Here is a 57,671-nt window from a genome sequence, read left to right as displayed (position 1 = left end):
ATTATAACCTTACCTTGGCCTTGAATCCCTCCTGCTGTGGCAGACTGGATCGTAATTTCTTGCGCACCTTTCGCCGCTAACTTTGCAGCCCCATGAGCCATAGCTGCCCCAAATTTCAATTCCCAGTCAGATAATGTCACACCGTCATCGTTGTAAAACCCATTAAAAATCAGCTTACCAGGTTCTTTGGCTTCCTTGATAAAAAGCGCCATCGGAATATCGTATGCAACTTTACTCAGATCAACAGCCCCTGAAAGTTTCCCATTGATTAAAGACACCCAAAACGCGCCAAACCGTGGGTCATGGAGCGCATCCTTTCCATTTATCGTCAGTTTACGGTCGTTACTGTTAAAGCTTTTAAACGCCACAATTTCTGACGGATGACGGGATACCAAAGCCGTTCCTTTAAGATTCAATTGTTCGTTTGTTGTCTCAAGTTTTAACAGTCCTCCCTCCATAATTCGCCCTAATTTTCCATGAATCACAGAGGCATTTTTAATAACAGAAACCGAATCAACTTTCACATCCTTGAGTTTGCTATCATCATCTAACGGAAAAGATAACTTTAAATGCGTCTCAGCTTGCCCTTCAAATAATTTAGGATCTACCCCTAATTTTTGCGTTAGCTCTAACGGTTTTTGTGAAATCAAATTGAGAGCAGGTTTAAGTTCGCCATTAACCTTAAGATCAATATCCATGTGCCCATGCTCTTGATCCAATTGACTGATATCCAGATGCGCATCCTTAACAGCCATACCATCGCACGTCCCATGAGCATCAATAATAAAATTAGATTTCGTGTAGCGACAATGCCCCGAAGTATCGACAACCTTAGGCAGATTGCCAAGGTAAGCCACATCCACCCCCTTAGCATCAATATCCCCTGAAAGTTCTTTGATTGTTAGAGCAGGCACATCACCAACATGCAAAGTCGCCTTCATCTGGATCGTTGCGTTTTCAGCCTCGCCTTTTGATAAATTAGTCGTTACCCATTCTCGAGCATCCTTAGCTAACCCATGGGGCCAGTAAACCTTGATTAAATCAACAGGCAGACGATCAAGATTCCCTTGAAGTGACAAAGAAACATCTTGCCCAGCCTGCAAAGCTGTTAAGATGGAATGCCCACGAAGTGCTCCTGACAGTTGAGCAAAAGCATCTGCAGTTCGCACGGTTAACTGGGTAAGTTTAATCTTTGATGGCGTCAAGTTTACCTCAAATTTAGCATGCTGAATCGGTGTTTTATTGGGATAGTACGGGGGGAAGATAATCTCCCCGGAACCAACCGTTGCCTTGATAACACCGCGTGTTATTTCATGGCCATTATAATCAGCAGAAATAACTAATGTTGTTGGGCAATCGATCCCCTTCAACACTGCGAACATAGGATCAAGGTCAGCCAAATCCGGAAATGAAACATCTAAAAAATTCACTTTGACTGTAGCTCTTGGCAAATTCAACAAAAGCTCAAACTCACCAGATAGGGCCACCTTGTCATCATGAGCAACCTTAACATGGCGTGCTGCAACATGTTTAATCCGGGTTTCCCCCAACAACAAAGCACTTGCGCTAACCCCAAGGATTAGATTCGACACATCAACCCGACGCACATCATCATGCATCGAAACAGCCCGAACACGGAGTGAAAAAGGATAAAAAACACCCCCCCACTCAATATGATCAAGACTGACATTGGCTGATTTAATTCCTAGTTTTTCTAATGATTCCAGAAATTCCTGTTCAACATTCTGCTTAACTGTTTCGGATGCCAAATAGGCATTGAGAAAAGCGCTGCCTCCCAAAATAACACCAAAAAAAATAACAGCAAAGTATCTAAATATTTTCATACAGTTAGCAAGCAAGAGAAATTAATAATGGTTAAAACAGCCAAAAATTAACCCATTCTTTAGAAAATTGGGTTATCATGGACTTGTATTTATCATAATCCTATTGGAGACATAAAATGAAGTTAAAGTTATTTGCATTAACAGCTTTGTCATTCGCATTAGCTGCTTGCTGGGGTGAAAAGAAAGAAGAAGCTGCAGCACCAAAGGCTGAAGAACACAAAGCCGCTGAAGCTCCAAAAGCTGTGGAACATAAAGCTGAAGAACACAAAGCTGCAGAAGCACCAAAAACTGCTGAAGCTACTGAACATAAGGCTGAAGAGCACAAAACAGAAGAAGCGCCAAAAGCTGAAGAACACAAAGCTCACTAAGTTTTTTTAGTTCTTAATAAAAACGCGGCATTTTTGTCGCGTTTTCTATTATCCTCTTGTATTCCGCAACAGAACAACTACCCTTATTTACGAAGATGATAAAATAGTCTAAAGTATTGGTTGATATGACAAAAGAGAAAGCAAAAAAAGTGATTATAGCGATTGATGGCCCTTCGGGTGCCGGCAAAGGGACTGTTGCCCATTATTTAGCGGATACGTTTAATCTCAAGATTTTAGATACAGGCTTGCTATATCGTGTTCTGGCTAAACTTACGCTCGCTAAGGGATTCAACGAAACAATGACCGAGGCGATCATTGAACTGGCTAAGGTTGTTAAGATTGAAGATGTTAATCAAGCAGGGTTACGGGACGAAACCGTTGCTGCCATGGCATCTAAGATTGCAGCAATCCCTCAGGTACGCGAAATTCTGAATACATTGCAACGTAATTTTGCCTATGGCGACCCAGGTGAACAAGCAGGTGTCATTTTAGATGGGCGCGATATAGGCACCGTCATTTGCCCGGATGCAGACTGCAAAATTTATCTAACAGCGGATCAAGAAATCCGCGCCGTACGTCGCATGAAACAAGAGGGCAATATCTGCCAAATTGAAGTTCAGCGATTGATGTCTGAACGTGACAAACGTGATTCAACTCGTCAAAGTGCTCCGTTAAATGCTGCTGATGATGCGTATATCATTGATACAACACATTTAACTATTGACGAAGTGTGTCAAAAAGCCTCATATTATGTACAAAAATCATGCTTACCAGGCACATTAACTGCTTAGCGTGTTTTTTATCTCTCTGCCTGATGGTCGGGCATAGAGTATATTAACTCTAACCCCTTGTATGCTGCGCTTTGTCGTAAATTCAATCATATAAGGTTTTAAGGAAAAAAATGTCTAATACATCCGCTGCAAAATCCCCCGCAAAAGAAAACTTTGCTGATCTTCTCGAAGAATCCCTGCGTGGTCGCTCCTCATTCGAAGGTAGTGTTGTTAAGGGATATGTTTTATCTGTTGATTCAGATTTCGTTACAGTTGACGTTGGTCTAAAATCCGAAGGTCGCATTCCACTGCGCGAATTCGCAGGCCCAGGTCGCGCTCCGGAAATTAAAGCTGGTGATTTTATTGATGTGTTCGTTGAACGCATGGAAGATAAAAACGGTTGTGCAGTTCTCAGCGTTGAAAAAGCTCGTCGTGAAGCTGCTTGGGGTGAACTTGAAAAAGCATCCATCACCGGTGAATTGGTTAACGGTGTCATTTTTGGCAAAGTTAAAGGTGGTTTTGCTGTTGATCTTGAAGGCGCAGTTGCATTCTTGCCTGGTAGCCAAGTTGATGTTCGCCCAATCCGCGACATCACACCATTGATGAATATTGCCCAACCATTCAAAATCTTGAAGATGGACAAATTGCGCAGCAATATCGTTGTCTCCCGCCGTGCAGTTCTTGAAGATAACCGCTCTGAACAACGCGCTGAATTGGTTTCAAACCTATCCGAAGGTCAAGTTCTTGAAGGTATCGTTAAAAACATTACAGATTACGGTGCATTCGTTGATTTGGGTGGGGTTGATGGTCTTCTTCACGTTACCGACATTTCTTGGCGTCGTATTAACCACCCAAGCGACATGCTCAAGGTTGGTGAAACCGTTCAAGTTCAAGTCATTCGTTTTAACCGCGACACACAACGCATTTCTTTGGGCATGAAACAACTTGAAGCTGATCCGTGGAAAGGTGTTGAAGAACGCTATGTTCCTGGTTCACGTCACAAAGGTAAGATCACCAATATCGCTGATTACGGCGCATTCGTTGAACTCGAACCGGCTGTTGAAGGTTTGATCTATGTTACAGAAATGAGCTGGACAAAGAAAAACGTTCACCCATCAAAGATTTTGACACAAAACCAAGAAGTTGAAGTTCAAGTTCTTGAAGTTGACATGACAAAACGTCGTATCTCTTTGGGTCTAAAACAATGCTCTGAAAACCCATGGGTTCGTTTTGCTGAGAAATTCCCAATCGGAAGCATCCTAGAAGGAGAAATCAAGAACATCACCGAATTTGGTATGTTTGTTGGCGTTGACGAAGAAATTGATGGTATGGTTCACATGACCGATGTTTCTTGGGATAACAATGATTCTTCTGAATTCAAGAAGGGTGATGTTATTAAAGTTAAGGTTTTGGATGTTGATGCCGAAAAAGAACGTATTTCTTTGGGTATTAAACAGCTGAACGACGATCCTTATGCTGCTGCAGCCGAAGGTTTGAAAAAAGGAACGGTTGTAACAGGTACAGTGACCGAAGTTCACGATAAAGGTATCGAAGTTGCTCTTGAATCTGGTCTAACCGGGTCCATCAAAAAAGCTGACTTATCCCGTGAACGCAGCGAACAACGCCCAGACCGTTTTGCCGTTGGTGAAAAAGTTGACGCGATGGTTCTGTCCATGGATCGTTCAGGTCGCAAAGCGAACTTGTCTATTAAGGCACGTGAGCTTGACGAAGAAAAGCAAGCTATGTCTGAATTTGGTTCAGCCGACAGCGGCGCTTCTTTGGGCGACATCTTGGGTGAAGCCATGAACAAAGCTAAGAAGACAACAAAGTCTAAAAAAGCTGAGTAAGTGTTGAGGGATTTCCCCCAACACACTACTAAAAAATCCCTGTTTTTTCAGGGATTTTTTTTATTTGTAAAAAACAAAAATATTAGCCCTTCTGTTTTCTCAACGGATGATGATGATTCACAAGATCAATGATTCGGTCTGCTGTCAGATGTGTATAAATCTGAGTTGTTGCAATATCAGCATGTCCCAACAATTTTTGAATTGTTAAAAGGTCAGCCCCTCCAGATAAAAGATGAGTCGCAAACGCATGGCGAATTCCGTGCGGTGTTACAAGGGATGGATCTAAATTTGCCGCCACAGCCAATTCTTTTAAGAGTTGAAAAAAACGAATACGAGTTAAATGACCTTCTTTTGATGAAGAAGGAAACAAATAAACGTCACTTCGATAATTTTTCTCACTGATAAAATCATCTCGAACTTTAAGATAATCGATAAGAGCGATAACAGCGGGTTCAGCCAAAGGGACAAGACGTTCACGTCCCCCTTTTCCTTTGATATGAAGCACTTGCAATCCCGATATCTTATCAACGTTTTTAGGGAGAACAGTCAAAGGAAGACCAACTAATTCTGAGACACGCATCCCACTAGAATACATAATTTCCAACATCGCATACAAGCGAATGCCTGCAGAATCACGGCGCTGCGAAGCTGTAATCAAAAGTTTATCGACATCGGCAACGGACAAGACGGTTGGTAAAGATCGCCGTGTTTTTGGGGATTCAGTTGTGAATGTCGGGTCTTTATCAACGATTGATTCTGACATCAAAAACCGAAAAAACTGCCGCAAACAAGATAGTCGACGTGCCTGCGTTGACGCTGTAACGTTCTGATTAGCCAGAGTTCCAAGATAAATTTGAATGTCATCTGCCCCAATAGTCTCAGCTGGTTTTTGCAGCGTCTTAAAAAAATCTTTGAGATCACGACCGTATGCTAACAGCGTATTTTTAGCAGAAGCATGTTCGGCTGCTTGCGCCTCGAGAAACCGCTCAACGAGATTCTGACTTGGAACGACGGGTGTGTCGGCTTTCGGCGATTTGGTCATAAAAATTTTGTTCCTGTTTATTCAATTTCTTTTGATGCGCAGACGCTTCACGCTCTTGAGCTATTTCAAGTTTTTTGCTTTCTTGGAAATGATACCTGACCCCATCCAAAAATTCTTCAATTTTATTGTCTAAGACTGTAATATCCTTTTGCAAACGTTCTAGCGTTTCTCGGGTATAAGCACCATACACAGGCATGGTGATTGACTCAACAGGATTATTGGCTGCCACTTCTGCTTCTCTGCGTTCATTATCACGCATTTGATCAACTTGAGAAGCCAAGGTTGCCCGCTGATCTTGCAATTTTGCCAATTGCAACCGTAACTGATCCAATTCTAGGCCAACTAATTTCCCCAGAAATTCATATGTCTTTTCCCGTTTCGTCATATCGATTCCTTTGTCTGCAGGGTCTTCTCTTATCCTAACCGATGATCTCCTTGAGCAAGGCAAAGCTATCATCCAAATCAAAGTGTTCTTTATGATGCTGACCTAGAAATGCCATCAGTTTTGGATTCATTTCGATTGCATTATCAACCTGCGGATTGCTGCCAGAGCGATAAGCACCAAGACGAATCATATCGGCCATATCGTCAAAGGCTGATAGATATTGTCGTGCCTGAATGACCAGGCTTTGCTCCTCAGGACTGTGGCATGCCGGCACCATACGAGAAAGACTCTTTAATATATTAATCGCCGGATAATGCCCACGCTCAGCAATTGCTCTTTCCAGAACAATATGCCCATCTAATATGCCACGCACGGCATCCGCAATCGGTTCATTATGATCATCCCCATCAACCAACACAGTGAAAAAAGCGGTGATATCGCCTTCATTTGTCCCTGGCCCGGCTCGCTCTAAAACTTTGGCTAATTCAACAAAAACACTTGGCGTATAGCCTTTGGTTGTGGGTGGCTCCCCTGTCGATAAACCGATCTCACGTTGTGCCATAGCAAGACGTGTCACGCTATCCATCAAACAAAGAACTGACTTTCCTTGATCGCGGAAATATTCCGCAACAGCCATGGTTGTATAAGCAGCCCGACGCCGCATCAACGGGGACTCATCGGATGTTGCAACAATCATCACACTCTTTGCTAACCCTTCAGTCCCCAATGTATCCTCAATAAACTCGCGAACTTCACGCCCTCGTTCACCGATTAAGCCAATAACGCAAACATCACAATCTGTATACCGTGCTAACATCGACATTAACATGGATTTGCCAACCCCAGATCCCGCGAATATTCCCATACGCTGACCTCGACACACCGTCAGAAACGTATTAATTGCTTTAAGGCCAACACCTATTCTTTGATGAACCTTATGACGTTGGTGGGCTGGTGGCGGTGTTCCACGAACAGGGACGTTGACAGGCCCTTGAGGCAAAATCCCCACTTGATCGACTGCTTCCCCCAAACCATTTAAAACGCGTCCCATCCATTCGTCACACGGATTCAAATAGGTTTCATGTAAGTCAAAATCAACACGTGCCCCCGGACGAATCCCTTCAAGTCCACCATAGGGCATAACCAAAACTGTTGAATCTTCAAATCCGACAATTTCCCCCAGTCGAATCCCTTCTGCCGCTGCAATCGTACACTGCATACCGACACTGATTTGGTTATTAGCCCCAGAAACTTTAATCAATAATCCTTGGACAGATTTGACCTCACCATAAATGACAATGGTTGGTATTTTTTCGACTAATTTTGAAATAGTTAACAAAGACATAATAAAAAATCTTTCGAGCATAAACCCGCACTTTAGCTTAAGGTTAACACAAAATGCAATCTACTTGTTAAATTTTTATTAAAAATATATAAAAATCCGTTAGTTATTTTTAAATTATTTGATACCATTAAAGTATGACCTATGTCGAGAGTGGAGAAGGCATCATGAGAATACTATTAATAGAAGACGATTCAGCAACATCAAAAACCCTTCAGGTAATGTTAAAAAATGAAGGTTTTGTTTGTGACACAACTGATTTAGGTGAAGACGGCCTTGAGATTGGCAAGTTATATGAATATGATTTAATTATTCTTGATTTGATGCTTCCTGACATGGATGGCTATGAAGTCCTTAAAAGACTCCGTGCATCAAACGTTAAAACACCAACATTGATCTTGTCCGGATTAAAAGAAATTGATGACAAGGTTAAAGCTCTTGGTTTTGGTGCTGATGACTACATCACAAAACCATTCAATAAATCTGAACTTCTCGCACGTATCCATGCTATTATTCGCCGTTCTCACGGTCACTCTGATTCCGTCATCAAAACGGGCCGCTTGACAGTCAACCTTCGCCAACACATGGTAACTGTTGACGATAAAATCGTTCACTTGACAGGTAAAGAATATGCGATTCTTGAGCTCCTATCCTTACGCAAAGGAACAACGCTAACAAAAGAAGCATTCCTAAACCATCTTTATGGTGGCATTGATGAGCCTGAGTTGAAAATTATCGACGTGTTTATTTGTAAACTCCGCCGTAAATTGGCCGAAGCACTTGACGGAGAAGATTGCATTGAAACCGTTTGGGGCCGTGGCTATGTTTTGCGCGACCCACAACCAAAGAGCATGGATAGCCGTCACAACAAGCCAATCACCGGTTCTGAAATGCCCTCTAAACAAAAACCCGAACTTGACTCTAAACTGAGCGCGACAAGCTATCGGTAACGAGAAAAAATAAACATACACCTTAAGAAGGGGCTAATTCCAGCCCCTTTTTTGATTATATAGCTAAATAATTTTAATTTGGTTATAAAAACAAGGAACGAAGCGTAAAAAGAGTTCGTGAATGATGCCCTTTGCATAGCCGACTTATAACGAATCGGCTATACTTTATAGAAAAAAAGTTCTTGCGCGTTATAATCATTATTTAAATCAGCCATCATATGATATGTTTAGCAGGAATATAATTAATCCCTTATTTATAAATAGTTTTTTTGCTTTTCCATCAGATAAAAATTCAGAATTTTTTAGGGAGCTACAAAATGGAAGAATATAATATCTTTAGCCGACATCTAGAAAAATTAAAATCTTGTCAGAACTGTGCATCAAGTCTGCCCCTCGGGGCCAATCCCGTGGTGCAACTCTCTCCGCGAGCAAAAATACTGATTATTGGACAAGCTCCGGGAACTAAAGCGCATCAAACGAACGCACCATTTAATGATGCAAGCGGAGACCGTTTACGATTATGGCTAAAAATGACCCGAGAACAATTTTATAACGCAGACAACATTGCTCTTATGCCGATGGGGTTTTGCTATCCAGGACGTAATCCTAAGGGAGGTGACCTACCACCACTGACGGCTTGCGCGCCGCTTTGGCATGAAGCAACCCTCAAACACCTACCGAATATCCAATTGATACTTCTTGTTGGCCAATATGCTCAAGCCTATTATTTAAAGAATAACCGTAAGAAGACGCTGACAGAAACCGTCAAATCTTGGCAAGAGTTTTTACCAACATACTTTCCCCTGCCTCATCCGAGCTGGAGAAATAACGGTTGGCGTAAAACTAACCCTTGGTTTGAAACAGATCTTTTACCTGAATTACAACACAGAGTGTGGTCAATTTTAGAAGCATAATTCAAATTAGTTTCCCCTAAAAAATATGGGGCAGACACCCCACCGTTATTAAGAATGTGAGGGATACGCTCTTAACTAGAGCGACTATAGTTCATATGTTTTAATGGCAATTCCTGTGCAACATGATCAAGTGCTAAGGTCAGATAATGAATGGTATTTTCTGGCACATTTGTCAGATCAAACCATTCCCAGTCCCCTAGTTTATCAGGCTCACAATTTGTGATTTGCCCATCCCATTTTCTAATCGTATAGAAATAATCCACATTTCCACGGTCAAGACGCCGATACATCATAAGACTCAAATTTAAATCGTCCGGCGTTATCATAATACCAGCTTCTTCTTGAGCTTCTCTAATGATTGCTTCCTCGGGCGTCTCGCCTTCCTCGACATGCCCGGAGATCATTGCATAATAACCATTCATCCACGGCGTATTCCGACGCACCCCTAAAACTGTCTTATTATCTTTCAAAGGGATTAAATAAACGGATGGAACAACAGTATAACGGGACATGCGACAAACTTCTATATTATGATACTACCAAGATCATAAACAACTTTAAAAATAGCGTCAAACACCTATTTTTGAAGAATATAACTCAATAAAAACATAAAACGCTAAAAGATTAAACTATAGCAAATTAATTTCCTTGATTTTACAAACAATGACACCTATCTGAGATTAGAGCGACATTTAATGTGCAAAATAATAGTCTATTAGAGCTAAATTAAAAATGATGAATACAAAATACATAAAAAATATTCTTGCCGGTGTATCTATGATAATAATAACACACGCGGCCGACCCTCTGACTTTGCAACAACATACCCCAACAGAAATACAAGTTCTCGAGAAACTTCAACCTGAAGTTAGAAGTTTAGGGCAATCCCTCAGTGTTTTTCAAGATCACTTAAAAATAGACCATATTAGCATCCTGAGTTCCGACACTGAGTTATCCTACCAAGCAATTACCAAGGCTATTAATGTCATTTTAGCCCATGCTTTGGATTATGCACTTGACCTTGAGAAAGCAAAGTATCTTAGAGGGATACACTTAGTATCAGGAAAACCTGTAGACTATAACGCAAAAGAATCTGCCTTTAACTCACTTTTAGAAATGCTAAAGTTAATTCGCGACATCCAAGATAGATTGGTAAAAACCTTTGGTTCCGACAACAATGATGAATCAGTTCGTCTTCGCCGCCAACTGGATGGAGCTGTGAAATTTGATATGCTTATTCAGAATCAAACTAGTTTCTCACAATCTGAGTTATTAGCTATCGATTTTCTAAGAGACAGGGTACGAAACTCAAAATCCAGCACATCCAGTAGCAGCGAAAGTGAGAGTTCGTCCTCAAGATCATCAACGCCGCCAAAACCACAATCAGAGCCAAGCTCACCCCATATAAGCACAAATTCTATCCACAGATTAAGGGCGAATTCTTCGCTTCCAACACTCAGCTCTTACGCGGATCCATCAGCTTTGAATAACTCCCCTCTTTTCAACAAAAAGAGAGCGAATACCTCAACAAATTCTAATAAACCTGAATAGTTATACTTTGCGTTCAACCAACTGCTTTTTAATCTCGCCGATTGCCTTGGCGGGATTAAGGCCTTTGGGACACGTATTGGTACAATTCATAATTGTATGACAACGATAGAGCTTAAACGGATCCTCAAGATCATCAAGACGCTCACCTGTATGATCATCACGGCTGTCTGCAATCCAACGATAACTTTGAAGCAAGGTTGCTGGTCCTAGGTACTTATCCCCATTCCACCAATAACTCGGACAGCTGGTTGTGCAACTAAAACACAAGATACATTCCCACAAGCCGTCCAATTTGGCACGGTCTTCTTCACTTTGCAAACGCTCACGCTCACCAGGCTTTGTATCCGATTGGATCCATGGCTTTATTGAGGCATATTGGGCATAAGCTATTGTCAAATCAGGAACCAAATCCTTAACAACATTCATATGGGGTAAGGGATAGATCTTAACCGTCCCCTTAACCTCACTGATTGGCTTGGTACAGGCCAACGTGTTTGTTCCATCGATATTCATAGCACAACTGCCACAAATCCCTTCACGACATGACCGACGAAACGTCAAGGATGAATCGAGTTCGTTCTTAATCTTGAGAAGGGCATCCAATACCATAGGACCACACTCATTCATGTCTAATTCAAATGAGTCTATACGTGGATTATGACCATCATCCGGATTCCAACGATACACTTGAAACGTACGAACAGTATCCGATTTTGTCGTACACGCATGATGCTTGCCCTGCGTTGGCTTAGAGTTCCGAGGTAAAGAAAATTCAACCATCATTCGATCCTTTTAATACACGCGCTTTTTCGGAGGGATAACCTCAATCTCATCTGTTAACGTCTTCATTTGCACAGGGCGATAGCTAATCTTAGTTTTCCCTTTATCCAATTGACATAACGTATGTTTCATCCAGTTTTCATCATCCCGTTCTGTAAAATCTTCGCGAGCATGAGCCCCGCGACTTTCCTTGCGGTTCACAGCTGAAGCCAAGGTTACTAAGGATTGTTCTAGCAAGTTATGAAGCTCTAAGGCTTCAACCAAATCGCTATTCCAAATTAAACTTTTATCGGCTATGTTCAGATCTTTCAAAGACGCATGAACTTGTTGGATCTTTTCTTGCCCCTCAGACATTAATTTTTCATCACGGAATACGGCACAGAATCGTTGCATGGTTCGTTGCATATTCAAGCGAATCTCACTGGACATCAACGTTCCTTTATTTGTACGAATTTTTTCCATACGCTCAATCGCATCCAGCCCCGCTGAATCCGGCAAAACCTCATGCGGCGAATTAGGTCGAATCAATTCAATAGCCCGATGTGCTGCTGCACGTCCAAATACAACTAAGTCTAACAAGGAGTTCGTGCCCAAACGATTAGCGCCGTGTACAGAAACACAAGCCGCTTCACCGATCGCCATCAATCCCGGAACAACTGTTCCCTTATCGTCTTTGACAACTTCTGCCATATAGTTGGTTGGAATTCCCCCCATATTATAGTGGACCGTTGGAATCACAGGAATTGGCTGTTTGGTAACATCAACGCCAGCAAAAATCTTAGCAGTCTCAGAAATCCCCGGCAACCGTTCATGCAAAACCTTTGGGTCTAAATGTTCTAAATGGAGATAGATGTGATCTTTTTTGGGGCCAACACCACGACCCTCATGGATTTCTATAGTCATCGCTCGGCTCACCACATCACGAGAAGCTAGGTCCTTAGCATTCGGCGCATACCGTTCCATAAAACGCTCACCGGCACTGTTGGTTAAGTACCCGCCTTCACCACGTGCGCCCTCAGTAATCAAACAACCGGAGCCATAAATTCCTGTCGGATGGAATTGAATGAACTCCATATCTTGCAACGGCAAGCCCGCCCGCAAAACCATGGCATTACCATCACCCGTACAGGTATGAGCCGACGTACAAGAGAAGAAAGCACGGCCGTACCCACCAGTCGCCAGAACAACTATATGTGCCTGAAAACGATGAAGCGTACCATCTTCAAGACATAATGCCATCACACCACGGCACCGCCCCTTGTCATCCATAATTAAATCTAGGGCGAAATATTCAACAAAGAATTCAGCTTGGTGTTTCAGACATTGCTGATACAGCGTATGTAAAATCGCATGCCCCGTCCGATCAGCCGCAGCACAAGCACGTTTTGCCATGGACTCGCCCTGATTGATGGTATGCCCACCAAACGGACGCTGATAAATTTTCCCCTCAGGCGTTCGCGAAAACGGCACACCAAAATGTTCCAATTCAATGACGGAAGGAATCGCATTGCGACACATGTATTCAATAGCGTCTTGATCCCCTAACCAGTCAGAGCCTTTAATCGTGTCATAAAAATGGTTTTTCCAGTTATCGCCATCGCCCATATTCCCAAGAGCAGCACCAACACCCCCTTGGGCCGCAACCGTATGGCTACGTGTTGGAAACACTTTGGTGACACAGGCGGTTTTTAGACCAGCGGCCGACATTCCTAAGGTTGCCCGAAGACCGGCACCACCAGCACCAACAACGATAACATCAAAGCGATGATCTGTGATTTTATGGGTTTGTGTCATTTTATTTTGACCCTATGAGCATAAGTTGAATAAGAATAAATAAAGCAATAACCGGCAAAATATAGCCAGCAAGACGCACCTTCATAATCAGCCAATATCGCCAGAAATTGTTGTGAACGTAATCTTCGATAATAACCTGAAGCCCTAAAGCGGCATGATAACTGGTTGATGCGACAAATAAAAACACGATGCTTGCAGCCCAAGGATTGCCAATCGCCTGAATCATATCAGCTTGGGACAAATGGTAATTTTGTGACAACCATCCCATAACAATGAGCCCGAAAAAAGCAACCAAAATGCTACTCAAACGTTGAGCTATCCAATGATCGGTTCCATCTTTAGCTGTCCCAAGACCTTTGACTCGTTTTAAGGAGGAGCGTAATTCTTGAGTCATTAGCAGACACTCCATAGACCTAGGGTTAAAGCAAAAGCCATAAAAACAACAAACAAACTGGACTTACATGATGTTGATTTCTCAAAACCATATCCACAGTCCCAAATCATATGTCGCAACCCATTACTCAAGTGGTAAAAAAAAGCAAAGGCACTCAACCAAATAATAAGTTGCCCCGGAAGCAAGCTTAAGTGCTGAATCCCCCACACATAACAATCTGACGAAAAACACAGTGTCCCTAGCCATCCAATAAAAAACAGCAGCGAAAAAAACAAAGCAAAACCGGAAATTCTGTGGCAAATTGATAAAATTGCCGTAAGGGGCAAACGGTACACCTGAAGGTGCGGAGATAATGGGCGTTGTCGCATCATCACACATATTTTAGGTAAATTTATGATAATACATTACTAAACTTATCAAGGTTTTGTAAATGGGTAATAAGCACGATAAAAATAAATGTATAAGATTGCGCCCTATTAGCAAGACTTACTTCTTATCTTCGCCGCTAAAGATATATTTACCGATTAGCCCTTCTAAATTAACAGAGGATTGAGTATGTGTGATGTGCTGGCCATCTTTTAAAAGGTCATCGCTACCACCGGGCACCAAAGCAATATATTTACCGCCCATCAGGCTTTCGCTCACGATCTGAGCTGAAGTATCGTCGGGAAGTTGGACATTCTTTTCCAAAGACATAGTTACTTGCGCCAAATAGGTTTTTGGGTCAATTGAAATCTTAGACACGTCACCAACCTTGACACCGCTAAGCTTAACATCGTTTCCTTCGACCAATCCGTCGATACGGTCAAAATTAGCTGTCAGGTGGTAACCATCCGTAACTTTTGTCCCACTGCTGGTATAGGCATGATAAAAAAACACACCTGCAACAGCAAGCACAACAGCACCTGTAATGGCTTCAACGACGTTGGCGCGCATATATTGTTCCTTATTCTAAATGGCTTCTGAGCATCCAAGCGAACTTAGTTAAATCAGCTAGACGTTCGATCATTAAATCAGCGCTGGCATCATCATCAACAGACATGGCCACGGACTTAACTTCGTCAATTCGTCGGATAAGTAGCTCTAAATCTAATACAAGTCGACGCACCATGTCTAGTGCTTCGAGATGGCCACGTTCTTCTTTTATGGCACTGACGGCTATAAATTCAGCATAACTACCGGGGCAATAGAATCCAAGGGCGCGAATGCGTTCAGCAATTTCATCCCCAGATTCGTCTAAATCTTCATAAATTTCTTGGAAGAGTTCGTGCAACGGCTTAAAGAAAATCCCTGTTACATTCCAGTGAAAATTTCGCACCTTGAGTGATAGGACGAATGTATCAGCTAAAATACGCAGCATGGTATCAGCAACAAGCTTGCAATCTTTTCTCTCAAGTCCAATATCCATAATCATAACAGTCTCCTATCTCTTTCTTTAACTTTAGCAATCTCTTTCTAAATAAACAGTTAAGGATATGACTTTATATAATCGTAATGATTCAGGATATGAGTGGCAGCCATAGGCTGAATCGTTACAAATAATTTTACCAATAATTAATCATACCTAAGTTACGCTTATCCTAAGGTACCAATCAGACTAGATTTATTTATGATGAAATCAAGGCTATTTTTCTTGTTCACTCTAATCCTATCCGGGTGTAATCCATTTATGCCCTTTCGTCCCGACTCCGAAACCCTTGTCAAAAAGGGATGGGCCCGAAATCCGTCTTGTCAACCAGATCCCGAACCCTTGTATTGCTATAACAGCCTTGGTCAGAAAGTTTGCCATACAGCCCCCCTAAACGATCAACGTCGCCTTAATGGGTATTATGGCCCCCGACCACATTAAGATTGATCGTCTTCAAATAATCCCGGGAAAGAATAAGTCAATAGATTTGCATCTCCCCTAGCATGATCCCCAAACATTCGGTATGATAGGCATAAACTCACCCATTCAAAGCAAACATCCATGTCTTATGCAACAATGAAGCCTGTCATTTTTGGCTGTTCCGGTACAGAATTAACCCCCGAAGAAAAAGAGTTTTTCTCAAGAGTGGAGCCCTTAGGGTTTATCCTCTTCACACGCAATTGCAAAAGTCCGGCTCAGGTTAAGCAATTAACTCATGATTTGCGCGCCTGTGTTCCGCATACCTATGTCCCGATCCTCATTGATCAGGAAGGTGGACGCGTCGCTCGTTTAGGCCACCCCCATTGGCGGCAATATCCACCTGCAGGTGTTTTTGGCGCTATGGCTGATGATGATTTAGATTTAGCATGCTGGGCCGTTGAGTCTAATGCGTATCTCATGGGTGTTGAGATGGCTGAACTTGGGATTAACGTTGACTGCGCCCCTGTCATGGACTTGCTTATTCCTGATGCCCACCACATTATCGGAGACCGAGCATTCCATGAATCCGTTGATATCGTCAGCAACTTAGCACTACATGTGATCCGGGGCCTGCAACGCTCTGGGGTTGCTCCAATTATCAAACACATCCCGGGACATGGTCGTGCTTTAGTGGATAGCCATGAAAAACTCCCTATTGTGCAGGCCCCGTTTGATACTCTTAAGGAATATGACTTTGCAGTCTTTCGTCAAGTTTGTCGCCTTATTAATGAAGAGAAGTTCTCACAACCTTGGGGCATGACGGCACACATCATCTATGATGATATTGATAACCAAGCCCCTGCCACACAATCAGACGCAGTTATCGATAAAATCATTCGCAAACACCTAGACTTCCGCGGTCTTTTGATTACAGATTGCCTGACCATGAAAGCCCTAAGCGGTTCCATGGCAGAACGCGCTTCTCAATCATTAGAAGCCGGCTGTGACATCGTCCTCCACTGCAGCGGCGATTTGACAGAAATGATAGAGATCGCCGCCGCCATCCCAGCAATGACATCCCAAAGTTACGATCGACTTAGGTCTTGCCAATTGTCAGGTCACCGACTACAATCAGTCGATGACGAAGCTCTCTGGGCTGAGTTGAACTACCACCTCAAAAATTATTGGGGTGGCATCAACACAAAGGTTATGTAAATGTCTCAGGATATGATTGTTGCACTAGCATCTCTAATTGCGCTGGTCTTAGCTGTAACCACCCACGAAGCAGCTCATGGTTTTATGGCAAAGGCTTTTGGCGATCGAACCGCTGAATCGATGGGACGCCTGACGCTCAATCCAATTCCGCATATTGATTTGTTTGGAACAATTATCTTGCCAGGCCTCATGTTTATGGCAGGAACACCATTTTTATTTGGCTATGCAAAACCTGTTCCCGTTGATTTTCGAAATCTGAAACCACAACGATTCGGCGAAATTATGGTGTCATTTGCAGGGGTCGGTGCAAATTTTATTCTGGCATTTATTGCAGCCCTTCTTCTTCATATTAATCCTGACAAAGAAACCTTTGGGAACGATATCCTTGTCCGACTTGTTATGATTAATGTGGTTCTGGGTGTTTTTAACTTAATCCCAATCCTCCCTCTCGACGGCGGTCGCATTTTACAACGCCTTTTGCCGTATCGTCTAGCAGAACCCTATAGCCGAACAGAACCTTACGGTATGTTTATTATTCTTGGCCTGCTGATGTTACCAAGTCTGATTGGCATTGACATTCTACGAGCCATCATGATACCTGCGGTTAAATTTATCATGGGACTGATTATTGGAGCTGCCGGACTAAGTTAGAAATAGCTTGATATGTTTACCTTAAAGTCAAATATAAGCATTATAAAACACTTATATTGATTTAGCATGGTTAAAACTATTTTTAATTCATTTTTACTTATATTAAACTTTCTGCATGCTCAAGAAACTCTATTGCATCCTTCTATTTTGAAAGAAAAAGCACCAGTAATTCTGACAACGGATCTATTTACACCGAAAATCCCTGACTCAATAATAACTGAATATGATTGCCGATCAACCTATGAATTCTGCAGCAAAATCAACACGGTATCGCTTCTGACGTTTCCCAAAGAAATAATTCAAGAAATTGTTTTCGGCAATCTCTTAATCTATGCGAATACGCTTACTAATATTCCCTACAATAGTCCAAGCATTATCTCACCTCCCATCAGTTATCTATCTTACGAAAAATTTTATCTACCACTAGCACAACTTCTTTTGTCAGGATTCAGATCGAATGATTCGTCACAAAACTTATTGATAGAAAGTTGCCTTCAAAGTCTAGAATTTTGTCAAAGTATATGGAACCGAAGAACATTCCCCAAAAATAAGGTAAACGCAACTCACTTTGTTATATCATCGATGCCAATAGACCAGAAATATACGATCATGGAATCTTTAAGTCGAACTATTGCCCTTTTAAACAAAAAATATCGAGCAAAACTAGCCTCAGACACAATGCTTACATTTGACGAAACTCCACCAGCAACAAGGGTAATTAAACGCTACCCGGAGATTCATACCCAAGACTTAAAAATAATAAAAAAAACCAATTTAGCGATCAAAAGGCGAGCATTACTTGAGCTAAAAAAGAACGGCCATAACACACCTACCCCTCAGCAGCTTTTTAGAGAAATGGAATTATGGGACGAGTACAAAATTCTCCTTCAAAGTATAGCTGATATCATCCAGAATGGAGAAACCACAAGAAGGGACATTATAGAGGTAATTGAAGACACACCCAATCTATTATTATTACCTGATAATGTGATGGCATCATACTCTAGATTTGATACCGAAACAGAAACGTATACCGTAATTGACCTTTTGGATAAATTATCCTTTTTTGCAATAGCTCTTTTAGAAGCAAACGATATTGAATTCAGCCTTGACCTTGTGGTCAAACACATGAATTCACTAAAAACTCTTGTTTCAAGGGCGCACCAGAACCTTCTGACAAAAACGCTTACCCCTACAAAAGTAGACTTACTCCATGAACTTAGTGTTCTGTATTACTTATTCTACTTTGCCCTAACAACAATTGACCAAAATACCATAACCGAAACAGATGTTTTTAAGGAGATGGATAGATGGAAACAAACGTTTTACTGCGCCATAGATTTTCTAAGATTCAGTCCCAAAGACCTTGAAAGTTTTAATCATGATATATTTGGTCAACTTTCTGATTTTATATTTCAGAGTGAAAACTCCACAGACTCAGAAGATATTGACTCAACCGAAGAAACAGAGGAAACAGATGATGATCAAGACGATCCTGTTCAACAAGAGAATCAAAAAAAACGTCCTCGAGACGCTGATAGTGACAACGATGCTAGTTATGCTACATACAGGGCAAAAAAATTACCACCCCTTTTTTAGAAGCTAAAGCCAAAACAAATTTAAATCTTGCATATCCACCCCAAACACTCTATAAAATAATACATATTCCGTCCCCTTCGTCTAGAGGCCTAGGACACCACCCTCTCACGGTGGCGACACGGGTTCGAATCCCGTAGGGGACGCCATTTTTTCTATTGAAAAACAAGTTTTACCTCCCTATATAAAAAAAAGCAAGAAAACTAAGGGGTATTTCATGATTCGCAAATCCATTTCTATCGCATTATGCTTTAGCACCGTATTGTCCAGCATTTCTTGGTCAATGGAATTAACTAGCCAAGACTTAACGCTCCGTCCTGTGGATGCATTCTTTGTTGAAAACAGTAACATTCAAAAAACATTAACTCAAAACACCTCAAGTGAAACGGGGCGCAGTTTCATCAAAGGGGCTAAAGATGGGTTTTCGTCCTACACAAGCGGTACGCAGGATTTCCTAAAATCCATTTGGAAAGGGGAACTCAAAGAAGTTAGTGAAAGCACGACACGACAACTCATTCAAAAAGTAATGGGGACAAGCCTGAAACAATATCAGCAAAGAAATGCTGAGGCACAAAAACGTGGTGAACTCGATGCGGACTCAGTCAAAGAAATATTTACTCTTGTTCGTGAAGGTATTTACCAATCCTTATTGAGAACAGGTGCTTTTGGCAGCCCAAAAAAAGTATTCATACCCGAGCGCAATGTAACAGAAACACACTATGATGTTACATTGAGCGCCTCAGCCAGCTTTCTTAATGCCATTTTACCAACTGCTCTTCCTCTACGCGGTATCCTTATTTCTCTGGTCAACAACTCAGCCATCAATTCATTTTTAATGAATCAGATTGATGCTCAATTTGCTCGACTCACCGTCAAATACTTTGAACAAATCACCGGCATTAAAATCACACAAACAATGATTGGGTCAATGGGGCTCATTGGTCTATCAGGAAAAATGATTGGTGAAAAGGTCCTTGAATCAGCCCTTACTGATTATGATAATGCCGAATCATTACCATTACTGACACAAGAAACTCAGCCAAGCTTTTCTGCATTATGGAATTATATCAATCCACGCTTATCCCATTATATACGTCAGGGGATTATTGAATCCGTCATTGGAATCGCAGGGTTGACAGCTGAAAAAATCAGCGATCCTGTTGGCCTAGCAGTTGCGCGTACGATTCATAATAATTCTCAGTTTATTACAGGGACAATCGGCTTTATCGGGTATTCTATCGGTGAGTCATTAACATCAATCCCGTATCTTGATGGCGCAATTGGCTCGGGCGTTGCCTACTGGGCAAGTAATGGATTATTACAAGCGGCCCTCCCTCGTGGTCTGGATGAATCTCGTCGAAAACTTGTCGAGATGACCATGAAGACGCTTCGGTTAACAGCAACTTATTACGTAAACCAGTTCATGCCTGTTACCCGCGGAGAACATCAACTCTTTGGCTTGAATCCAAATCCATCAACGACAGAACTCGACCTTTTCCGCAAAGACTATGAAGGACGAGATGCCCTAAACCAACAAAGTATTGTTGTTGCCTTGATCCAAGATTTGGCTTCTGCTGTCAGCACACCATTATCCCTGCTCCTAGAAGCATCCGGCTTGACAAAACTTGCCGCAGCGTTACTCGGCTCAAATGAGACAGCAGAAGGATTAGCACTTTTAACAGCGCCTCAAGGGCACGCCCAAGCGAATCATCATGACACAGTAGCCCGCATTAAATTATTTGAGCTTGCAAAAGCATTGGATGCCGTTGAAACACAACAATCTGACTTTACCAAGACAGCGCCTTGGTATAGCCGAGCGTTGGCTTATTGGAATGGGGAAATTCCAGATCAATTAAAACTCACAGATGAACAGCAACAGTTGCTTGATACGATTCGCAAGCACCCATCCTTTGAGTTCCTAAAAGCAGAACTCGAGCACTTAGCAAAACACTATACGTGGCTTAGCAAAGAAGACCAGTCTACAAAGCTAAAACCTTATGAGGATAAAAGACAGATTCTGTCCGCTGAGTTTACCCAAGAAGCAATCGCTATTCTCAACAAAATTGATGCAGCCAAAAGCGCATTAAAAAGTAAAGTTGATCATGTCGAAACAGCAATGACAACGCTTATGAATGGCCTGAGTCTAGACCACTTCGTTATTGCTCTTGACGCCTTGCTTGATAGTGGCATTCGTGATCAATTTGACTTCAGTCGCCCCATCACTGATTTGCCCGGCTTTGCAGTTGCCCTCAAGGATTATAGCGAACTATTACGCTATCATGAAAGCTTAGTCAACTTCATTCAAACAAGTAGTTTGGGGATGGATAAATCCCTAACTGAACAACTTGATTTAGCCCAACACCTATCAACTGTTGAGGATATTGAACAAAAACTTCAAGCATCAATGAGCAAACCAATTCAAGAGACAATTCCGACAGTTGAATCACAAGAACTTCACACACGTTACTCACAAAATGTTGCAACGTATCTAGGACATGTTTATGGTCAAGTTTTCTTAACAGAACTAAAGGAAAGTGAGTTAACTGAACTTGTCTCAAAATTTGATTCTGTTGTTTTTGTTGAATCCGAATCAGGTCAGCATATTCCTACTGAGTATGTTCAAAAATGCTTGGGTATAATGGCAAAAGACTCGAAGTTTGGTGAGTTTCGTACCCAACTCAGCCAATTAAATCTTGATCAAAGCGTTAAAACAGCAATTTACCAACATATCATTCAAGATTTAATTCAACAACGCATTGAGCTTGACAGAAAGCAATCAGATACGAAAGATTCATCAAGCAAAGAACAAGAACCATCAAGCTGGCTTGCATCTTTATGGCCTAAAAGCAAGCAACCAACGCTAGAAGACAAAGGACGAAGTTCCGATTGGGTTCTTGTTTCTGATGAAATAGGGACAGCCAGTGAAATCATCACCCATTTTGCATTACCAGAACTAGCTCACATTCCACTGGAAACATTTGAAAGCCAAGGGTTCGAAGCATATTTTATTGCAAAAACAATTAAAGACATGATTGCAAAAGATCCCGCCATGTTTAAGGGACGATCACATTTTGCTTTGACCAAAGAAGATATGCTAAAGGTAGCTCAGTGGGTTGACGATATTCGTCGTTCACAAGTTGTACTATCGGATGATCTTATGGCCATCGACCGTCACACCAATGAATTGGCAGCCCTTGTTCACAAAAACCATAGATCAAGTGTGGTCTGGACGTACGATACACTTTTGACTGAATTAAGAACACAGACATCTGATGCTCTGAAATCAGTCCTACCAGTTTCAGACTCGTTAGAGTCTGGAAGTAGTGATCATAATAATGATCACTAAAATAATCAAAGGAAGAAAAAAGATGAAAATAATCCTTACTTCTGCCTTGGTTATTTCAGGGTTAACAGGAACGGCGATGGCTGAACCTGTTGCATTGCAACGAACTCAAGACCTATTTGGCAGCCTCAGTGGTCATCAAGAACTTGTCCTACCAAGTGGTAAAGGTCTTGGTGATAGCTTGATGGGTGTCACAGGGTTTACAGTTCAACCTGCACAACAACCCGAAAAATTAGCACGCAGCAACAGCTTTGATAAATTAAAGGAAGCAAAGCCTTTTATACATCAACCAAAAGCTGAAGTTGTAAAGCCAAGCTTGTTACAACGCGCTTGGAATTTTATTAAAAGCATTTTTTGCCTTTAATCGTGCTATGAAATGACCTTGGTCAAGAAACCCCCAACTCGTTATGAATTGGGGGTTTTTTAATTGACAGAATGTTTTTACAAAACCTGACACACGTCGTCAAAATCAAAGCGAGGGCTGCGTGGATGCAGACCGGCAACATCACCATAGCCCAGATTACACAACATATCGGATCTGAATGTTGTTCCTGCAAAAAAGGCATCATCCACAGTTTGCTTATCAAAGCCCGTCATCGGACCACAATCCAAACCACAAGCACGTGCTGCCATAATTAAATAGGCCGCTTGCAAGGCTCCGTTAAACTCAGCTGTACTCTTGATAAATGGCTCATTCCCTACAAACCAAGACCGGGCGTCCGTATGAGGAAATAACCGAGGCATATGCTCATAAAATTCAAGATCATGCGCCACAATTGCGGTTACAGGCGCCGTCATTGTCTTATCAACATTTCCTGCAGCAAGACAAGGTTTTAGCTTTTCCTTTGCTTCCTGAGATCGAATAAAGATAATACGCATGGGTGAACAGTTTGCACTGGTGGGTGCCATTTTTGCTAAATCAAAAACTTGACGCAGAAGCTCATTGCTAACGGGCTTATTTTGCCACGCATTATGGGTACGCGCGTCTAAAAAAAGGGTGTTTAGGGATTCTTGTGAAATCATGGTTGTATCCTTTGGTTATTCGATAACTAAGGATATAGACTTTCGAGCTCTTTTGTAAAGAGGGATAGAAAACACAAATTTTTAGGATAAAAAAATTGGCATCGGTTTTTATTGTTGTTCTTCCGACGCCTACATCATAAATAACATCAAAAAAAATAATTTCAATGTTTTTTTATTACCAAGTGCCATTTTTTTTTATTTTTTACGGGATTTTAACATTTACTCTCTATGCTGATCAGGCAGTAGGAGGTCTTCATGCAAGTTCTAGCTACCCTTATGTTTATAACAAATATGGTAAGTGCTCATTTCAGTATAGACAATGATGTATCCGCTCAAGACTTTCAAGACAACCCTTCTCTATACGCAAATTCTAAGGAACTTGCCGAACGATTCGCCCCTCTGGTCTTTTTTCATTCGGGCGAAAAATATTTTCCATGTTCAGTTGAATTTTTCCTCAAAAATTCTCGCCTTGTTCGTGTGGATGTGCGTGAAAAAGAATACGGCATTGGCCCCGTCAAACCCATATCACGGGCAGCAAAAGTGACAGAGATTATACCCAAGGGGCAAGTTTATGTAAATCAACTCATGGAACCAATAAATAACAAGGAAGACATCGCTCTTGATCTGATGGGCAATCGCAAAGCCTACGCAGGCCTGCCTTTACGTCAGGATGGATCATCCCCGGCACCAGTTTACAGCAAAGTTGTCTTCACGAGCCCGATTAAGGCCCATATTCAATATTGGTTTCATTATACCTATAATGGACCATTTGCACCGATTGCTTTGGGGGGACGTGGCCCCCTAGGAATCCATGAAGGGGACTGGGAACATATCGTTGTCACAATCCAAAAAGTGGGCAACGATTGGAAAATTATGGACATTTATTTCTCACGCCATGGACGGGAACGCGGTGAACTTGTTACGATTTATGGCAACCCAAAACCCAGGGTTGATTTTTACGAATACGAACACCCCATTATTTATTCAGCAAAATACGGACACGCATCTTACCCACAGACCTATGGTCTTCGCCCAACCAGTGATGGCGACCTTGTTGACAAAGGGAACACATCTTGGCGGACTTGGGAAAAAATTGTCATGATCGATAATACAACCCCATGGGTCAACTGGAAAGGCCGTTGGGGACTAGCCGGAGATTTAGGTCCTAAAGGATTACACGATAAACCCACATGGGACAACCACTATAAAAGTTCTCCCCTACCGGACACAGAGATCCAAAAAACAACGAATGGTAATTTAATTGATGTTAAGATTTACGAACCCAAAGAAGATTTTAGGCTACTCGATCAGAATTCAAAAACACGTGCAAAATTCTCGCTTAATTTCTCAACCCACTTTAAAGCCATCTGTTTTATGTTAGAGGTTTACAACTTCAAAACACGGCAATGGGTTAACTCAAATGAATCTTTTGAGATACGAAAATCAGGGATTTTAGGCACAAAAACCATGTATCGGGTTGAAAAAGGAAAAACGCAATGTTTCAAACCAAAAGAAAATTCTATCAAGAACTACTTTATTGTCCCAGATCAACCTCTAAACCCCTATGAACAAGGTTTTCGCCTTGCTGTTCGCGGTCTAAATCCTTAAAAGGTGTGTGTACAATCAACCCAAGATTTCTAGCCTCTTCTAGACACATACGTTTACTTTGACTTTCATCAGTCAAAAAGGCATCCACGAACTCTAACGGTCTCTTCATACCCTTAGTCCCAATCGGGCGCCCCCGTTTCACAGGCATACTCTGCTTTAAAAGAATAATAGAGTCATTAAGCCGGATCTGATCCGCGAGTAAATAATCCTCTCCAACTTCTATAGATGCTAAAAATTCTTGTGGTTGTACCGGATAATTCTGTGGATTCAACCCCCGTTGATCAGGCTCTTGCCCAACAGTCCAATACATCAAATAACTGAAATTAGGATGTAATTGTTGATGCGCATCGGATATACCTTCCCGGTAATAAGAACGATTCAAAATCGGAAATAATGATTCATTACCATCATAACGAACACAAGCAATCAAAAAATCCAAAGGTAAAGGAATTTTATATTCGTCAATAAGCTTCGGAAGTATGGTTTTAGCTAGCGTTTTGAGTTTTGATTTAGACTCCTCTTTAAAAAGGTAATAACTCATATAGTCTGCAAGTCGCGATACAGTCATCTGACGGACCATGTGCCCGACATCTAAGAACCGAATCAATTCAATAGCCTCCGGATGAAGATGAAACCCTGATTTCATGTAAAAATCAACGCGCCTTGGCACTTTGGGCAATTGAACATGTTGATCCCCAACATGATAATCAACATCTTTAGACAGTAAACCGATGGTTCTGTAGAAACTTGAATACTGACTTAAGATCGTCACAATATCCTTAAGACATGACAAAGCTTTTGGACCAATACCTTGACCCTGATTCCCCTCGAACACGTACAGGAAATCTAACATAAATGGCATCTGATAAGATTTCGGGTGATTATATTCAATAAGGTGTAATTTACCGACCACGACAAAGAGCTGATCATCTTTTAGAATAGTCTTTGATGATTTTACTAACACTTCCCCTTCATTAAGAGGTCGGATCACCCTCAATAGAGTCAAGCGGTTTCGATCTTGTGTATATGACACCTCTTTTAAGTGCAAAGAGATATTATCGCTAAAACTAACACGACAACGTTCTTGAACAACATTTGAATATTTTTCATAATCCAGTTGGCCAGTCAATAATTCCGCAGCCTGAGTGGTAAAAACAAAAATAACACAGAATAAAAATTTCATATAAAAACTCCACAACTTACTTCGAGTTAAATAGGGATTTTAAACTAAGATTAAAAGTTTTTTTTACCAAATATTTTTTCTCTCATTTCCCTAAAAAATAAGGTAAGATAAAGAAATAAGGGGTGTGGTGGGGATTTTAATTTTTATGTGGCGACGTGTCAGTTTATTGGTTCTTGGGCTTATCGTAAGTGCAAGCGATTCAGATGCACGGCTACGCAAAAAAATCACACCCAAACCATACACGCCAAAATACTCATCCATTGTCATGGACGCCGAAACAGGCCAAATCCTCCATAACGAAGATGCAGATGGCATCCGACACCCTGCTTCTCTCACAAAAATGATGACACTCTACATGGCGTTTGAAGCTCTGAGAGAAGGTCGCATCACCCTTGGGACACGCCTCCCTGTATCGGCGCGTGCATCGCGTCAAGCCCCGTCCAAATTAGGGTTAGTTCCCGGCGAGACAATTTCACTCAAAGCAGCAATTTTAGGTCTTGTCACCAAATCTGCCAATGATGCTGCTGTAGTTGTTGCAGAACATTTAGGCGGCAGCGAAGAAGCCTTTGCCCGTAAGATGACTCAAAAAGCACGGGCTTTAGGGATGCGGACAACTGTTTTTAAAAATGCCTCGGGTCTTCCTAATCCATCCCAAATAACCAGTGCACGTGATATGGCAGTTTTATCACGTGCCCTATACCGCGATTATCCCAATCAATACAAATACTTTAGCTTACGCAGTTTTTTCTACAAGGGAACAGAGCATCGCAACCACAACCACTTACTCGGAAAAGTCCAAGGCGTTGACGGCATTAAAACAGGCTTCATCGGTGCTTCTGGTTTTAATCTCGCAGCATCAGCTGTTCGGGCAACAAACTCAAATCAACGTCGCCGCCTGATCACAGTCGTCATGGGGGGACCTAACCGACACTGGCGCGACCGACGTGTCACCGAACTATTCGAGACGTATTTTGCGCGCAATGGTGCCCACCGTGACGTCCCCATTATCGATGATACCCAACTTAATGATATGATCGCTGAATATGAAGATGAACAAGAGGTTTTGCAAGAAATATCCTATGAATCCATCGATACTACCTCTCATTCAACTCCCGATATCGACAGCTTATTACACGAAGCAATTCACGAAGATATTCCTATAGCAACACAAACATGCCAATACACACCGGATAATGAGCCTAAAGCTCTGCCTGCCAATTGGTCAAGGCCGACGGCGCCGTCATCTCCGTCAAAAAAAACCTTTTCAAAACGAACGATTCAGCTGACAACAGTATCAAATGAAAAAAAAGCTAAAGCGATCGCGCGCGATGCTATCAAAAAAATTGGCTATGGCAAAGTTAATGTCCACAAAGTTAAACGAGGCAAGAAAACCTTATACGCCCCTCAAGTCACAGGCATCCCCGCCCCTCAGGCCAACGGAGCCTGCAAGATGCTAACAGGAAAATGTATTGTCTTGGCTTAGATGGGAAATATGCGTTTATCCGAACCCGAATTATCTGCCATAAAAATGAGTTTTAAAAAGAATTTTGGAGCTAACGATCATCTATAGCTATTTGGATCACGAGCAGACGACACACGAAAAGGTGGGGATATTGACTTGTACGTCGAAACAGAATTATCCGCAAAAGAAGATGTTCAAGCAAAAATCAGTTTTTATTATTCCAGGCTCACCAGACTCAATTGAACAACTATATATTGGCAGCTGATCTAGAGCAACACATAGCAAAACGCAGGAGTCTGCTAAACGAACAAAATCTCTTTTATTTTCAATACAAATCATGTATAAATAGAGGATACTTAGTTTTCTAGGTATCATTGTGTCCAGGCGAGACAGGTCTATTATAGTCGTTTAGATTAATTATTGGACAAGCAACAAAAAGCAAAGCGTACACCGAGTATGCAAGCAACACAGTTGCGATGCCCAAGAGCTAAGATGAATATGGCTATCGGCTTTGTCGGGCATGCCCAAGCACAATACATTAATTTAACATAAGAGAGTACAAAATGCCCAAGATGAAAACAAAGAGCAGCGCAAAAAAGCGTTTCAAGCTCACAGCTTCCGGCAAGGTTAAAATGGGCCAAGCTGGTAAGCGTCACGGTATGCGCAAGCGTTCCAATAAGTTCATTCGCAACGCCCGCGGGACAGCGATCATGAGCGAAAGCTTCGCCAAAAAAGTTCGTACCTTTTATTTTCATGTATAATTTTTAGGGAGAACAGACTATGGCACGCGTAAAAAGAGGTGTGACAACACACGCTCGTCACAAAAAAATCATTAAGATGGCTAAGGGTTATCGCGGCAGAAGCGGTACCTGTTTCCGTCCGGCAATTCAACGTGTTGAAAAAGGTTTGCAATATGCATACCGCGACCGTCGCGCCAAAAAGCGTACATTCCGCGCCCTTTGGATCCAACGTATCAATGCTGGCGTCCGGGAATATGGCTTGAACTATTCAACCTTTATGGGGGGATTGATCAAGGCCGGCATCGACATGGATCGTAAGGTTTTGGCAGGTTTGGCTATGTCCAACCCGGAAACATTCAAGTCTATCGTTGAAAAAGTCCAAAAGACTTTGGCAAAATAAGAATTCGTTCTTATTGAGTATAGGCAGGGGCTAATGAAAATTACCCCTGTTTTTTTATGAATAAAGCCTTGCCAAGAACACAATAAAAGGAGCCTTCCAACTGAATGTCCGAGACAGTTAAAAGTAGCATTAATAGCCCTAATTTAGTGCGCAAGAAACCCGTTAAAAGGGCATTTCCGACCACCTCTAAAAAGCCACACTCCTTTTTAAAGAACTAAAGAGAATTTGTTTAGCAATCCAATTTTTAGCCTCTCGCATTTTTCACGCTGGACTCAGAGTGTCTTCAACGCCCTCTTTTCCACTGTCATCTATTGGCACGAGACTCGGACTATCTGCGACATCCTCTTTCTTACTGTCGCCCACTGGCGCCAGAATCAAACTATCTACGACGTCCTCTTTTTTACTGCTATCTACCGGCTGAGGAAGAGTAAAAAATATAGTCGTCCCTTTTTCAAGACACGAGCTTGCCCAGATCCGCCCACCATGAGATTTGATGATTTTTTTACAATGAGATAAACCTAAACCACTGCCTTTTTGATCTGCATAGTTTACCCGAACATTCTCAGAAAAAATCTTTCGCAAATACTTACTTTCGATTCCTATACCATTATCTTCTACTGAGAATAAGAATACATTTCCCTTGTCAACGGCTTTTATATTAATAACAGGAGAGCTTTTCGTATATTTTAGGGAGTTAGAGATTAGATTTTGCATTAACTGGATTATAAGATCCTTATTAGCCCTAACATAAGGTAAGGCATCATAATTTACGGATGCTTCTTTTTTTAAAATTTCATTTGTCAGCAACATAACTGATTTTCGAACAGCATCCTCCATGCAAAAATTAGTCATGATAATATTTTTGCCTATCGATCGAGAAAAGACCAAAGTATTTTCAACTATCTTTTTCATTTGGTCAATGGCATTAATAATAGCAGCTGTATACTCATTTAAACTTTCCTGAGATCTCTCAGCAGATTTTGTCTGAGCCATTTGTGCATACAACGATATCGTCCGAAGCGACTGGTTTAAATCATGAGCGCAGATATTAGCAAATTTTGATAAACTATCGTTAGACTTCTCTAAAGAAGAGATACTCTCTTGCAACTGTATTTCAGCCGTCTTCCTAGCCGTAATATTTTCCACGTATAGAATAATTCCGCCAATTTCTCCGCTGGATAAATACCAAGGCCTAATTTCCCATTTCCAACACTCAATACTCCCGTCTTTTCTATAAAAGAGGTCTTCATCGCTTTTCAATTCCTCACCATGTAAACATCGCTGGTGAATCTTTTTCCATTTTATAGGCATATCAGGAATAAGACTGTACCAGTGGTCATCCGGATGAACGTTCCTCTTTTCTAAAGGTGATTCATCAAAGAACCGATCGCTTGCAGCTATAAATCTTAAGTTTCGGTCAAAAATGATTATAGGAACAGGCAAACGTTCTATGATCAACTTAAAGGTATTCTTTTTTGATAGGTCATGATTACGGGGGAACGTTTTTAATAAGAAATTAACTTCATTCATTATTACCTACCTTCTACCAGATTAATTTTATCTCATCGAACCGCCCCAAAACAGTTATTAATGGCAATATTTATGGGAAATGACTTTACCGGTTATTAATGAATTTGACATTAAGAACAGTTTTTTGCAATTGATTTTTACAATAAAATTAGCATCAGTTTTCCTTAATTTTTAACCTTTATTCCTCTCTGGCTGTACCGCTAAAAATATAAGAAAAGAGGGAGCTTTTAGCCCCCCCTTTTTTTAATCCATTGATTTTACAATTTCTTCACAGACTTTTTTCGCATCGCCCAACACCATAAAGGTATTATCACGATAGAACAAGTCATTATCGACACCTGCATAACCAGAGGCCAAAGAACGCTTAACGAATAAGACTGTCTTTGCCTTTTCGACATCCAAGATCGGCATTCCATAAATTGGTGATGATTTATCCGTTTTGGCCGCAGGATTGGTGATGTCATTCGCACCAATAACAAAAGCCACGTCTGTTGTACCAAAATCAGAATTAATGTCTTCTAGTTCCAACACATCATCATAAGGAACATTAGCCTCAGCTAATAGAACATTCATGTGCCCCGGCATACGTCCTGCAACAGGGTGAATTGCATATCTGACTTTAACACCAGCTTTCTTTAGCATATCAGCCATTTCACGCAACGCATGTTGAGCTTGCGCAACAGCCATACCGTACCCAGGAACAATGACAACAGAGCGTGCATTAGATAACATAAAGGCTGCATCTTCAGATCCGCTCACCTTAACAGGACGATCTTCCTGAGATGAGGACAATCCGCTAGCAACTGCTGCTTCAGCGCCAAAACCGCCTAAGATAACACTAACGATCGAGCGATTCATTCCCTTACACATGATGTAGCTGAGGATCGCACCCGATGCACCGACTAAGGCTCCTGTAATAATCAACAAATGGTTATTCAGGGTAAAACCAATACCGGCTGCTGCCCACCCTGAATAAGAGTTCAACATGGACACAACAACAGGCATATCAGCCCCACCAATTGGCAGAATCAACAAAAAGCCCAAAGCCAAAGCAACCAGTGTCAACGCCCAGAACATAAAGTGGGATTGACTGCCAACAAATCCTGCAATTAACAAAAGAATTAAACCACCCAGAATCGCATTAAGTTGGTGTTGCCCCTTAAATGACAAAGGTTTACCACCAATTAATCCTTGCAATTTACCAAAGGCAACAAGAGAACCTGAAAACGTAATCGCACCAATGGCTGATCCTAAGCCCATTTCAATCAGGCTTGACGTGTGAATCGCCCCTTCAACACCGATACCGAATGACGCTGGGGCTAAGAGGGCTGAGGCCGCAACAAAAACAGCCGCCAAACCAACAAAGCTATGAAATCCTGCAACTAACTGCGGCAGCGCGGTCATTTGGATTTTCTTAGCAATAACAAATCCAACACCACCACCAACAACAAGGCCAAGCAAGATATAGCTATAGCTAGCTACGGACGGGGACAAAATTGTTGTAAGAATGGCAACTGCCATACCCACCATACCGTACATATTACCAGCACGAGAAGTTTTTGCCGACGACAATCCTTTCAATGCCAAAATAAAACAAACGGCAGAAACTAAATACAAAAATGAAGAAAAACTTGCACTCATCAGAGACTCCTACCTATTTGCTTTTTGAAAACATGTCAAGCATGCGCTGAGTGACCATAAAGCCACCGAAAATGTTAACAGATGCTAATGTTACGGCCAAAAACCCAAAAAACGCAGACGCGCCCATTTCAACGGGTCCAGCCGCCACAATTGCCCCAACAATGATCACGCTAGAGATCGCATTGGTCACCGCCATCAACGGGGAATGCAAGGCTGGCGTCACTTTCCAAACAACATAATAACCAACAAAACACGCCAGCGCAAAAACCGTCAACCCCATGATAAAGGGATCTGTCGGCGCCACATCCGTGTTTTGCACCATTTGCCGAAGGGACGCCTCGACTTTATTGGCATGATTACCAATCTCAGCCACTGCGACTTTGAGCTTTTCCATCCGCTCAATTAAGGAATTTACATCCATAGATAACCTCTCTTATTTTGCAAAATTGGTGTGAACAACAGCACCATCGTGGGTTAAACAACATCCTTTAATGATTTCATCGTTGAAATCAAGAGCAACAGCCCCCTCACCGTTCACCATAATTTTCAACAAGTTAAAAATATTGCGAGCAAAAACACTGCTGGCATCAAACGCGATACGACTTGGGACATTTGGATAACCAAAGATGCGGACACCGTGCTTTGTAACAGTTTTTCCAAACTCAGATAATTCACAGTTTCCACCATTTTCAACAGCCAAGTCATAAATGATTGAGCCTTCTTTCATCGATTTAACCATATCAGCCGTGATCAAAATAGGCGCCGCTTTTCCTGGAATTAAGGCCGTTGTCACAATGATATCTTGAGTCGCAATAACTTCTGCCAATTTCTCAGCTTGACGCTTTTTATAGTCATCACTCATTTCTTTTGCATATCCACCAGCACCATCACCGGACTCTGTGGCTTCGACCTCAACAAAGCTTGCACCCAAACTTTCAACTTGCTCTTTAACAGCAGGGCGAACGTCAAAGGCGCTGACAATAGCCCCCATCCGCTTTGCTGTGGCAATCGCCTGAAGCCCCGCAACGCCAGCCCCCAAGATCAAGACACGCGCCGGTGGGATTGTTCCTGCTGCTGTCATCATCATGGGCATAGCCCGCCCAAATTCAGCCGCGGCATCAACCACAGCTTTATATCCGGCTAAGTTAGCTTGGGACGACAAAACATCCATAGCTTGGGCCCGCGAAATCCGCGGGATAAACTCTAAGGCAAGACTTGTGATTTTTTTCTTAGCCAAATCTTTCAAAGCTTTGTCATTTTGATAGGGTTTAATCATTGAGATTAAAATTAGATTATCTTTGGCACCCTTAAGTTTCTCAACACCATCAAAAACAACACTGGTTACAACATCAGCATCCGCCAAGTCCTTAGCTAAATCTTTAGCGATTGTCGCTCCGGATTTTGTATAATCAGCATCCGCAAATCCAGCTGGTTTACCAGCGTCCTTTTCGACATGAACCCCATGCCCTTGATCAACTAATTTTTTGACAATCTCTGGGGTTATTGATACGCGACCCTCATGAGCCGCTGTCTCTTTGAGCACAACAATTTTCATGGTAATTCTTCTTTTCCTCAAAACACTGAATTCAGGATAACACACGTTTAAAAGATCTCAAAGGAACTCAAACTTCGTGAAGATTAAATGTGTTCATCAACGCCAGCATATGCTCCGGAACCGGCGCTACCGCACTAACCGGATCCTTTTTTGGATAAAGAGGAATCTCAATAGATCTTGCCAGTAAATGCAAGTAATCATCATCAAGATCTGGTGTCTCTCTCCCATAGACAGGATCACCAACAATAGGGCATCCTAATGCTTCGAGATGGACACGCAGTTGGTGAGTACGCCCTGTAATCGGACTTAACTCAACAAAACTATGGTTGGCTGTCTTACCTAAAACTTTGTATTCCGTAACAGCACGCTGACCATTCAGATCCACTTTCATCCACCAATTACTTTTACGGTCATTCATCTTAGCCAGTGGCAAATCAATAACACCTAAATTATCTGGCAAATGGCCTTTGACAATAGCCCAATACGTCTTTTTAATCTGCCCACTGCTGAACAAAACACCTAAACGACGCAAAGCCTTAGCATGGCGACCAAAAACCAAACAGCCACTTGTTGACGCATCCAATCGGTGCCCCAAACCAGGAACATTCGGCAAGCCAAATTGAAGCTGATGAAAATAATCCTCAAGATTTGGTTTACGACCTTTGCCCTTGTGAACAGCATACCCCTTTGGTTTGTTAATGATTAAAATCATCGCATCGCGATACAAAATTCGATCTTGTAAATTTAGTGTCATATTATAAGTCTAGTGTTAATCGTCGGTATAACCTAATGCCGTCGTCTTGCATATCACAAGCATAGGCGTACGCCTCAACGCCCTTAGCAAAAACATCAGCAGCTATTGCAGCATACACTGGATCAATATCCTTTGCCAAGCTAAAGCGGTCACAATCATCCCGCTGCACCACATAAACCATAGCAGCTCGAAACCCCTGTAGCACCATTTCAGCCATTTCCCTAAGATGTTTAGCTCCCCGCTCCGTCACGGCATCAGGAAACTCAACGAGTCCTCCGCGGCGCAAATGCACATTTTTAACTTCCACATAACAATTAGACTGAGGACCGTCCTGCAATAATAAATCAATTCGCGAATTTATTCCGTATTTAACTTCACGGCGAATCTTTGTATACCCGGTAAGCTCTGGAATAATACCAGCCTCAATTGCTTCTTGTGTCAGGTTATTAGGATGAGACGTATTCACGCCCACCTTCACGCCATCGCTTTCAACCATTTCCCATGTGTATTTAAGTTTACGTTCAGGATTTGTTGCAGGACTCAACCAGACAGTCGAACCCTCATTCAACAATCCCAACATCGCACCCGTACTCGTACAATGAGCTGTCACAACTTCACCCGAATCTAACCTCACATCTGTCAAAAATCGTTTATAGCGCTTAATTAATTTGCCTGTCACAAGGGGATTTTCAAATTTCATATATTTTACTCTCTATTTTTCTGAACAGCTAGATGTAGTTTTTCTTTGAGGACTTTCTCAAGTGGTTTAGTAAGATATTGAGCCACATGAATGTCACTCTTCTCTAGATTTAACAACTCAACTTGTTCTTGGTTTTTTTCTGCACACAAAATAATTCCAAGCGGAGATTCTTCTCCCTCTTTCCTTTCATATCGATCTAACCAACGAAGATATAATTCAACCTACCCTTTGTAAGATGCTTGAAATTTCCCTAATTTCAACTCAATCAAAATGAGTCTATTTAAGCCCCTATGATAAAAAAGTAAATCAATGTAAAAATCTTCATGACCGATTGAGATACGTTTCTGCCGAGCTACAAATGTAAAATCCCCGCCAAGCTCTAGCAAGAATTTCTCTAGATCACGGAGTATTGCTTGCTCCAGTTCCCCCTCACTATAAGCATCCTCTAAACCCAAGAAATCTAGTACATACGGATCTTTCAATACAATATTTGCCGTTACATTCCCAGTCTGACGCAATACTTCTAAATCGTTCTTAATTGTTAATTCTGGTTTTTTTGAAAGAGCCGTCCTCTCAAACAACATTCCTTGTATTTTTTCCCTGAGAATACGAACACTCCATCGCTCAGCACAGCACAGTTCAATATAAAAGTCTCTTTTTAGTCGATCCTCTAAAGGCAAAATTTCAACAATATGACTCCAACTCAATTGTTGCGACAGTGTCGCGACAATTGAGTCATCCGGAAATAAGTCATAAAACTTGATCATTCTTGAAATTGCAGTCTTAGTAAACCCTCGTCCACAATCTAAAGTTAATTGTTGCGACACTGTCGCAACAATTTGCTCCCCATAATCAGCTCTACCATATTTCTGGATATCTACCTTGATAACTCTACCTATAGACCAATTAAGCATAACAAGTTCTGAGTTCGCAGAACGAATGATGGTTTCTCTAGCCCCAACAACTAATTTCTTGATCGTGGGAATAAGCTGTAATTCTATTTCGGACTTTATGTTTGACAAATCAGACACGATATTACCTTTCATCGAACAATCCTCTGTCACAAGGGGATTTTCAAATTTCATAGAACCGTCTATTATTATATTAAGTTGATTAACCATACGATAATTCACACAAGATGACAAATCCTACTGCAGCTATCCTCGTAATCGGCAATGAAGTTCTATCTGGGCGAACCCAAGACGCTAATGTTAATTTTATAGCAAAACGTTTGAGTGACCTTGGCGTTACCTTGAGTGAAGTCAGAATCATACCTGATATTGAGGGGATGATTATTGATGCAATTCGGACGTTATCAGACAAATATGATCAAGTTTTTACAACCGGAGGCATCGGCGCAACTCATGATGATATCACGGCTGCTAGCATCGCAAAAGCTTTTAACCGGAGCCTTCATACAGACCCTGAGGCTGTTAAAATCTTGCAAACTTATTATCTTGAACGCCTTAATGAAACGCGCCTCAAAATGGCCATCATCCCTGAAGGCAGCAGTTTAATTAAAAACCCTGTCAGTGCCGCCCCAGGTTTTCAGATTAAAAATGTTTATTGTATGGCCGGTATTCCCGCCGTTATGCAAGCTATGTTTGATGTGATCATTCCGACCTTAAAAATAGGACAAACGTTTCATGCAAAAACAATTAAGAGCTTTATCTTAGAAAATGATATCGCTCAACCCCTGACGGATATTCAGAACGCCCATACCACAGTTGAGATTGGGAGCTACCCATCATTTCTATCCCCCGGGAAATGGGGTGTTAGCCTTGTCGTGCGCGGAACAGATTTGGATGCGATTAACCATTCAATCGACGATATATGCGCCATGATCAAAGCACAAGGTCATGAATACATTATTGAGTGAGAGTAGTTTCACAAAGCCGTCACCTTAAATTAAAGAGGGCAAAAGAAACCTTATCAAAAAATCTTTTACCCATAATGAAAGAGCGGCTCTTTTAGTACATAAACCTGTACTCTATCCACCCCTGAAATAATCACCTTAAAGACAACGCTTTCTTGTTTTAAAATTTATCCAGCATGATATTAGCGTCATTAATAGAGCTAGTTCGTAGATTCTATTCTAATTTTTGGCTGAAGTGCCAAACATCCATCAACTTGCACCAATAAACCCCAAAATAACAGAGCCATATAATTGGCGGAATATTTGAGAGATTTTATGCAAACATGCGTGTTCATTAATCTAAAATTAAACAATGCCTTTCTAAAATATAGTCGTATCTTCCTGAAAAAACCTCTGAATAAAAAGAAGGCTATATATGTTTACTAAGTCTACGATCATTGGGTCTCTCAAAAATTGGTCAAAACTACATCCTGATAGGATTGCCTATACCTTTTTTCGCAATGAGTCTCGCGAAGAAATAACCTATAACGAACTCGATCGTCGTGCTCGGTGTATAGCCACTTTGTTACAATCATATGGAGATTGTCAAGGTGAGCGCGTGATGATCCTTTTAAATCCAAGCCTAGATTATATAGCCGCTTTCATGGGGTGCCTTTATGCAGGGGTAATTGCTGTTCCTGCCTATCCTCCCCGCAATAATCACCATACGAAACGCCTCGAAAAGGTTATCGAAGATGCAGGGGCAAAGTTTATTCTCACGACCCAGAACTTCGAAGATAGACTCGATAATCTATCCTCTAAAATTTGCTTTATCGAACAATGCAGTGATATTAATCCTAGCCTTTATCAAGAATACCCTGTTGCACCTCAGGATATTGCTTTTCTACAATATACATCAGGTTCCACTGGCAACCCAAAAGGCGTTATTGTCAGCCATGAGAATTTGACAGTTAACATCCAGATTCTTCGTTCTTTTATGAACGAGGGAGAAAATAAAGTATGTTCATGGTTGCCGCCCTACCACGATATGGGTTTGGTTTATGGCATATTATTACCGCTTTACTATGGTTGGCCTGACTTTTTGATGTCGCCTAGTTCATTTGTCAGCGATCCTATTCGCTGGTTACAGATTATCTCACAAGAAGGTGTGACCGCTGTCGCTGCTCCTAATTTTGCCTATGACTTGTGTGTTGAGGCGACCCTCCAAGGAGGAATGCCACTGTTAGATTTAAGTCAGTGGACATTTGCTATTAACGGAGCCGAGCCGGTTCGGGCAGATACCATTCGTAACTTCATAAAAACATTTAGTCCTTATGGGTTTCAAGAAAGCAGCATGCGCCCAGGATATGGGATGGCAGAAACAACTTTAGAAACTGCACTTTGTTATTCCCCTAAGACAATTGAAGTTTCTAAGGCCGCTCTGGAAGAAGGCAAAATTAAGGCGCCCCAATCTCCTGAAGATTCTTACGAGTTGGTCGATTGTGGTTGGCCAAGTCATGACAATAAAATCAAGATTTTAGACCCTGAAACACGAGAAATAGCGGCTCATGATCAAATTGGAGAAATCTGGTTCCATGGGCCAAGTGTTGCTCAGGGGTATTGGGGTAAGCCTGAGTTAACACAAGAGATTTTTAAGGCTAAGGTTAAAGGTGATGACTCAGAAAAAGAGTACCTTCGTACCGGTGACTTAGGCTGGGTCGATAATCATGGTCATGTTTATGTTACAGGGCGTCTTAAAGACCTAATTATTATCGGTGGTCGTAACTATTATCCGCAAGACTTTGAACATACCACTGCAGAAAGCCATGAAGACCTAATTAATAATGCCGCTGCTGCCTTTACGATTGATACCGACAAGGGATCTGAACTTGTCATTGTTCAAGAAGTTAAACGTCACATAAAGGACTTCGAGTCTATCTTTGCAGCAATTCGCCAAGCCATTTCGCAAGCTCATGAGGTGTTTGTTCAACGGATTATTCTCATTCAACGGGCGAGTTTACCAAAAACGTCAAGTGGTAAGGTACAGCGAAAATTAACCCAGTCAATGCTGCTGAATGGAGAGTTGCGTATTCAAGCAGAATGGCAAGCGCCGAAAATTCAAAACAGGAACAAAATGCCTCTGGTTTCGAAAGATTCCGTTGACATATTAATGTGGATACAAGATTGGATCAAACAAAGCTTTGATCTGCCATTAGTTACAGGACAAGATTCTTTTGCCAACTATGGCTTTACCTCTCTCTTGGCGGCTCAATTCTGTAGCGAGTTAAGCGAATGGTGTGGCGTAGAGTTATCTCCTGTGCTGTTATGGGACTACCCCACGCCAGTAAAATTAGCAGAATATTTGACAACAGCAAAGTCGCTTCATGCCCAGAAAATCACCCAAGCATCCAAAGAACCAATAGCGATAATAGGGATTGGTTGTCGTTTACCTGGTGGGGCGGATCTCAAAGAGTTTTGGGACCTTCTTCAAGATGGTCGAGACGGGATCAGAGACATTCCCTCCGAACGCTTTGATCTTGATGCCTATTATGATCCCGATCCTACAATACCCGGAAAGATGAATACCCGTTGGGGTGGTTTTATTGATGATGTCGATCTTTTTGATGCGGCCTTCTTTGGTATCAGTCCTCGTGAAGCTGAGATGATGGACCCGCAACAACGCCTTCTGCTCGAGACAACGTGGAAAGCCTTGGAAAATGCGGGGATTAATCCGCAGCAGTTGAAGGAAAGCCATACAGCAATTCTCATTGGGGCGTCGACCTCCGATTATTCAAACTTGTTACTCCAACAAAAAACAAATGAAAGCCTTAATGCCTATCTTGGGACAGGAACAGCGCTGAGCGCGGATGCCGGAAGGTTGGCTTATGTGCTGGGAACGCGTGGTGAAGCCTTGACCATTGATACCGCCTGTTCATCTTCTCTGGTAGCTCTGTATCATGCTTGTGATGACCTACGGGATGGAGAATGTGATTTGGCCATAGCCGGCGCTGTTAATCTTGTTTTAGCACCGGACTTAACGGTTGCTTTGAGTAAAGCGGGGATGCTCTCTCCAACAGGGCGATGTCAGACTTTTGATGTGAATGCCAATGGCTATGTTCGCTCAGAAGGATGTGGTGTGTTGATTCTCAAGCGCCTTGCAGATGCTGAACGGGATGGCGATCGTATTTTAGCCGTGATTAAGGGCACAGCTGTCAATCAGGATGGCGCCAGCAATGGCTTTACGGCACCCAATGGTCGCGCTCAAGTCGAGGTATTTACAGAAGCTCTCCAAAAAAGTAACTTAAAGGGAACGGATATCGACTACATCGAAGCCCATGGTACGGGGACGCCGTTGGGTGATCCGATTGAAGTCCATTCTATTGCAGAAGTCTATGGCGGTGGCAGACAGAAACCCCTGATCTTGGGATCCGTTAAGAGTAATATTGGCCACCTAGAAGCCGCAGCCGGTATGGCCGGTCTCATTAAAGTGGTTTTATCCTTGCAAAACGAAAAGATTCCGGGCAACCTTCATTTCCAAACAGTGAATCCTTTAATTGAGTTAGATCGTATCCCGGCTCAAGTTGCAACGGGCCTGATTCCTTGGCAACGTGGAGACAAACCGCGTCGAGCTGCCGTCAGCTCGTTTGGCTTTACAGGCACGAATGCCCATGTAATCTTAGAAGAGGCTCCACAATCCCCTAAAACAATCAATGAGATCGATCGCCATGATCATATCTTAACGCTGTCTGCAAAATCAGAAGCGTCTCTTAAAGCGCTGACGGAGTCCTATCAGGCATATCTGTTCACTCATCCTGAGTTTGATATTGGGGATGTTTGTTATACTGCCAACACCGGACGGGCTCACTTTGGCCACCGTGTTGCTGTCATCGGACAGACAGTTGAAGACATAGTCAATAAACTCAAGACCAGAGACTTTATTCAAGGAACAGCTCTGAATAATCATAAGGTCGCATTTTTATTCACCGGTCAAGGATCCCAGTATGTGGGGATGGGCAAAGCGTTGTATGAAACAAGTCCCGTCTTTAAAGACGCTTTAGATGAATGCGCTAATCTTCTCATAGAACATTTGGATAAACCTCTGCTCAATGTGTTATGGGAAGATAAGGAAGCAATTCATCAAACTCAATACACTCAACCGTGTCTTTTTGCTCTTGAATACGCCCTGTTTAAAATGTGGCAAAGTTGGGGCATCCAACCCACATATGTCATGGGGCATAGTGTTGGGGAATATGTGGCTGCGGTTATAGCGGGCGTGATGTCACTAAGAGATGGTCTAAAATTAATTGCTGCCCGTGGCCGCCTAATGCAATCCTTGCCGGCTGGCGGCGGGATGGCAGCACTTCAGGTTGATGAAGAAACCTTAACGGCACTCATTCAAGAGTCAAATGCTAACATTGACTTAGCCGCTGTTAATGGTCCAAAGCAACGGGTGATTTCCGGGACCTTGGACGAGATCCATAAGGTCGTGACACTCGCCAAGAGTAAAAAACTGAAAGCTCAACAACTGGAAGTGTCACATGCCTTCCACTCTTCGTTGATGGATCCAGTTCTCGAGGCGTTTAAAACCATAGCCGCAGCTATTGCGTATAAGGCACCACAACTCGGTTTAGTCTCGAATGTGACAGGTACCGTCATGTTCGAAGCCCCGACCGCAGATTACTGGGTTAACCATCTGCGTCAAGCGGTTCAGTTTGAAGCCAGCATTCAAACATTAGAAGCTGAAGGATGTACGGCCTTTATTGAAGCAGGACCGTCCCCTGTCTTGACTACCTTGGGGCAACTCTGTGTGCCAGGTGACAACCACACCATATGGGTAGCCTCATTATCAGAGAAAGAGTCGGACTGGCAAATGTTGACGGAGAGTCTCTCTAATTTGTACATTGCTGGCGTTGAAATAGACTGGGCAGGTATTGATGCTCCCTATCATCGGCGCAAATTAGATCTGCCAACCTACGCCTTTGACCGGCAACGGTATTGGGCGCCTGTTCTGGATGAAGCACGCCGTCATCAGGATAATTATGTCGATCCTGACTGGTTCTATGGGCTGCAATGGCTCCCCCACGAGCTAAACTCAAGTGCGACAAGAGAAGCGTTGAGCAGACGTTGGTTACTGATTGGCGATCATCCTTTAATGCAAGAAGTCGGGTCTCTCCTCAAGGCAAAGGGAATATCATGCCTTACCCTTAACGAAGATGTATTGGATAGCAAAGAGTCGGTCTTGTCGGCAATTTCTGATCTCGTCAAGGAAGAACCGCTGTCCGGGGTTATTTATGGTTTAGGTCTGGATCAAGCAACGACGACACTATCAGATCTGAAGCATCAAACGGCCGGATTATTACACCTTGTTCAATCTTTGGTACAAGAGAATCAAGAACCTGTTCTTTGGGTCTTAACAGCCGACGCACAACCGATTGGAAAAATGACGAATCTTGCCGCAGCGCTCCTGTTAGGGATGAGTAAAGTGATTGCCCTGGAACATCCGGACTTACACTGCTCCCGCTTAGATCTAGACGGAACACAAGACATAACGCAACAAGCCGGGATTGTCTTAAACGAACTAGAACGCCGTGACGGCGAAGGAGAAGTAGCCTATCGCGAGGGGATCCGTTATGTGCCGCGCTTAGATCGGGTTAAAGATACCGTGGGCGGAAAACCTTTAGTTATTGATTCTAAGGCAAGCTATGTCATTACCGGGGGCTTGGGTGCTCTAGGATTAGAAGTTGCCGGATGGCTAATCAGCAAAGGGGCAAAACATCTAACCTTGCTCGGTCGTCGCTCCCCTCATGATCAAGCGACAGCTAAGATTGCTGATTGGCAATCACAGGGTGTTACGATCACGACAAGAACTGTCGATGTGGCCGATCGAGATGCTTTAGCTTCTGTGCTTTCTGAACATGGAACAGTCACCCCCCCCATCAAAGGTATTATTCATGCAGCAGGCGTGCTAGACGATCGATTGTTGATGAATCAAGAATGGTCTGTGTTCGAAAAAGTCTTGTCAGGCAAGGCAATGGGAGCGTGGCATTTACATGAATTGAGCGCTAACCTGCCTCTGGACTTCTTTATACTCTTCTCGTCTGTTGCAAGTATGGTGGGATCCTTAGGTCAAAGTAATTATGCCGCAGCCAATGCGTATCTTGATTCATTAGCCTATTATCGACACACCCATGATTTACCTGTCTTAAGTATTAACTGGGGTCCTTGGGCTGATGTAGGAATGGCCAATACCGTGCAAAAGTTCGATCCCGGTATCCAACGGCTTTCGATCAAGCATTCGCTTAATGCGCTCTCGCATTGTCTGAACACTTCGTTATCTCAATACATGGTCGCTGACATCAATTGGTCAACCCTTAATCTTGGCCAAGCAATGCCCGCTCTCCTTCAAATCCTAAGCCCTAATTTAGGGGGGCAACAGCCTTTGTCTCAGGAAATGTTGTCATTAACAAATTCATCCATCTCAATTGAAAAGAAAATTCAGTCTTTAAGTATACTTTTAGCCAGTTATTTGAAACGTCTTGTCGCAGTTGGGATATCGGAAAATGACTATGACAAAAATTTCTTTGAATTGGGGAATAATTCCTTAATGGCAGCTGAATTTGCCCATATAATTAATAAAGAAATGAAGGATATGGTTACGATAACAATAAAAGACATCTATACCTATAATACCATTAATTCATTGGCGTCATTTATTCAGAGTAATTTTACTGAACATGCAGCTCCAAGCATAGGGAGCATTATTACAGAATCCACCTCTAAAACACGAGACGAAAATGATTTCAAAATTCATTTTGAATCACCTGTCAGTAAAACAACAAAAGATTTAATTAAAAGTGGTTTAAATAGTTACAATGAGATCTTACTAAGAAAGACCCATGAACAAGATCTCACCTTTATTTTTCAGGACAAAAAAACCAACGCAACTGTTGCTGGATTGGTAGGGACAATATCTGTTTATGAGGATAAAAAAACAGCATCGATAAATGCTCTGTGGGTTCGTAAAGATTACCGCAAGCAAGGAATTGCAAATAGGTTATTTAAGGCATTTGAAACCCACGTTTTCAACGAAGGATGCGACACAATTCAACTTGATTTATTCAATTACCAACATCCTGTTTTCTTTGAGAAGCAGGGATTTGAGTTGGTAAAAATCCTTCCAAATTTTCCTGTCCCCTATGATTTATTTCTCCTGAGAAAAAATATTGCACAATTAAAGGGAGCAGCTGAAAGAGATGAAGATATTCTTTTTGTGAGTGATGATGGCCTTATTAAAGGAATGCTTCTTAAAGAAATGGCAAGTATTAATTCTCATTACTTTGAAGGACATCCCATAGATTTTGCGATTTATATAACCTCTGGCCATAATAATTCTATCGTTGGGGGGGCAATGGGTTACCACGTTATGTCTTATGGCGTTGGGACTTCTGCATGGATTGATAGCAACTTTAGAGGAACAAATGTCAGTAAAATTTTATTTGATAGTTTTACGGATTACTTGAAGCGGCAAAATTGTAAAGAGTTTATTGGGGGGACATTAGGAAGTGATGCTTTAAGTCTTTATTTGAAATCTGGGTTTTATGTTGTGGAAAAAATACCTGAATGGGTAGGAAAAGCCGATAAAACGTTTATAAGAAAGAAACTATAATTATTGACTGTCAATGCTAATCAATAAGTCTAAGGTATTAAAAGGCTTTTCTATGTTTTAGGACAGCGAGCATAATAAACGAACTGCTTCCTATTAAGGTAAAGAAAAAGAAGAAAGCTTTTTCTAGTCCGAAATCTGTTGTAAAGTGCGAAGCTAAATTCTTCAAAATGGGTGTTGAGAGAAAACCGGTCATTAAAGTTATCAGTATAATTGTCAAAGAGCTTAGAATATTTCGTACCATGAATACTTTTGTAAGTTTATTCTGATTTATATTATCTTGGAAGAAGTGCTGGGCGGATGCAAAACAATAAGAAGAGCAAAATCCCCCAATAAAAAATATTAATCCAAGTAAAATAAAACTAATGTTTATCCATCCTAATACGATCACAGACAAAGCAGTCAAATACGCAAAGTTATAATTAGAATGAAAAACCTTGTTTAATTGATTTTTGTTAAAGAAAATCCCGTTGCCTAATACCCCGCCAAAGCCCGATAGAGACAAGAGAATACCAACATCAATGTTACTAAATGAAAGTTTTAAGAAGGGTATTGCTGAAACATTAACTATATTGAGCCAAATAAAAGAGAGAGTAAAAAGAAAGTAATAAAAGAGATAATCAATCTTTGATGTAATCACTTCCTTAACATTATATTCTGCTAGAGAGCGAGTGGATGGAAAAACGTCGCAGGTTTTACTGGTGTAGGTGAAAAATATTAAGGGCAGGATAAATAAAACCTGTACCAAGAGAAGCTGTTGAAATGTTAGGAAACTTAGAAAGCATCCTGTTATAATCGGCGATAGAAAATAGCCGATATAATTAGCTTGTCTATTAAGACTTATGGCAATTTTCTTTTGTATGGATTTTGTGAAAAGCGAACACAGTCGATCAAACATAACATTTTCAACGTTTGAAAAGATCAAAATTAAACATAGAGTCGCAACTGAAGAATGCAAATAGCTTTTAAGAGAGGTAGAGATGTATGCTAAAAGTAATATACCAAAAATCATCAATACACTGGTCAAGATTAGTGTCGTTTTAATCCGCAGGAAACGAAGAAGGGGAATGAGACACCATAGAATGACAAGAGCCGGTAAATAGCCGTATATGCTAATCATTATTAAAAACTCAAGTGATTTAGTATCTTCAAAAAAGTAAATAATTGCGCTTAAGAGAATAATTTTTCCAGAAAGTATAAATATCAGGTGACCAAGGAGTAAAGGAAAGTAGCTCCCAGATACTTTGGAATAAAAACTTATTCTGCGGGAAATGTACTCTAAAACGCTCGTTGAGTTAGCCATATTTGAGTTCCTCAAAACTATTCGTCAAAGCAGCCAATTTATACCAAGCATCTTTTGCTGCCTCATAGTTCTGACCTTCAAAACATTTTGACATCCAAAATAATTGTCTTAGAACAGAAATTAAAATATCGTTCTCTTGGATTTTTAAAGATACCCCACTAAACGCTTCATAACATCTAATTAATTTCTTATATAACCGTGTATCAATATCGTAATTATCCTGCTTCTTTACCATAGAAAAGCTTGCAACAGTTTCAACTACGTCTATCGTCCTAGGAAATAAATAAACAGCTTCCCAATCAATTAAAGAGAATATTTCCTCAGACATCCATAAGATATTCTTTGGTTTAATATCATTATGGGCAAAGACAATGTCATCCCCCGATAACTGATCAATAAAAAAGTCTTTGAGATTTAATGATGCAAATTTGTTATTTAAAATCTCAAGTGTTTCCTTATCCTTAAAAAGAAGACTAGCTTGAGACAAGCCATTCATAATCTTATTCTTGTTTTCAAGAGGGCGTACGAGATTGAGGCCATATATTTTTTTTTGTTCTAAGAAGATAGGATCAATACTATCAACAGGAATTTTATGTATTTTGGATAATAACTCTATGACTTGTAATTTTTGCTTTTCATTCAGGTCATTTACATCATACTCTTGGCCTTCGACAAAATCGTAGAGAGAAAAACATATTCCGTCTTCTTCGAAAACAGTTTTTCCAAAAACTGTTTTCATGCCAGGTGATCGGGTTAGATCCCTTACATTATTAATGAGCTGATTTTGGTACTCTAGATGGTTCAAAATTTGTTGCACAGACAAAACATAAGCTGCACAAAGATAAGAAAGATTATGAGTTTTTAGAATAACTTTACTTCCGTCTTCAGTGATAAGTAAAAATGTAGCGCTGTGATAAGTTTTAGCTAAAGACTTTATTGAGATGGGCTCAGAGCCACAACATTCCTTTAAAATAGGCTTTGTTACATTTAATAATGCTTGATCATCCATTAATTTTCTCGGTTAAGTGAATACCTATCCTTTATATATTGTGGCAAAAAATAGATAAAAAATGCTTAACAGAAGCAAGGCGTTGTTAAAGAAATCTTTAGGATTATGCGTCATATTGAAATCAGAGTATGGCTAAAATAATTGTTAAGCCACCTCATGGGGTAAAAGGAATGGAGCAAAAAATAATTATTATGGCTGCCATGCCTGGGCTAAAACAAGAGATTGCTTTAAAGAAATTAGAAGCAATCGGGTATAGCATTATCAAGAACTGCAGTACTCAGGAGCTATTTTTACAATTAGGCCACCCTTCAGCTGACCACTTGGTTATTAGCCTTACGCTTAATAGAGAGCTGATCAATATTAGAGAGAAGTTTGTTGAGCAAAAAATAAATTTTACTCGTAGCAGCAACAATCTAACATTTCTATGTCTTATTGATGATTTGTACGAGCTATTGGGGGAAGGGCTAAGTAATTCTGAAAAGGATCTCAATCAGCTAAAGGAACAATTTGCTCTAATAAGTTATTTGCGCCAGTATGCAACGATCGCGATCGAGACAACTACACTTTCGGCAGAGATTCTTGAGAGTATGATAGAGCATTATTTCGATGTAACCGGAGAAAAGCTGCCGTTAGTCAGATTGATATCTTTTTCTTATCGAATGGGAATTCCTAAAGAAGCTAACCTTGTCTTTGATGGGCGTTTCTTACCAAATCCCCATTACGACAGAACATGCTCAGCATTAACTGGAAAAGATTTAGAAGTTCAAGAATTTATTGAACGTGATCCCAATTGGCAAGATTATTCTATCAGTATGAAATCGCTTATTAAGATGACTCTTTTTAATTTCAAAAAGGTGGATTTAGGAAAATTCATAACTATTGCTTGTGGTTGTACTGGTGGACAACATCGATCAGTTTTTATGGTCGAGCACGTGGGGGCGTGGCTTAAAGAATTAAATTTCAATACACGTATTGATCACCGAGATATGCCACGCAACTAAAATGCAATAAGGACCAAAATCATTTAGACCTCTTGCAATATTTCTATAAACTTACCCAGTATTTGGGTAGCTTGATCGTCGCTGTATTTATCTAGCCTATATTTCAACGTAATATGAATCTTGTTATGAGGATATAACCGCACTTTAAAGGACAGGTGACGGGAATCAATGCCCCAAAGATGAGTCGAGTCACTTGAAACTTGAATTGGTGTGATTGTCTTGTCATGGATAGTGATACTCGTCTGATCAAATCTCTGAAAATCATAAGAAATTGGCGGGATATTTATATCAAACAATCGTAAAACTGATATAGGTACTTGTTTGTTGTCAGGGATATCTAATAATTGTTGTTGGATAACTTTTGCTATTTGAATAAGCGGTTGTTGCAGCACGTCTTGACAACGCACAATTAATTCACAGGATGTATCGCCAATCACATTGCTCCACTCACCACTATTCCTCCCAGCAGACAAGACCATTATCGAAGTATCCGCTTGGTGCGTAAAATGATATATCGTTTTATGAATAGCCGCGAGAAATAAGTTGCTGAGGGTTAAATGGTGATCTTTTGCTAGTATATAAAGTTTATCAATAATACTCTGTTCTAGATCAAAACTTAATTTGCTTCCAGAAATAGCTTTGTTCGTTTGTTTAGAGGGCTGCTTAAAAAGATCAACGTATTGAAAGCCCTTTAGATTATTTTCCCAGTAATCCTTTAAGGAACCTGTTAGATAAGGACAAATGTTATCCAATGTCCATTGGATATAATTAGAGTATTGATAATAGTCGCTAACATTCTTTCTCAAAGGATTTTGATATTCTTCAAAAATTTCCGAAAGTAAAAGAATAGGTGTTGTGCCATCTGAGATTAAGTGATGGATATTCATGAGGAGAACATAATGATCTGGACCTTTGTTAATCAATAAAAATTTGATTAGAGGACCTTTTTCAAGATTAAATGATGAGTTGAAGAATGTGTTATATATCTCCTCTAAATTATCAGAAAGGGCGTCTAACGTTTCCAATGAAAAGTTTATTTTTGACGGAATAATCTGGATAGGTTGATCTTCGAGAGTAACAAAAGTTGCTCTTAATATGTCATGGCGGTTTAGAATAACTTCTATAGCATTGCTTAAAGAATTAATCTTGATTGCTGTTGGAAGGTTCAGTGCTAAAGGGATAGTATAAGCCAGATGGTTTTGTTGCGATTTTAAATAAGACCATATTTCAAGTTGTTGCGGAGATAAAGGAATGCAAAATGATGTATTATTATTTTGTGTGGGTGTTTCATCTGCTCTTTTATTGGAATTCTCTATAACAAGGGTTGCAATTCCATAAATGGATGCAACGTCTGATAATTTTTTGTTGCTAATTAAGTTTAGATCACTACCCAAATAATTATTTATTTTATTCGTAAGTTGAATTGTCATTAATGAATCCATACCCAATTCAAATAAGTTTTGGTCTAATCGTATTTCTTGGTGAAACGGCAATTTTAAGATCTCTCGAACAAAATCTGTCAAGAGAGGTGCCAAGTAATTTAGTTTATCTTCGTTGGTATAGCGAGGGTTTTGTAACAATTGGTCCCTATCAGCCAACTGTTCATGCCCCCCTAAATTAGGGCTTAGGATTTGAAGGAGAGCGGGCATTGCTTGGCCAAGATTAAGGGTTGACCAATTGATGTCAGCGACCATGTATTGAGATAACGAAGTGTTCAGACAATGCGAGAGCGCATTAAGCGAATGCTTGATCGAAAGCCGTTGGATACCGGGATCGAACTTTTGCACGGTATTGGCCATTCCTACATCAGCCCAAGGACCCCAGTTAATACTTAAGACAGGTAAATCATGGGTGTGTCGATAATAGGCTAATGAATCAAGATACGCATTGGCTGCGGCATAATTACTTTGACCTAAGGATCCCACCATACTTGCAACAGACGAGAAGAGTATAAAGAAGTCCAGAGGCAGGTTAGCGCTCAATTCATGTAAATGCCACGCTCCCATTGCCTTGCCTGACAAGACTTTTTCGAACACAGACCATTCTTGATTCATCAACAATCGATCGTCTAGCACGCCTGCTGCATGAATAATACCTTTGATGGGGGGGGTGACTGTTCCATGTTCAGAAAGCACAGAAGCTAAAGCATCTCGATCGGCCACATCGACAGTTCTTGTCGTGATCGTAACACCCTGTGATTGCCAATCAGCAATCTTAGCTGTCGCTTGATCATGAGGGGAGCGACGACCGAGCAAGGTTAGATGTTTTGCCCCTTTGCTGATTAGCCATCCGGCAACTTCTAATCCTAGAGCACCCAAGCCCCCGGTAATGACATAGCTTGCCTTAGAATCAATAACTAAAGGTTTTCCGCCCACGGTATCTTTAACCCGATCTAAGCGCGGCACATAACGGATCCCCTCGCGATAGGCTACTTCTCCTTCGCCGTCACGGCGTTCTAGTTCGTTTAAGACAATCCCGGCTTGTTGCGTTATGTCTTGTGTTCCGTCTAGATCTAAGCGGGAGCAGTGTAAGTCCGGATGTTCCAGGGCAATCACTTTACTCATCCCTAACAGGAGCGCTGCGGCAAGATTCGTCATTTTTCCAATCGGTTGTGCGTCGGCTGTTAAGACCCAAAGAACAGGTTCTTGATTCTCTTGTACCAAAGATTGAACAAGGTGTAATAATCCGGCCGTTTGATGCTTCAGATCTGATAGTGTCGTCGTTGCTTGATCCAGACCTAAACCATAAATAACCCCGGACAGCGGTTCTTCCTTGACGAGATCAGAAATTGCCGACAAGACCGACTCTTTGCTATCCAATACATCTTCGTTAAGGGTAAGGCATGATATTCCCTTTGCCTTGAGGAGAGACCCGACTTCTTGCATTAAAGGATGATCGCCAATCAGTAACCAACGTCTGCTCAACGCTTCTCTTGTCGCACTTGAGTTTAGCTCGTGGGGGAGCCATTGCAGCCCATAGAACCAGTCAGGATCGACATAATTATCCTGATGACGGCGTGCTTCATCCAGAACAGGCGCCCAATACCGTTGCCGGTCAAAGGCGTAGGTTGGCAGATCTAATTTGCGCCGATGATAGGGAGCATCAATACCTGCCCAGTCTATTTCAACGCCAGCAATGTACAAATTAGAGAGACTCTCCGTCAACATTTGCCAGTCCGACTCTTTCTCTGATAATGAGGCTACCCATATGGTGTGGTTGTCACCTGGCACACAGAGTTGCCCCAAGGTAGTCAAGACAGGGGACGGTCCTGCTTCAATAAAGGCCGTACATCCTTCAGCTTCTAATGTTTGAATGCTGGCTTCAAACTGAACCGCTTGACGCAGATGGTTAACCCAGTAATCTGCGGTCGGGGCTTCGAACATGACGGTACCTGTCACATTCGAGACTAAACCGAGTTGTGGTGCCTTATACGCAATAGCTGCGGCTATGGTTTTAAACGCCTCGAGAACTGGATCCATCAACGAAGAGTGGAAGGCATGTGACACTTCCAGTTGTTGAGCTTTCAGTTTTTTACTCTTGGCGAGTGTCACGACCTTATGGATCTCGTCCAAGGTCCCGGAAATCACCCGTTGCTTTGGACCATTAACAGCGGCTAAGTCAATGTTAGCATTTGACTCTTGAATGAGTGCCGTTAAGGTTTCTTCATCAACCTGAAGTGCTGCCATCCCGCCGCCAGCCGGCAAGGATTGCATTAGGCGGCCACGGGCAGCAATTAATTTTAGACCATCTCTTAGTGACATCACGCCCGCTATAACCGCAGCCACATATTCCCCAACACTATGCCCCATGACATATGTGGGTTGGATGCCCCAACTTTGCCACATTTTAAACAGGGCGTATTCAAGAGCAAAAAGACACGGTTGAGTGTATTGAGTTTGATGAATTGCTTCCTTATCTTCCCATAACACATTGAGCAGAGGTTTATCCAAATGTTCTATGAGAAGATTAGCGCATTCATCTAAAGCGTCTTTAAAGACGGGACTTGTTTCATACAACGCTTTGCCCATCCCCACATACTGGGATCCTTGACCGGTGAATAAAAATGCGACCTTATGATTATTCAGAGCTGTTCCTTGAATAAAGTCTCTGGTCTTGAGTTTATTGACTATGTCTTCAACTGTCTGTCCGATGACAGCAACACGGTGGCCAAAGTGAGCCCGTCCGGTGTTGGCAGTATAACAAACATCCCCAATATCAAACTCAGGATGAGTGAACAGATATGCCTGATAGGACTCCGTCAGCGCTTTAAGAGACGCTTCTGATTTTGCAGACAGCGTTAAGATATGATCATGGCGATCGATCTCATTGATTGTTTTAGGGGATTGTGGAGCCTCTTCTAAGATTACATGGGCATTCGTGCCTGTAAAGCCAAACGAGCTGACGGCAGCTCGACGCGGTTTGTCTCCACGTTGCCAAGGAATCAGGCCCGTTGCAACTTGAGCCGGGATACGATCTAACTCAATTAAAGGATTCACTGTTTGGAAATGAAGGTTGCCCGGAATCTTTTCGTTTTGCAAGGATAAAACCACTTTAATGAGACCGGCCATACCGGCTGCGGCTTCTAGGTGGCCAATATTACTCTTAACGGATCCCAAGATCAGGGGTTTCTGTCTGCCACCGCCATAGACTTCTGCAATAGAATGGACTTCAATCGGATCACCCAACGGCGTCCCCGTACCATGGGCTTCGATGTAGTCGATATCCGTTCCCTTTAAGTTACTTTTTTGGAGAGCTTCTGTAAATACCTCGACTTGAGCGCGACCATTGGGTGCCGTAAAGCCATTGCTGGCGCCATCCTGATTGACAGCTGTGCCCTTAATCACGGCTAAAATACGATCGCCATCCCGTTCAGCATCTGCAAGGCGCTTGAGAATCAACACACCACATCCTTCTGAGCGAACATAGCCATTGGCATTCACATCAAAAGTCTGACATCGCCCTGTTGGAGAGAGCATCCCCGCTTTACTCAAAGCAACCGTTAAGTCCGGTGCTAAAACAAGATTAACAGCGCCGGCTATGGCCAAATCACATTCTCCATCCCGTAGGTCATCACAAGCATGATACAGAGCTACCAGAGAAGATGAACAGGCGGTATCAATGGTCAAGGCTTCACCACGCGTTCCCAGCACATAAGCCAACCTTCCGGCATCCGCGCTCAGCGCTGTTCCTGTCCCAAGATAGGCATTAAGGCTTTCATTTGTTTTTTGTTGGAGTAACAAGTTTGAATAATCGGAGGTCGACGCCCCAATGAGAATTGCTGTATGGCTTTCCTTCAACTGCTGCGGATTAATCCCCGCATTTTCCAAGGCTTTCCACGTTGTCTCGAGCAGAAGGCGTTGTTGCGGGTCCATCATCTCAGCTTCACGAGGACTGATACCAAAGAAGGCCGCATCAAAAAGATCGACATCATCAATAAAACCACCCCAACGGGTATTCATCTTTCCGGGTATTGTAGGATCGGGATCATAATAGGCATCAAGATCAAAGCGTTCGGAGGGAATGTCTCTGATCCCGTCTCGACCATCTTGAAGAAGGTCCCAAAACTCCCGCAGACCCACCCCACCAGGTAAACGACAACCCATCCCTATTATTGCTATCGGTTCGTTAGAGAACATATTCCGGGCATGACAAGGAGTCTGATCTGCCCTACCCCCAGATAGAAAATCGCTGAACTGGTCAATGCTTGGATAGTCCCAAACAATAACAGGATTGATATTTATTTGTAGTATCTCTTCAAGAGATACACACATATTAACAACCCTAAGAGAGTCAAATCCTAATTCAACCCACTGTTCATCTCCCCGTATTCTTTGGTCTCCGACGACAAGACCTTGCTCCTTGATCCAATCAACTATTACCTGTTTAATTTCTGTGTTGGTTTTTGGTTGAGGGTCTGATTCTGCGACAACTTTCCCCTGAGAATCTTCAAACAATACGTCAAATTCTTGATTGAGTACCATTTGCCTTGCTTGACGACGTTGTACTTTTCCGCTGGTGGTCTTTGGCAATGCACGAGAGGGGATTAAAACAACCCTTTCTATGGTTAGTTCTAAACTTGAGGCAACAGCCATTCGGATACTTCTAACAATTTCAAGATAAGTCTCAGCACCTTTATCTTGAATCGCAGCGACTAAACAAACCGATTTTTCGTTCGTTGGATCCAAAGTAAATGCAGCACATCCAGATGATTTAATAAGCGGATGGCTCATTTCAGCGATCAATTCAATATCTTGGGGATAATAATTGCGACCTTGAATAATGATGAGATCTTTAAGACGTCCTGTAACATACAGCTCACCATCCTTCATGAAACCAAGATCGCCTGTTCGCAAGAAGTTTCCCTGAGTCGCTTCAACAGTTGCTTTAAATATTTCCTCGGTGACGTCTAGTCGCTGCCAATAACCTTCGGCAACGCTTTGTCCTTGAATCCAAATCTCACCGATTTGATCCTCAGCTAAAATTTTTCCTGTATTATGATCTACAATTATTGTAGTCATGTATGGGCGTCCTGAACTGACGCAAGTATAAGAGTCTTGGTATTTCTTTGGCGGAAGAACATCCCCTTCTTGCAACCCACTCGCTGAAATATCTCTTAAAACAGGGCCTTTACCAAGGTCAGCCCCACTGACAAACAAAGTTGTCTCGGCCATTCCATAACAAGGGAAGAAGGATTCATATCGAAAACCACATTCTTTAAACATATTATAGAATTTCTGTAATGTTTCCGCATGAATTGGTTCTGCACCATTGAAAGCACATTTCCAACTTGAGAGATCTAAAGAAGCTAATTGCTCAGGTTTTATTCGTTCACAACAATAGTTATAAGCAAAATTAGGGCCACCACTGATAGTCCCTTTATAGTCACTTATGGCCTTGAGCCACTTAATGGGATGCATCATAAAGGTTAAAGGGGCCATTAGAACACTAGGAACCCCTGAATAGAAAGGACTTAAAATTCCCCCAATAAGTCCCATGTCATGGTAAGGCGGCAACCAACTGACAAACACTGCGTTATCATGATATAGCCCCAAACCTTGCCGTAGTAATCTTAAATTATCTAAAATATTATTATGAGTAATGACCACGCCCTTAGGAACCCCTGTCGAGCCAGAGGTATATTGCAGAAAAGCAATATCTTGTGGCTTTATTTCCGCCAGAGACGCGCTTGAAGTTGTTGCAGCGAGATCTTCAAACACTAACCACTGTTTAGCTTCGGGAAGTGAGTAATTAGTTACTTTCTCTTTTAATTTCTCTGGAATAATTAATAGATCCGTTCCTGCGTTTGCCATAATACCGGCCAATTTATCCGTTAATTTTTGATTGGTTGGCGGGTAATTTAAAATAGGAATTATACCTGCATATATGCATCCCAGAAAAGACTGTATAAGCTCTAATCCAGGATGGAAAATCAGAATAACTCGATCCCCTTTACGTGCATAAGAAAGCAAGTTAGATGCTATCTTCTTTACACTGTCAGAGAGCTCTTGGTAGGTAATAGAATTTTCTTGATTTTCTGAAGATATGAAATGATATGCGATAGATGTAGGTTTTTGGTTAGCATGATAATCAAGTACTTCATTCAACGTCTGCAATGTTTCCAAAGTTTTGATTTTCATTACACTCACCAATATCTGTTTTTGAATAAAAGTTACCCTTTCAAAACTAATGCTAAACACTTAAAGATTAATTAATTTCATACACCCTTTTTTCGCCTATTTAATGCTCATCCTATATCCCATCTCTGCACCTAACCATTTAAATATCTTGAGATATACGCTTGCTAATCATCCCCTTCAGTACAGCTTATTAAATAAGACCGTTAAAGCTAAAATTGGTGGAGAATAAATCTTTTGTTAAATACTTTTGGTTAACAATAAACTGTGAAAAAACAAATAAAAGAGAATAAGAATGAAACATAATTCTTCTTTCCTACAGTCTACTCAACCCATTATTATTGAGAAAAATTGTGTTCATGTTTGGCACATTCCCCTCGATGCTGAATTTGATTTAACGTCGACACAAAAAGCCGTTTTAAGCCCTAGGGAAATTCAAACTGCAGAAAAGTTTAGGGATATTAAACATCAAAGGGACTATATCTATAGTCATATTGCTCTGCGGCATATTCTGAGCGCGTATCTTGATTGCTCTCCCCATCAAATTCCCTTGACCTTTAATAAATACAATAAGCCTTATCTTAAGCCAAATGATAACCCATGCGGAGTAGAATTTAACTTTAGTAAAACTCACGGCCTTGCCATATGCGCTTTGACTAGGGAACACCGTGTTGGCATTGATGTCGAATGTATTCGACCTATAAAAAATCAGGATAGTATTGCTAAACAAATCTTAAGCTTAAAGGAACAAGAAAATTATTTTTCAAGCTCTCTTTCAGAACGACAAAAATTATTTTTCCAATATTGGACATTAAAGGAATCTTTTATTAAAGCTATTGGTGTAGGTTTTAGTTTTGATATAGACAAAGTTACGTTTTCCCTCGATGATATCTCCCGTCCATCCATATATATCCAACCATTTCCAGAGGAATCTTCTTTGTGGTCATCAGATTTTTTTTCTGTTGGGGATAACCACTATGCAGCACTATCAACAAAGCAAGCCATTAAAGAAATAGATCACTTTGTTTGGAACGCAGAATGAAATTTACCCGACTTGCACCGTCACAGCTGAAGTATCAATTAATTAATGGTACTTTACGGGTGAAAATCATTATCCAAGATCAAAACTCGACCGTATTAGTGATTACCTGTAGTATCGCACGGATAGATATAGGATTTGTTATGCAGTTAATATGGTTCCCCTGAATAGCAATAACATTTTGAGGATATTGAGAATAACACATCCAAGGAAGCGTTTCCTCTAAAGTAACAGAATGATCATGCTCCGCAAGAAAGGCACCTAAAGGGCAGGATAATGGTAACTGAGTTGTAGGATGATACTGTTCTGAAATACCAATATCTGCCCGCAACGGCGGTATAAATATTTCTCTAAGGTTTTTATTTAAAAAAAGTTCGTCAGGAATACCCCCGTATCTATCGTTTAATGCTTTTAAAAAAGTGTCATCATCCAAGTTATGAATGGGGGGAAACCGACTTGAAATATGGGGAGCACGGCGACCTGAAACGAGCAAAAGCTTTAAATCTTTACCTTCATTAAGCAATCGCCTTGCAATATCAAAAGCGATCAGTGCCCCCAGACTGTGACCAAACAGTACTAATGGCCCAAGAAACTCATCTTTATATGTGTTATAAAGATCATCAACAAGTTCCTCATGGTTATTCAGTAAGGCTTCATGACTACGCATGCCATGGCCTGGACAATCAATACAAACTAATGCCCAATCAGAAGGAAGGTATGGGCGCCACTGGGCATAAACTATTCCACTAGCGCCACTATAGGGAAAACAAACGAGTTTCATGATATAGATATCTTCCAATGTTACAACATAGGGTCTTAACCCATGTTAAAGAATTCTCAGGTCATTATATAATAGATCGTGATTAATTTTTGGTGTACTTCGCCAACCAAAGACGTTTAATTTAATGCTCTATCCAAATTACACGTTAGCACACTCACTATAGTCAAAACAAAATG

General features: G+C 41.5%; 42 protein-coding genes, 1 tRNA gene and 1 pseudogene (1 of these 44 running past the window's edge). 20 read left to right on the top strand and 24 right to left on the bottom strand.

Annotated features, from left to right (window positions below):
- Positions 1–1,844, bottom strand: partial view of an AsmA-like C-terminal domain-containing protein gene (locus KF820_05900; GenBank protein MBX3457876.1) — the 5' portion only. It extends 868 nt beyond the left edge of the window; 1,844 of the gene's 2,712 nt are visible here — the first part of the coding sequence; the start codon lies at positions 1,842–1,844; its stop codon lies off the left edge, out of view.
- A gap of 116 nt (positions 1,845–1,960) precedes the next feature.
- Between KF820_05900 and KF820_05895 the strand changes: the two genes are divergently transcribed.
- The 3 genes from KF820_05895 to rpsA all read left to right on the top strand — a co-directional run bounded on the left by KF820_05895 (position 1,961) and on the right by rpsA (position 4,829).
- Positions 1,961–2,212 (top strand): hypothetical protein, encoded by a 252-nt coding sequence (locus tag KF820_05895; GenBank protein MBX3457875.1) that lies wholly within the window; start codon positions 1,961–1,963, stop codon positions 2,210–2,212.
- 125 nt (positions 2,213–2,337) lie between these two features.
- Complete coding sequence (gene cmk / locus KF820_05890) at positions 2,338–3,003, top strand: (d)CMP kinase (protein MBX3457874.1); 666 nt, start codon at positions 2,338–2,340, stop codon at positions 3,001–3,003.
- A gap of 110 nt (positions 3,004–3,113) precedes the next feature.
- Entirely contained in the window at positions 3,114–4,829 is a 1,716-nt protein-coding gene (gene rpsA / locus KF820_05885; GenBank protein MBX3457873.1) for a 30S ribosomal protein S1, read from the top strand.
- Between the two features lie 82 nt (positions 4,830–4,911).
- Here the strand turns inward: rpsA and KF820_05880 are convergent, their stop codons facing one another.
- From KF820_05880 to fliI, 3 genes are read right to left on the bottom strand one after another with little or no spacing between them, the layout of a single operon-like run.
- Positions 4,912–5,871 carry a tyrosine recombinase gene (locus KF820_05880; protein ID MBX3457872.1) on the bottom strand — a complete coding sequence of 320 codons (960 nt, stop codon included), beginning with the start codon at positions 5,869–5,871 and terminating at the stop codon, positions 4,912–4,914.
- Positions 5,816–6,256, bottom strand: coding sequence for a hypothetical protein (locus tag KF820_05875; protein ID MBX3457871.1), 441 nt, complete (start codon positions 6,254–6,256; stop codon positions 5,816–5,818). Before KF820_05875 ends, KF820_05880 begins: the two co-directional genes overlap by 56 nt.
- Before the next feature lie 34 nt (positions 6,257–6,290).
- Positions 6,291–7,601 carry a flagellar protein export ATPase FliI gene (fliI, locus tag KF820_05870; protein MBX3457870.1) on the bottom strand — a complete coding sequence of 437 codons (1,311 nt, stop codon included), beginning with the start codon at positions 7,599–7,601 and terminating at the stop codon, positions 6,291–6,293.
- Positions 7,602–7,765: 164 nt separating this feature from the next.
- Here fliI and KF820_05865 point away from each other — a divergent pair, with 164 nt between their 5' ends.
- Positions 7,766–8,548, top strand: coding sequence for a response regulator transcription factor (locus KF820_05865; GenBank protein MBX3457869.1), 783 nt, complete (start codon positions 7,766–7,768; stop codon positions 8,546–8,548).
- A 317-nt stretch (positions 8,549–8,865) separates the two neighbouring features.
- Positions 8,866–9,462, top strand: a complete 597-nt coding sequence (locus KF820_05860; GenBank protein MBX3457868.1) for a uracil-DNA glycosylase family protein — start codon at positions 8,866–8,868, stop codon at positions 9,460–9,462.
- Positions 9,463–9,533: 71 nt separating this feature from the next.
- On the opposite strand, the gene KF820_05855 is transcribed toward KF820_05860, so the two are convergent.
- Positions 9,534–9,974: an NUDIX domain-containing protein gene (locus tag KF820_05855; protein MBX3457867.1), complete on the bottom strand. Its 441-nt coding sequence runs from the start codon at positions 9,972–9,974 to the stop codon at positions 9,534–9,536.
- Positions 9,975–10,194: 220 nt separating this feature from the next.
- Between KF820_05855 and KF820_05850 the strand changes: the two genes are divergently transcribed.
- A complete protein-coding gene (locus KF820_05850) occupies positions 10,195–11,013 on the top strand; it encodes a hypothetical protein (protein ID MBX3457866.1) in 819 nt (272 codons plus the stop codon).
- Here the strand turns inward: KF820_05850 and KF820_05845 are convergent, their stop codons facing one another.
- The 6 genes from KF820_05845 to KF820_05820 form a co-directional block, all read right to left on the bottom strand.
- A complete protein-coding gene (locus KF820_05845) occupies positions 11,014–11,793 on the bottom strand; it encodes a succinate dehydrogenase iron-sulfur subunit (protein ID MBX3457865.1) in 780 nt (259 codons plus the stop codon).
- Positions 11,794–11,805: 12 nt separating this feature from the next.
- The gene (locus KF820_05840; protein ID MBX3457864.1) at positions 11,806–13,587 is read right to left on the bottom strand and encodes a succinate dehydrogenase flavoprotein subunit; all 1,782 of its coding nucleotides are present in this window, start codon (positions 13,585–13,587) and stop codon (positions 11,806–11,808) included.
- A gap of 1 nt (position 13,588) precedes the next feature.
- Positions 13,589–13,981 (bottom strand): succinate dehydrogenase, hydrophobic membrane anchor protein, encoded by a 393-nt coding sequence (gene sdhD / locus KF820_05835; protein ID MBX3457863.1) that lies wholly within the window; start codon positions 13,979–13,981, stop codon positions 13,589–13,591.
- Positions 13,981–14,352, bottom strand: a complete 372-nt coding sequence (gene sdhC, locus KF820_05830; GenBank protein MBX3457862.1) for a succinate dehydrogenase, cytochrome b556 subunit — start codon at positions 14,350–14,352, stop codon at positions 13,981–13,983. The genes sdhD and sdhC overlap by 1 nt, the downstream gene beginning before the upstream one ends.
- Positions 14,353–14,467: 115 nt before the next feature.
- Complete coding sequence (gene mlaD / locus KF820_05825) at positions 14,468–14,917, bottom strand: outer membrane lipid asymmetry maintenance protein MlaD (GenBank protein MBX3457861.1); 450 nt, start codon at positions 14,915–14,917, stop codon at positions 14,468–14,470.
- 10 nt (positions 14,918–14,927) lie between these two features.
- Positions 14,928–15,395 carry a DNA starvation/stationary phase protection protein gene (locus tag KF820_05820; GenBank protein ID MBX3457860.1) on the bottom strand — a complete coding sequence of 156 codons (468 nt, stop codon included), beginning with the start codon at positions 15,393–15,395 and terminating at the stop codon, positions 14,928–14,930.
- Between the two features lie 555 nt (positions 15,396–15,950).
- Here KF820_05820 and nagZ point away from each other — a divergent pair.
- The 6 genes from nagZ to KF820_05790 all read left to right on the top strand — a co-directional run bounded on the left by nagZ (position 15,951) and on the right by KF820_05790 (position 22,978).
- Entirely contained in the window at positions 15,951–17,024 is a 1,074-nt protein-coding gene (nagZ, locus tag KF820_05815; GenBank protein ID MBX3457859.1) for a beta-N-acetylhexosaminidase, read from the top strand.
- Positions 17,025–17,675, top strand: coding sequence for a site-2 protease family protein (locus KF820_05810; protein ID MBX3457858.1), 651 nt, complete (start codon positions 17,025–17,027; stop codon positions 17,673–17,675).
- A gap of 609 nt (positions 17,676–18,284) precedes the next feature.
- Positions 18,285–19,274 (top strand): hypothetical protein, encoded by a 990-nt coding sequence (locus KF820_05805; GenBank protein ID MBX3457857.1) that lies wholly within the window; start codon positions 18,285–18,287, stop codon positions 19,272–19,274.
- Between the two features lie 70 nt (positions 19,275–19,344).
- Positions 19,345–19,420, top strand: a tRNA-Glu gene (locus tag KF820_05800).
- A gap of 68 nt (positions 19,421–19,488) precedes the next feature.
- Positions 19,489–22,617, top strand: coding sequence for a hypothetical protein (locus KF820_05795; protein MBX3457856.1), 3,129 nt, complete (start codon positions 19,489–19,491; stop codon positions 22,615–22,617).
- A 22-nt stretch (positions 22,618–22,639) separates the two neighbouring features.
- A complete protein-coding gene (locus KF820_05790) occupies positions 22,640–22,978 on the top strand; it encodes a hypothetical protein (protein ID MBX3457855.1) in 339 nt (112 codons plus the stop codon).
- A 77-nt stretch (positions 22,979–23,055) separates the two neighbouring features.
- Here KF820_05790 and KF820_05785 read toward each other — a convergent pair whose 3' ends face one another.
- Complete coding sequence (locus tag KF820_05785; protein MBX3457854.1) at positions 23,056–23,637, bottom strand: malonic semialdehyde reductase; 582 nt, start codon at positions 23,635–23,637, stop codon at positions 23,056–23,058.
- 255 nt (positions 23,638–23,892) lie between these two features.
- Between KF820_05785 and KF820_05780 the strand changes: the two genes are divergently transcribed.
- Entirely contained in the window at positions 23,893–25,245 is a 1,353-nt protein-coding gene (locus KF820_05780) for a Vps62-related protein (GenBank protein MBX3457853.1), read from the top strand.
- On the opposite strand, the gene KF820_05775 is transcribed toward KF820_05780, so the two are convergent.
- Positions 25,172–26,428: a hypothetical protein gene (locus KF820_05775; protein ID MBX3457852.1), complete on the bottom strand. Its 1,257-nt coding sequence runs from the start codon at positions 26,426–26,428 to the stop codon at positions 25,172–25,174. The genes KF820_05780 and KF820_05775 overlap by 74 nt on opposite strands.
- Positions 26,429–26,573: 145 nt before the next feature.
- Between KF820_05775 and KF820_05770 the strand changes: the two genes are divergently transcribed.
- The 3 genes from KF820_05770 to rplT all read left to right on the top strand — a co-directional run bounded on the left by KF820_05770 (position 26,574) and on the right by rplT (position 29,030).
- On the top strand, positions 26,574–27,911 hold the full coding sequence (locus tag KF820_05770; protein MBX3457851.1) for a D-alanyl-D-alanine carboxypeptidase: 1,338 nt from the start codon (positions 26,574–26,576) through the stop codon (positions 27,909–27,911).
- Positions 27,912–28,453: 542 nt separating this feature from the next.
- A complete protein-coding gene (rpmI, locus tag KF820_05765) occupies positions 28,454–28,651 on the top strand; it encodes a 50S ribosomal protein L35 (protein MBX3457850.1) in 198 nt (65 codons plus the stop codon).
- Between the two features lie 19 nt (positions 28,652–28,670).
- Positions 28,671–29,030, top strand: a complete 360-nt coding sequence (gene rplT / locus KF820_05760) for a 50S ribosomal protein L20 (protein MBX3457849.1) — start codon at positions 28,671–28,673, stop codon at positions 29,028–29,030.
- 261 nt (positions 29,031–29,291) lie between these two features.
- Here rplT and KF820_05755 read toward each other — a convergent pair whose 3' ends face one another.
- The 7 genes and pseudogenes from KF820_05755 to KF820_05725 all read right to left on the bottom strand — a co-directional run bounded on the left by KF820_05755 (position 29,292) and on the right by KF820_05725 (position 36,124).
- A complete protein-coding gene (locus tag KF820_05755; GenBank protein MBX3457848.1) occupies positions 29,292–30,560 on the bottom strand; it encodes a PAS domain S-box protein in 1,269 nt (422 codons plus the stop codon).
- Between the two features lie 243 nt (positions 30,561–30,803).
- Positions 30,804–32,201 carry an NAD(P)(+) transhydrogenase (Re/Si-specific) subunit beta gene (locus KF820_05750; GenBank protein MBX3457847.1) on the bottom strand — a complete coding sequence of 466 codons (1,398 nt, stop codon included), beginning with the start codon at positions 32,199–32,201 and terminating at the stop codon, positions 30,804–30,806.
- Between the two features lie 13 nt (positions 32,202–32,214).
- Positions 32,215–32,622 (bottom strand): NAD(P) transhydrogenase subunit alpha, encoded by a 408-nt coding sequence (locus KF820_05745; protein MBX3457846.1) that lies wholly within the window; start codon positions 32,620–32,622, stop codon positions 32,215–32,217.
- A gap of 12 nt (positions 32,623–32,634) precedes the next feature.
- Positions 32,635–33,756, bottom strand: a complete 1,122-nt coding sequence (locus KF820_05740; protein MBX3457845.1) for a Re/Si-specific NAD(P)(+) transhydrogenase subunit alpha — start codon at positions 33,754–33,756, stop codon at positions 32,635–32,637.
- Between the two features lie 67 nt (positions 33,757–33,823).
- A complete protein-coding gene (locus tag KF820_05735; protein ID MBX3457844.1) occupies positions 33,824–34,510 on the bottom strand; it encodes an RNA pseudouridine synthase in 687 nt (228 codons plus the stop codon).
- 1 nt (position 34,511) lies between these two features.
- On the bottom strand, positions 34,512–35,210 hold the full coding sequence (sfsA, locus tag KF820_05730) for a DNA/RNA nuclease SfsA (protein ID MBX3457843.1): 699 nt from the start codon (positions 35,208–35,210) through the stop codon (positions 34,512–34,514).
- 5 nt (positions 35,211–35,215) lie between these two features.
- Positions 35,216–36,124: pseudogene (locus KF820_05725) on the bottom strand (DUF1016 family protein).
- Positions 36,125–36,348: 224 nt separating this feature from the next.
- Between KF820_05725 and KF820_05720 the strand changes: the two are divergent.
- On the top strand, positions 36,349–37,089 hold the full coding sequence (locus tag KF820_05720) for a competence/damage-inducible protein A (protein ID MBX3457842.1): 741 nt from the start codon (positions 36,349–36,351) through the stop codon (positions 37,087–37,089).
- Between the two features lie 412 nt (positions 37,090–37,501).
- On the top strand, positions 37,502–44,731 hold the full coding sequence (locus KF820_05715; GenBank protein MBX3457841.1) for a GNAT family N-acetyltransferase: 7,230 nt from the start codon (positions 37,502–37,504) through the stop codon (positions 44,729–44,731).
- Between the two features lie 37 nt (positions 44,732–44,768).
- Here the strand turns inward: KF820_05715 and KF820_05710 are convergent, their stop codons facing one another.
- Together KF820_05710 and KF820_05705 are read right to left on the bottom strand one after the other, a co-directional pair.
- Positions 44,769–46,031 carry a hypothetical protein gene (locus KF820_05710; protein ID MBX3457840.1) on the bottom strand — a complete coding sequence of 421 codons (1,263 nt, stop codon included), beginning with the start codon at positions 46,029–46,031 and terminating at the stop codon, positions 44,769–44,771.
- Positions 46,024–47,040 (bottom strand): aminoglycoside phosphotransferase family protein, encoded by a 1,017-nt coding sequence (locus KF820_05705; GenBank protein ID MBX3457839.1) that lies wholly within the window; start codon positions 47,038–47,040, stop codon positions 46,024–46,026. Before KF820_05705 ends, KF820_05710 begins: the two co-directional genes overlap by 8 nt.
- A 128-nt stretch (positions 47,041–47,168) precedes the next feature.
- Here KF820_05705 and KF820_05700 point away from each other — a divergent pair, with 128 nt between their 5' ends.
- Complete coding sequence (locus KF820_05700; protein ID MBX3457838.1) at positions 47,169–48,041, top strand: hypothetical protein; 873 nt, start codon at positions 47,169–47,171, stop codon at positions 48,039–48,041.
- Positions 48,042–48,064: 23 nt separating this feature from the next.
- On the opposite strand, the gene KF820_05695 is transcribed toward KF820_05700, so the two are convergent.
- Positions 48,065–55,678 carry an SDR family NAD(P)-dependent oxidoreductase gene (locus tag KF820_05695; protein MBX3457837.1) on the bottom strand — a complete coding sequence of 2,538 codons (7,614 nt, stop codon included), beginning with the start codon at positions 55,676–55,678 and terminating at the stop codon, positions 48,065–48,067.
- Between the two features lie 292 nt (positions 55,679–55,970).
- Here KF820_05695 and KF820_05690 point away from each other — a divergent pair, with 292 nt between their 5' ends.
- The gene (locus tag KF820_05690; GenBank protein MBX3457836.1) at positions 55,971–56,717 is read left to right on the top strand and encodes a 4'-phosphopantetheinyl transferase superfamily protein; all 747 of its coding nucleotides are present in this window, start codon (positions 55,971–55,973) and stop codon (positions 56,715–56,717) included.
- A gap of 79 nt (positions 56,718–56,796) precedes the next feature.
- On the opposite strand, the gene KF820_05685 is transcribed toward KF820_05690, so the two are convergent.
- Positions 56,797–57,495: a thioesterase gene (locus tag KF820_05685; protein ID MBX3457835.1), complete on the bottom strand. Its 699-nt coding sequence runs from the start codon at positions 57,493–57,495 to the stop codon at positions 56,797–56,799.
- Positions 57,496–57,671 lie beyond the last annotated feature (176 nt).

The sequence above is a fragment of the Candidatus Paracaedibacteraceae bacterium genome, from assembly GCA_019636055.1.
In the GTDB taxonomy this organism is placed as follows: domain Bacteria; phylum Pseudomonadota; class Alphaproteobacteria; order Paracaedibacterales; family Paracaedibacteraceae; genus Paracaedibacter.
Note: the sequence above shows the minus strand (reverse complement) of the source record. Positions and strands in the feature narration are given on the sequence as shown.

Coding starts and splice junctions, on each gene's coding strand:
- KF820_05860 (MBX3457868.1), top strand. CDS start 8,866: ATGGAAGAATATAATATCTTTAGCCGACATCTAGAAAAATTAAAATCT.
- KF820_05740 (MBX3457845.1), bottom strand. CDS start 33,756: ATGAAAATTGTTGTGCTCAAAGAGACAGCGGCTCATGAGGGTCGCGTA.
- KF820_05805 (MBX3457857.1), top strand. CDS start 18,285: ATGGAATCTTTAAGTCGAACTATTGCCCTTTTAAACAAAAAATATCGA.
- KF820_05770 (MBX3457851.1), top strand. CDS start 26,574: ATGTGGCGACGTGTCAGTTTATTGGTTCTTGGGCTTATCGTAAGTGCA.
- KF820_05790 (MBX3457855.1), top strand. CDS start 22,640: ATGAAAATAATCCTTACTTCTGCCTTGGTTATTTCAGGGTTAACAGGA.
- KF820_05865 (MBX3457869.1), top strand. CDS start 7,766: ATGAGAATACTATTAATAGAAGACGATTCAGCAACATCAAAAACCCTT.
- KF820_05695 (MBX3457837.1), bottom strand. CDS start 55,678: ATGAAAATCAAAACTTTGGAAACATTGCAGACGTTGAATGAAGTACTT.
- KF820_05785 (MBX3457854.1), bottom strand. CDS start 23,637: ATGATTTCACAAGAATCCCTAAACACCCTTTTTTTAGACGCGCGTACC.
- cmk (MBX3457874.1), top strand. CDS start 2,338: ATGACAAAAGAGAAAGCAAAAAAAGTGATTATAGCGATTGATGGCCCT.
- KF820_05855 (MBX3457867.1), bottom strand. CDS start 9,974: ATGTCCCGTTATACTGTTGTTCCATCCGTTTATTTAATCCCTTTGAAA.
- fliI (MBX3457870.1), bottom strand. CDS start 7,601: ATGTCTTTGTTAACTATTTCAAAATTAGTCGAAAAAATACCAACCATT.
- KF820_05710 (MBX3457840.1), bottom strand. CDS start 46,031: ATGGCTAACTCAACGAGCGTTTTAGAGTACATTTCCCGCAGAATAAGT.
- rpmI (MBX3457850.1), top strand. CDS start 28,454: ATGCCCAAGATGAAAACAAAGAGCAGCGCAAAAAAGCGTTTCAAGCTC.
- KF820_05705 (MBX3457839.1), bottom strand. CDS start 47,040: ATGGATGATCAAGCATTATTAAATGTAACAAAGCCTATTTTAAAGGAA.
- KF820_05685 (MBX3457835.1), bottom strand. CDS start 57,495: ATGAAACTCGTTTGTTTTCCCTATAGTGGCGCTAGTGGAATAGTTTAT.
- KF820_05700 (MBX3457838.1), top strand. CDS start 47,169: ATGGCTAAAATAATTGTTAAGCCACCTCATGGGGTAAAAGGAATGGAG.
- KF820_05840 (MBX3457864.1), bottom strand. CDS start 13,587: ATGACACAAACCCATAAAATCACAGATCATCGCTTTGATGTTATCGTT.
- KF820_05715 (MBX3457841.1), top strand. CDS start 37,502: ATGTTTACTAAGTCTACGATCATTGGGTCTCTCAAAAATTGGTCAAAA.
- sdhD (MBX3457863.1), bottom strand. CDS start 13,981: ATGACTCAAGAATTACGCTCCTCCTTAAAACGAGTCAAAGGTCTTGGG.
- KF820_05750 (MBX3457847.1), bottom strand. CDS start 32,201: ATGAGTGCAAGTTTTTCTTCATTTTTGTATTTAGTTTCTGCCGTTTGT.
- KF820_05735 (MBX3457844.1), bottom strand. CDS start 34,510: ATGACACTAAATTTACAAGATCGAATTTTGTATCGCGATGCGATGATT.
- KF820_05745 (MBX3457846.1), bottom strand. CDS start 32,622: ATGGATGTAAATTCCTTAATTGAGCGGATGGAAAAGCTCAAAGTCGCA.
- KF820_05850 (MBX3457866.1), top strand. CDS start 10,195: ATGATGAATACAAAATACATAAAAAATATTCTTGCCGGTGTATCTATG.
- KF820_05845 (MBX3457865.1), bottom strand. CDS start 11,793: ATGGTTGAATTTTCTTTACCTCGGAACTCTAAGCCAACGCAGGGCAAG.
- KF820_05880 (MBX3457872.1), bottom strand. CDS start 5,871: ATGACCAAATCGCCGAAAGCCGACACACCCGTCGTTCCAAGTCAGAAT.
- KF820_05775 (MBX3457852.1), bottom strand. CDS start 26,428: ATGAAATTTTTATTCTGTGTTATTTTTGTTTTTACCACTCAGGCTGCG.
- nagZ (MBX3457859.1), top strand. CDS start 15,951: ATGTCTTATGCAACAATGAAGCCTGTCATTTTTGGCTGTTCCGGTACA.
- KF820_05690 (MBX3457836.1), top strand. CDS start 55,971: ATGAAACATAATTCTTCTTTCCTACAGTCTACTCAACCCATTATTATT.
- KF820_05895 (MBX3457875.1), top strand. CDS start 1,961: ATGAAGTTAAAGTTATTTGCATTAACAGCTTTGTCATTCGCATTAGCT.
- rplT (MBX3457849.1), top strand. CDS start 28,671: ATGGCACGCGTAAAAAGAGGTGTGACAACACACGCTCGTCACAAAAAA.
- KF820_05795 (MBX3457856.1), top strand. CDS start 19,489: ATGATTCGCAAATCCATTTCTATCGCATTATGCTTTAGCACCGTATTG.
- KF820_05755 (MBX3457848.1), bottom strand. CDS start 30,560: ATGAATGAAGTTAATTTCTTATTAAAAACGTTCCCCCGTAATCATGAC.
- rpsA (MBX3457873.1), top strand. CDS start 3,114: ATGTCTAATACATCCGCTGCAAAATCCCCCGCAAAAGAAAACTTTGCT.
- KF820_05720 (MBX3457842.1), top strand. CDS start 36,349: ATGACAAATCCTACTGCAGCTATCCTCGTAATCGGCAATGAAGTTCTA.
- KF820_05780 (MBX3457853.1), top strand. CDS start 23,893: ATGCAAGTTCTAGCTACCCTTATGTTTATAACAAATATGGTAAGTGCT.
- sdhC (MBX3457862.1), bottom strand. CDS start 14,352: ATGATGCGACAACGCCCATTATCTCCGCACCTTCAGGTGTACCGTTTG.
- KF820_05820 (MBX3457860.1), bottom strand. CDS start 15,395: ATGATTATGGATATTGGACTTGAGAGAAAAGATTGCAAGCTTGTTGCT.
- mlaD (MBX3457861.1), bottom strand. CDS start 14,917: ATGCGCGCCAACGTCGTTGAAGCCATTACAGGTGCTGTTGTGCTTGCT.
- KF820_05875 (MBX3457871.1), bottom strand. CDS start 6,256: ATGACGAAACGGGAAAAGACATATGAATTTCTGGGGAAATTAGTTGGC.
- sfsA (MBX3457843.1), bottom strand. CDS start 35,210: ATGAAATTTGAAAATCCCCTTGTGACAGGCAAATTAATTAAGCGCTAT.
- KF820_05810 (MBX3457858.1), top strand. CDS start 17,025: ATGTCTCAGGATATGATTGTTGCACTAGCATCTCTAATTGCGCTGGTC.